The sequence below is a fragment of the Agrobacterium sp. A3-95 genome, assembly GCF_053521785.1.
This window is the reverse complement of the sequence record NZ_JBNWDR010000006.1, coordinates 284,911-341,010: the sequence shown is the minus strand read 5'-3', so window position 1 is coordinate 341,010 and position 56,100 is coordinate 284,911. Positions and strand designations below refer to the sequence as shown.

At 57.3% G+C, this 56,100-nt stretch carries 52 protein-coding genes and 4 pseudogenes (2 of these 56 cut by a window edge); 29 read left to right on the top strand and 27 right to left on the bottom strand.

The annotated features are described in order from the left end of the window. Positions 1-339 carry the start of a LysR family transcriptional regulator gene (locus tag ACQZ5Y_RS17855; RefSeq protein ID WP_448781990.1) on the bottom strand. 597 nt of this gene lie to the left of the window's left edge, so the window shows 339 of its 936 coding nt (coding positions 1-339); the start codon lies at positions 337-339; its stop codon lies beyond the left edge, outside the window. Between the two features lie 72 nt (positions 340-411). Between ACQZ5Y_RS17855 and ACQZ5Y_RS17850 the strand changes: the two genes are divergently transcribed. The 8 genes from ACQZ5Y_RS17850 (at position 412) to ACQZ5Y_RS17815 (ending at position 5,923) form a co-directional block, all read left to right on the top strand. Further along, entirely contained in the window at positions 412-1,044 is a 633-nt protein-coding gene (locus ACQZ5Y_RS17850; protein WP_035201052.1) for an HD domain-containing protein, read from the top strand. 36 nt (positions 1,045-1,080) lie between these two features. Then, positions 1,081-1,767 (top strand): amino acid ABC transporter permease, encoded by a 687-nt coding sequence (locus tag ACQZ5Y_RS17845; protein ID WP_174051310.1) that lies wholly within the window; start codon positions 1,081-1,083, stop codon positions 1,765-1,767. Between the two features lies 1 nt (position 1,768). Next, positions 1,769-2,425, top strand: coding sequence for an amino acid ABC transporter permease (locus tag ACQZ5Y_RS17840; protein WP_174051311.1), 657 nt, complete (start codon positions 1,769-1,771; stop codon positions 2,423-2,425). Positions 2,426-2,490: 65 nt separating this feature from the next. Next, positions 2,491-3,279 carry a transporter substrate-binding domain-containing protein gene (locus tag ACQZ5Y_RS17835; RefSeq protein ID WP_236763187.1) on the top strand — a complete coding sequence of 263 codons (789 nt, stop codon included), beginning with the start codon at positions 2,491-2,493 and terminating at the stop codon, positions 3,277-3,279. Between the two features lie 57 nt (positions 3,280-3,336). Beyond that, entirely contained in the window at positions 3,337-4,068 is a 732-nt protein-coding gene (locus tag ACQZ5Y_RS17830; protein WP_174051313.1) for an amino acid ABC transporter ATP-binding protein, read from the top strand. A gap of 57 nt (positions 4,069-4,125) precedes the next feature. Continuing rightward, on the top strand, positions 4,126-5,007 hold the full coding sequence (locus ACQZ5Y_RS17825) for an NAD(P)-dependent oxidoreductase (protein ID WP_142851344.1): 882 nt from the start codon (positions 4,126-4,128) through the stop codon (positions 5,005-5,007). A gap of 14 nt (positions 5,008-5,021) precedes the next feature. Further along, the gene (locus ACQZ5Y_RS17820) at positions 5,022-5,363 is read left to right on the top strand and encodes a hypothetical protein (protein ID WP_174051315.1); all 342 of its coding nucleotides are present in this window, start codon (positions 5,022-5,024) and stop codon (positions 5,361-5,363) included. A gap of 170 nt (positions 5,364-5,533) precedes the next feature. Then, positions 5,534-5,923 carry a RidA family protein gene (locus tag ACQZ5Y_RS17815; RefSeq protein WP_174051317.1) on the top strand — a complete coding sequence of 130 codons (390 nt, stop codon included), beginning with the start codon at positions 5,534-5,536 and terminating at the stop codon, positions 5,921-5,923. Positions 5,924-6,053: 130 nt separating this feature from the next. Here ACQZ5Y_RS17815 and ACQZ5Y_RS17810 read toward each other — a convergent pair whose 3' ends face one another. From ACQZ5Y_RS17810 to ACQZ5Y_RS17800, 3 genes are all read right to left on the bottom strand, one after another. Further along, positions 6,054-7,268 carry a GGDEF domain-containing protein gene (locus ACQZ5Y_RS17810; RefSeq protein WP_174051319.1) on the bottom strand — a complete coding sequence of 405 codons (1,215 nt, stop codon included), beginning with the start codon at positions 7,266-7,268 and terminating at the stop codon, positions 6,054-6,056. A gap of 664 nt (positions 7,269-7,932) precedes the next feature. Beyond that, positions 7,933-9,873, bottom strand: coding sequence for a methyl-accepting chemotaxis protein (locus ACQZ5Y_RS17805; RefSeq protein ID WP_174051321.1), 1,941 nt, complete (start codon positions 9,871-9,873; stop codon positions 7,933-7,935). Between the two features lie 524 nt (positions 9,874-10,397). After that, positions 10,398-10,829 carry a winged helix-turn-helix transcriptional regulator gene (locus ACQZ5Y_RS17800; RefSeq protein WP_025591175.1) on the bottom strand — a complete coding sequence of 144 codons (432 nt, stop codon included), beginning with the start codon at positions 10,827-10,829 and terminating at the stop codon, positions 10,398-10,400. Between the two features lie 127 nt (positions 10,830-10,956). Here ACQZ5Y_RS17800 and ACQZ5Y_RS17795 point away from each other — a divergent pair, with 127 nt between their 5' ends. From ACQZ5Y_RS17795 to ACQZ5Y_RS17785, 3 genes are all read left to right on the top strand, one after another. Beyond that, on the top strand, positions 10,957-11,253 hold the full coding sequence (locus ACQZ5Y_RS17795) for a YciI family protein (protein ID WP_003519127.1): 297 nt from the start codon (positions 10,957-10,959) through the stop codon (positions 11,251-11,253). A gap of 69 nt (positions 11,254-11,322) precedes the next feature. Then, a complete protein-coding gene (locus tag ACQZ5Y_RS17790; protein ID WP_174051323.1) occupies positions 11,323-12,102 on the top strand; it encodes an SDR family NAD(P)-dependent oxidoreductase in 780 nt (259 codons plus the stop codon). Between the two features lie 79 nt (positions 12,103-12,181). Next, positions 12,182-12,997, top strand: a complete 816-nt coding sequence (locus tag ACQZ5Y_RS17785; protein WP_174051325.1) for an oxidoreductase — start codon at positions 12,182-12,184, stop codon at positions 12,995-12,997. Positions 12,998-13,528: 531 nt separating this feature from the next. On the opposite strand, the gene ACQZ5Y_RS17780 is transcribed toward ACQZ5Y_RS17785, so the two are convergent. Beyond that, entirely contained in the window at positions 13,529-14,524 is a 996-nt protein-coding gene (locus ACQZ5Y_RS17780) for a LacI family DNA-binding transcriptional regulator (RefSeq protein WP_174051327.1), read from the bottom strand. Positions 14,525-14,699: 175 nt separating this feature from the next. On the opposite strand from ACQZ5Y_RS17780, the gene ACQZ5Y_RS17775 reads away from it, so the two are divergent. The 5 genes from ACQZ5Y_RS17775 (at position 14,700) to ACQZ5Y_RS17755 (ending at position 19,611) form a co-directional block, all read left to right on the top strand. Continuing rightward, on the top strand, positions 14,700-15,653 hold the full coding sequence (locus ACQZ5Y_RS17775; protein ID WP_019565640.1) for a sugar ABC transporter substrate-binding protein: 954 nt from the start codon (positions 14,700-14,702) through the stop codon (positions 15,651-15,653). A 126-nt stretch (positions 15,654-15,779) separates the two neighbouring features. Then, positions 15,780-16,901: an ABC transporter permease gene (locus tag ACQZ5Y_RS17770; RefSeq protein WP_065662701.1), complete on the top strand. Its 1,122-nt coding sequence runs from the start codon at positions 15,780-15,782 to the stop codon at positions 16,899-16,901. Continuing rightward, positions 16,901-17,689 (top strand): ATP-binding cassette domain-containing protein, encoded by a 789-nt coding sequence (locus ACQZ5Y_RS17765; RefSeq protein WP_174051331.1) that lies wholly within the window; start codon positions 16,901-16,903, stop codon positions 17,687-17,689. The genes ACQZ5Y_RS17770 and ACQZ5Y_RS17765 overlap by 1 nt, the downstream gene beginning before the upstream one ends. 84 nt (positions 17,690-17,773) lie before the next feature. Then, positions 17,774-18,568, top strand: coding sequence for a TIM barrel protein (locus ACQZ5Y_RS17760; RefSeq protein ID WP_174051333.1), 795 nt, complete (start codon positions 17,774-17,776; stop codon positions 18,566-18,568). Positions 18,569-18,591: 23 nt separating this feature from the next. After that, positions 18,592-19,611: a Gfo/Idh/MocA family oxidoreductase gene (locus ACQZ5Y_RS17755; protein WP_174051335.1), complete on the top strand. Its 1,020-nt coding sequence runs from the start codon at positions 18,592-18,594 to the stop codon at positions 19,609-19,611. A 370-nt stretch (positions 19,612-19,981) separates the two neighbouring features. Here ACQZ5Y_RS17755 and ACQZ5Y_RS17750 read toward each other — a convergent pair whose 3' ends face one another. Then, positions 19,982-20,608, bottom strand: a complete 627-nt coding sequence (locus tag ACQZ5Y_RS17750) for a TetR/AcrR family transcriptional regulator (protein WP_174051337.1) — start codon at positions 20,606-20,608, stop codon at positions 19,982-19,984. Between the two features lie 151 nt (positions 20,609-20,759). Between ACQZ5Y_RS17750 and ACQZ5Y_RS17745 the strand changes: the two genes are divergently transcribed. The 3 genes from ACQZ5Y_RS17745 to ACQZ5Y_RS17735 are packed head-to-tail and all read left to right on the top strand — an operon-like array spanning position 20,760 to position 25,458. Then, entirely contained in the window at positions 20,760-23,660 is a 2,901-nt protein-coding gene (locus tag ACQZ5Y_RS17745; RefSeq protein ID WP_236763185.1) for an amino acid permease, read from the top strand. Further along, positions 23,657-24,487, top strand: a complete 831-nt coding sequence (locus ACQZ5Y_RS17740) for an SDR family NAD(P)-dependent oxidoreductase (RefSeq protein WP_174051339.1) — start codon at positions 23,657-23,659, stop codon at positions 24,485-24,487. Before ACQZ5Y_RS17745 ends, ACQZ5Y_RS17740 begins: the two co-directional genes overlap by 4 nt. Before the next feature lie 26 nt (positions 24,488-24,513). Beyond that, positions 24,514-25,458, top strand: a complete 945-nt coding sequence (locus tag ACQZ5Y_RS17735) for a SphA family protein (RefSeq protein WP_174051341.1) — start codon at positions 24,514-24,516, stop codon at positions 25,456-25,458. Positions 25,459-25,678: 220 nt separating this feature from the next. Here ACQZ5Y_RS17735 and ACQZ5Y_RS17730 read toward each other — a convergent pair. The 6 genes and pseudogenes from ACQZ5Y_RS17730 to ACQZ5Y_RS17705 all read right to left on the bottom strand — a co-directional run. Then, positions 25,679-26,026, bottom strand: a pseudogene (locus ACQZ5Y_RS17730) (EamA family transporter); the annotation flags it as partial. A 26-nt stretch (positions 26,027-26,052) separates the two neighbouring features. Then, a pseudogene (locus tag ACQZ5Y_RS17725) lies at positions 26,053-26,367 on the bottom strand (oligopeptide/dipeptide ABC transporter ATP-binding protein); the annotation flags it as partial. 185 nt (positions 26,368-26,552) lie between these two features. Beyond that, on the bottom strand, positions 26,553-27,755 hold the full coding sequence (locus tag ACQZ5Y_RS17720) for an alpha/beta hydrolase (RefSeq protein WP_174051345.1): 1,203 nt from the start codon (positions 27,753-27,755) through the stop codon (positions 26,553-26,555). Then, complete coding sequence (locus tag ACQZ5Y_RS17715; RefSeq protein ID WP_174051347.1) at positions 27,745-30,861, bottom strand: efflux RND transporter permease subunit; 3,117 nt, start codon at positions 30,859-30,861, stop codon at positions 27,745-27,747. Before ACQZ5Y_RS17715 ends, ACQZ5Y_RS17720 begins: the two co-directional genes overlap by 11 nt. Then, positions 30,858-31,931, bottom strand: coding sequence for an efflux RND transporter periplasmic adaptor subunit (locus ACQZ5Y_RS17710; RefSeq protein WP_174051349.1), 1,074 nt, complete (start codon positions 31,929-31,931; stop codon positions 30,858-30,860). The genes ACQZ5Y_RS17715 and ACQZ5Y_RS17710 overlap by 4 nt, the downstream gene beginning before the upstream one ends. 2 nt (positions 31,932-31,933) lie before the next feature. Continuing rightward, on the bottom strand, positions 31,934-32,539 hold the full coding sequence (locus ACQZ5Y_RS17705; protein ID WP_174051351.1) for a TetR/AcrR family transcriptional regulator: 606 nt from the start codon (positions 32,537-32,539) through the stop codon (positions 31,934-31,936). Positions 32,540-32,647: 108 nt separating this feature from the next. Here ACQZ5Y_RS17705 and ACQZ5Y_RS17700 point away from each other — a divergent pair. Further along, positions 32,648-33,398, top strand: a pseudogene (locus tag ACQZ5Y_RS17700) (IS6 family transposase). Between the two features lie 102 nt (positions 33,399-33,500). Here the strand turns inward: ACQZ5Y_RS17700 and ACQZ5Y_RS17695 are convergent. Together ACQZ5Y_RS17695 and ACQZ5Y_RS17690 are read right to left on the bottom strand one after the other, a co-directional pair. After that, on the bottom strand, positions 33,501-34,397 hold the full coding sequence (locus tag ACQZ5Y_RS17695) for a transglutaminase family protein (protein ID WP_111796577.1): 897 nt from the start codon (positions 34,395-34,397) through the stop codon (positions 33,501-33,503). 472 nt (positions 34,398-34,869) lie between these two features. Continuing rightward, the gene (locus tag ACQZ5Y_RS17690; protein WP_025591213.1) at positions 34,870-35,538 is read right to left on the bottom strand and encodes a GntR family transcriptional regulator; all 669 of its coding nucleotides are present in this window, start codon (positions 35,536-35,538) and stop codon (positions 34,870-34,872) included. Between the two features lie 83 nt (positions 35,539-35,621). Between ACQZ5Y_RS17690 and ACQZ5Y_RS17685 the strand changes: the two genes are divergently transcribed. The 5 genes and pseudogenes from ACQZ5Y_RS17685 to ACQZ5Y_RS17665 all read left to right on the top strand — a co-directional run bounded on the left by ACQZ5Y_RS17685 (position 35,622) and on the right by ACQZ5Y_RS17665 (position 38,518). Next, positions 35,622-36,242, top strand: a complete 621-nt coding sequence (locus ACQZ5Y_RS17685; protein WP_174051353.1) for a C39 family peptidase — start codon at positions 35,622-35,624, stop codon at positions 36,240-36,242. A 45-nt stretch (positions 36,243-36,287) separates the two neighbouring features. Continuing rightward, positions 36,288-36,698 carry a hypothetical protein gene (locus tag ACQZ5Y_RS17680; protein ID WP_419462559.1) on the top strand — a complete coding sequence of 137 codons (411 nt, stop codon included), beginning with the start codon at positions 36,288-36,290 and terminating at the stop codon, positions 36,696-36,698. Further along, positions 36,598-37,355: pseudogene (locus ACQZ5Y_RS17675) on the top strand (D-alanine--D-alanine ligase). The gene ACQZ5Y_RS17680 and the pseudogene ACQZ5Y_RS17675 overlap by 101 nt, the downstream one beginning before the upstream one ends. Before the next feature lie 189 nt (positions 37,356-37,544). Further along, positions 37,545-37,808, top strand: a complete 264-nt coding sequence (locus ACQZ5Y_RS17670) for a hypothetical protein (RefSeq protein ID WP_013637284.1) — start codon at positions 37,545-37,547, stop codon at positions 37,806-37,808. Between the two features lie 11 nt (positions 37,809-37,819). Continuing rightward, positions 37,820-38,518: a nucleotidyl transferase AbiEii/AbiGii toxin family protein gene (locus tag ACQZ5Y_RS17665; RefSeq protein ID WP_111790984.1), complete on the top strand. Its 699-nt coding sequence runs from the start codon at positions 37,820-37,822 to the stop codon at positions 38,516-38,518. A 214-nt stretch (positions 38,519-38,732) separates the two neighbouring features. On the opposite strand, the gene ACQZ5Y_RS17660 is transcribed toward ACQZ5Y_RS17665, so the two are convergent. The 3 genes from ACQZ5Y_RS17660 to ACQZ5Y_RS17650 form a co-directional block, all read right to left on the bottom strand. Next, positions 38,733-39,116: a type II toxin-antitoxin system VapC family toxin gene (locus tag ACQZ5Y_RS17660; protein ID WP_111796574.1), complete on the bottom strand. Its 384-nt coding sequence runs from the start codon at positions 39,114-39,116 to the stop codon at positions 38,733-38,735. Continuing rightward, positions 39,113-39,313: a type II toxin-antitoxin system VapB family antitoxin gene (locus ACQZ5Y_RS17655; RefSeq protein WP_111791034.1), complete on the bottom strand. Its 201-nt coding sequence runs from the start codon at positions 39,311-39,313 to the stop codon at positions 39,113-39,115. The genes ACQZ5Y_RS17660 and ACQZ5Y_RS17655 overlap by 4 nt, the downstream gene beginning before the upstream one ends. Positions 39,314-39,712: 399 nt before the next feature. Beyond that, positions 39,713-40,516, bottom strand: coding sequence for an AraC family transcriptional regulator (locus ACQZ5Y_RS17650; protein WP_013637278.1), 804 nt, complete (start codon positions 40,514-40,516; stop codon positions 39,713-39,715). A gap of 74 nt (positions 40,517-40,590) precedes the next feature. Between ACQZ5Y_RS17650 and ACQZ5Y_RS17645 the strand changes: the two genes are divergently transcribed. After that, the gene (locus tag ACQZ5Y_RS17645) at positions 40,591-41,532 is read left to right on the top strand and encodes an NmrA family NAD(P)-binding protein (RefSeq protein WP_111790980.1); all 942 of its coding nucleotides are present in this window, start codon (positions 40,591-40,593) and stop codon (positions 41,530-41,532) included. 188 nt (positions 41,533-41,720) lie between these two features. Here the strand turns inward: ACQZ5Y_RS17645 and ACQZ5Y_RS17640 are convergent, their stop codons facing one another. The 3 genes from ACQZ5Y_RS17640 to ACQZ5Y_RS17630 are packed head-to-tail and all read right to left on the bottom strand — an operon-like array spanning position 41,721 to position 44,493. Next, positions 41,721-42,752 (bottom strand): ankyrin repeat domain-containing protein, encoded by a 1,032-nt coding sequence (locus tag ACQZ5Y_RS17640; RefSeq protein WP_112682722.1) that lies wholly within the window; start codon positions 42,750-42,752, stop codon positions 41,721-41,723. Positions 42,753-42,773: 21 nt separating this feature from the next. After that, complete coding sequence (locus ACQZ5Y_RS17635) at positions 42,774-43,784, bottom strand: alpha/beta fold hydrolase (protein ID WP_026330844.1); 1,011 nt, start codon at positions 43,782-43,784, stop codon at positions 42,774-42,776. Between the two features lie 52 nt (positions 43,785-43,836). Then, positions 43,837-44,493 carry a hypothetical protein gene (locus ACQZ5Y_RS17630; RefSeq protein WP_236763184.1) on the bottom strand — a complete coding sequence of 219 codons (657 nt, stop codon included), beginning with the start codon at positions 44,491-44,493 and terminating at the stop codon, positions 43,837-43,839. A gap of 411 nt (positions 44,494-44,904) precedes the next feature. Here ACQZ5Y_RS17630 and ACQZ5Y_RS17625 point away from each other — a divergent pair, with 411 nt between their 5' ends. Beyond that, on the top strand, positions 44,905-45,522 hold the full coding sequence (locus ACQZ5Y_RS17625) for a TetR/AcrR family transcriptional regulator (protein ID WP_082546191.1): 618 nt from the start codon (positions 44,905-44,907) through the stop codon (positions 45,520-45,522). 313 nt (positions 45,523-45,835) lie between these two features. Here ACQZ5Y_RS17625 and ACQZ5Y_RS17620 read toward each other — a convergent pair whose 3' ends face one another. After that, positions 45,836-46,642, bottom strand: a complete 807-nt coding sequence (locus tag ACQZ5Y_RS17620) for a GNAT family N-acetyltransferase (protein WP_019565658.1) — start codon at positions 46,640-46,642, stop codon at positions 45,836-45,838. A 306-nt stretch (positions 46,643-46,948) separates the two neighbouring features. Here ACQZ5Y_RS17620 and ACQZ5Y_RS17615 point away from each other — a divergent pair, with 306 nt between their 5' ends. Beyond that, positions 46,949-49,687, top strand: coding sequence for an ATP-binding protein (locus ACQZ5Y_RS17615; protein WP_111790976.1), 2,739 nt, complete (start codon positions 46,949-46,951; stop codon positions 49,685-49,687). Between the two features lie 28 nt (positions 49,688-49,715). Here ACQZ5Y_RS17615 and ACQZ5Y_RS17610 read toward each other — a convergent pair whose 3' ends face one another. The 6 genes from ACQZ5Y_RS17610 to ACQZ5Y_RS17585 all read right to left on the bottom strand — a co-directional run bounded on the left by ACQZ5Y_RS17610 (position 49,716) and on the right by ACQZ5Y_RS17585 (position 55,120). Further along, on the bottom strand, positions 49,716-50,345 hold the full coding sequence (locus ACQZ5Y_RS17610) for a pyridoxamine 5'-phosphate oxidase family protein (protein WP_111790975.1): 630 nt from the start codon (positions 50,343-50,345) through the stop codon (positions 49,716-49,718). 53 nt (positions 50,346-50,398) lie between these two features. Then, the gene (locus tag ACQZ5Y_RS17605; RefSeq protein WP_111799491.1) at positions 50,399-51,076 is read right to left on the bottom strand and encodes an isochorismatase family protein; all 678 of its coding nucleotides are present in this window, start codon (positions 51,074-51,076) and stop codon (positions 50,399-50,401) included. Positions 51,077-51,103: 27 nt separating this feature from the next. Further along, positions 51,104-51,976, bottom strand: a complete 873-nt coding sequence (locus tag ACQZ5Y_RS17600) for an alpha/beta fold hydrolase (RefSeq protein WP_174051355.1) — start codon at positions 51,974-51,976, stop codon at positions 51,104-51,106. Next, positions 51,973-52,719 (bottom strand): alpha/beta hydrolase, encoded by a 747-nt coding sequence (locus tag ACQZ5Y_RS17595; protein ID WP_174051357.1) that lies wholly within the window; start codon positions 52,717-52,719, stop codon positions 51,973-51,975. Before ACQZ5Y_RS17595 ends, ACQZ5Y_RS17600 begins: the two co-directional genes overlap by 4 nt. 64 nt (positions 52,720-52,783) lie before the next feature. Then, the gene (locus tag ACQZ5Y_RS17590; RefSeq protein WP_111799494.1) at positions 52,784-53,755 is read right to left on the bottom strand and encodes an alpha/beta fold hydrolase; all 972 of its coding nucleotides are present in this window, start codon (positions 53,753-53,755) and stop codon (positions 52,784-52,786) included. Between the two features lie 423 nt (positions 53,756-54,178). Beyond that, on the bottom strand, positions 54,179-55,120 hold the full coding sequence (locus ACQZ5Y_RS17585) for a cupin domain-containing protein (RefSeq protein ID WP_174051359.1): 942 nt from the start codon (positions 55,118-55,120) through the stop codon (positions 54,179-54,181). 91 nt (positions 55,121-55,211) lie between these two features. On the opposite strand from ACQZ5Y_RS17585, the gene ACQZ5Y_RS17580 reads away from it, so the two are divergent. After that, positions 55,212-56,100: the 5' portion of an oxidoreductase gene (locus tag ACQZ5Y_RS17580; RefSeq protein WP_174051361.1), read on the top strand. Its footprint extends 89 nt past the window's final position; 889 of the gene's 978 nt are visible here — the first part of the coding sequence; it begins with the start codon at positions 55,212-55,214; its stop codon lies beyond the right edge, outside the window.

The following is a 56,100-nucleotide window of genomic DNA, read 5'->3' as shown; positions in this document are numbered from 1 at the left end:
ACTATCCATCACACCCACTCTGAGCGTCGGCAGGCGCGTATTGCGTGTCTTGATATTAGATTCGATATCTCTGGCAATGCCGATCATCGCCTCGGCGTAGTGCTTGAGTGCTTCACCCTCGCTGGTCAGCTGCAGCTGCCGTTTTTGCCGAATGAAAAGCGGAACACCGAGTTGTTCCTCCAACTCCTTGATCCGATACGAAACAGTCGGCTGCGTGATGCTCAGCTTCTCTGCCGCGGCGTTGAAGCTGCGCAACTGAGAGGCCCAATAAAAGGCTTCGACTGCCGAGAAACTGAGAGCCATTTTCTTCCATAGAAAAATTCGATCGATACCTGCCAATATCCTAATTGGATTTTGAATTCATTCAACCTTAAGCTCGCTCAATAAGCAGTTTATTCAGGTGATCAAAAAATGTACAAAACGATTTCGCGTGAGCATATTCTCGAAGATCTGCCTGAGATAGCAGATATCCAGTCGGACGAACTTCGAGAGAAGGTTATCGACGCCTGGGTTTTTGCTCTCGAGCGCTCATCTTTTGATCGCGTCACCGACATCCAGGGCGAGGGAAGCCCAAACATCTTTTCGCTCAAGCGTGGTACGCAGGACGCGCATCTGCGCGGCGTGACCCGGCTTGCACTGTCGATCTACGAGGAGTTCAAGGCCACATATCCCGAAGCCAAGGTTGATCGCGACATTCTCCTGGCCGGCGGGCTTTGCCACGACATCGGCAAGACCTGGGAATTCGATCCCGTCATGCTGAAGCGCTCCGAAGAACGTGGCGACCGCTATGGCGATCCCACGTTCCGCCACTCGGCCTACGGCGCGCATGTCTGCCTTTCCGTCGGTCTGCCCGATGAGGTCGGCCATATCTGCATGGGTCACGCAATGGAGTTCGGTCAGATCGGCCACAGTACAGAGTGCTTCATCATCCGTCAGGCCGACCACACCTGGTGGCTCGTCGCGGCAGCCCTCGATCTATGCCATCCCGATACGATCGCACAGGCGGGCAAGAACATTCGCGTCCGTCCCTTGGGCGCCGAATAAAACCGGGCACGGACTGTCACCATACGCGAGGGCAAAATGGCATATACATTCCAGTTCGCATCGTTGGTCCCATATCTGTCGCAGTTTCTCAGCGGTCTCTGGCTGACCATGCTGCTTTCATTCGTGGGCATATTCGGCGGCTTCGCCCTTGGCGTCTTCTGCGCGGTCGTTTCCACGCTTCCCGGACTTGTGCCGCGCCTGCTTGTACGCTGTTACGTGGAACTGATGCGCAATACGCCGCTGCTGGTGCAGATCTTCGTGATCTTCTTCGCACTGCCAAGCCTTGGGCTACGGCTTTCTCCCCTGACATCGGTGCTGGTCGCGCTCATCCTGAACAATGGCGGCTATATTGCCGAGATCGTTAGAGGCGGCATTCAGGCCACTCACCGGAGCCAGTTCGAAGCCGCGGAAAGCCTCGGGCTGACGTACCTCCAGACACTTCGGTTCGTGATCCTGCCGCCCGCACTGGAGAAGGTATTCACGCCGGTCGTTTCGCAATGCGTCCTACTGATGCTATCGACCAGCCTTGTATCGGCGATCGGCGTCGAGGACCTGACAGGGGCTGCGATGATCGCAAGTTCCGAGACGTTCCGGACGATGGAAGTCTATCTGGTAATCGCCGGGATCTACGTAACCCTCAACTTTGTCTTCCGAGCCATCCTCAACGCCGCAGGGCTGCTGATATTCACACGTTCGCGCCGTAAACTCCTCGGGAGGGCATGATATGCGCACATTCGGTACCAACGAATTCCTCTTCATCGTCTATGCCCTTCAATGGACCCTGGCCCTGACCGCAATCGCCTTCCTAGGCGGGGGGATACTTGGGGCGGCACTTGCCCTGCTGCGGATATCGACCAGCCGGACACTGAGAACTTTGACATCGGCTTACATGCAATTCATCCAGGGATTGCCGCTGCTGATCCTGATGTTCATCTGCTACTACGCGCCGTCGCTTTTCGGCTTCGAGCTTAGCGCGATCACGGCGGCCGCAATCGCCTTGACCATAAATTCGGCAGCCTTCCTCGGGGCCATCTGGGAAAGCGCCTTGCGCGCCATTCCCAAAGCACAGTGGGAAAGTGCCGAGGCACTCGCCATGCACCCGCTGAAGGTCCTCCGCTTCGTCATTGTGCCGCAAGCGGTCCGGCTGGCAATGCCTTCGACTGTCGGCTTCCTGGTGCAGATCATCAAACAAACGTCGATTGCGTCGATCATCGGCTTCATCGAGATCACACGTGCCGGACAACTCGTCAGCAATGCCACGTTCGAGCCGCTGAAATCCTTCCTGGCGGTTGCCGCACTCTATTTCATCGTCTGCTTCCCGCTGACACAAATCAGCCTCTGGCTGGAGCATCGAGCCGCCAAACGCGGATCGCGCGCCTAAATTCTTAACGACACGCAGAAGGTCGTTTTCACTAAACCCGGAACTCAAAAACTGTGAGGATTAAAATGCGCTTTAAATCTCTACTCATGCCCCTTGTCGGATTGGCAATCGCGTTTGGAACAACCGCTGCTTCCGCCTCATCGCTCGACGACATCATCGCCCGCAAAAAGGTCATGATTGGCGTGGATCTATCCGTTCCTCCCTTCGGAGTGACCAATGAGCAGATGCAACCCGATGGCCTTGACGTCGATGTTGCGAAGCTGCTCGCGAAGGATCTCGGCGTCCAACTCGAGCTTGTGCCCGTTACCGGCCAGAGCCGCATCCCGTCGCTTCAGACCGGCAAGGTCGACTTCGTTGTTGCCAGCTTCGGCATCTATACCGAACGCGCCCTGTCTGTTGCTTTTTCCAATCCGTACGGCGGGCACAAGTCGGTCATCATCGCCCCCCAGGGTACCGAGATCAAAAGCCTCGAAGACTTGAAAGGCAAGCGCGTCGGCGTGCCTCGCGGAACCGCGCATGAGAAGATCCTTTCTGCGGCTAAGATCGACGGTATGGAACTGGTTCGCTTTGACGACGACAGCACGACGCTAAACGCACTCGTTGCCGGGCAGGTCGACGCAATCGGGACCGTCAATTACATCGCAGCTCAGCTCCAGCAGCGCTATCCCGATAGCAAGTTCGAGGAAAAGGTGACCTATCTTCAGAGCTTCTACGGCGTCGGCATGCGTCGCGGCGATCCGGATCTCCTGCACTGGTTGAATACCGTCCTGTTCGTTCACAATCAGAGTGGAGAGCTTGGCGCGATCTACGAAAAGTGGATGAAAACCCCAATGCCAACTCTACCGTCCTTTTAAGCGCGGCCCTTCGCGAGGTGTCTCGTCGCACCTCGCGTTCCCACCAGGAGATTTGAGATGACCGTAGTAGTCGCAAACAAAATCCGGAAAAGCTTCGGGCCGCTGGAGGTGCTGAAGGGCGTTTCCCTGACAGTTGCGGGCGGTGAGGTGGTCGCACTGATCGGCCGAAGCGGGTCTGGGAAAAGCACCTTCCTGAGATGCCTCAACGGTTTGGAAACGATCAACAGCGGCGAGATTCAGATCGCGGGTCATGGGATGTCGCGAAAGCCTGGAGCGCTACGCGAATTGCGGCGCGACGTCGGCATTGTTTTTCAGAGCTACAATCTGTTCCCTCACCTAACGGCAGGCGAAAACATCATGCTCGCGCCCATTCAGGTAAGAGGCGAGGCTAAGGCTGCGGCCCGTGAAGAAGCCAAGCGGTGTCTCGCACTGGTCGGCCTGGAAGATCGCTTCGATGCCTATCCCGATATGCTATCGGGTGGACAGCAGCAACGTATCGCCATCGCACGATCACTGGCCATGCATCCCAAGGTCCTTCTGTTCGATGAAGTCACATCCGCACTCGACCCGGAACTGACCGGCGAAGTGCTTGCTGTAATCGAAAGCCTCGGCCGTCAGGGCATGACGATGCTGTTGGTCACCCATGAAATGGGTTTCGCTCGTCGGGTCGCCAACAGGACGATCTTCATGAAGGACGGAGTGATCCACGAGGAAGGCCCGTCTTCCGAATTCTTTTCATCGCCGAAGACACCTGAGCTCCAGGCCTTCCTACGGTCTGAAGTCGGCTGATCGAGCCGTCCATTCTATCGCGAAACATTGGCTGCCTTTGGCAGAAGAGGAATTGCTATGTCCACGAAACGGAAAATCGCGCTCATCGGCTGTGGTGTGATGGGAAATGCGATTGGTTCGCGCCTTCTGTCAGCAGGGCATGATTTGATCGCATTCGACCTGGATCAGGCCAAGCTCGCGCAGCTTGAGGCCAAGGGCGCATCCCCGGCGACGTCGGCATCGGATGCGGCCGCTCGCGCCGACGCCGTTGTTCTCAGCCTGAACTCGGCGCGGATCGTTCGAGAGGCCGTCTTCGGCGAAAAAGGGGTCGCAGAAGGAGCCCGTCAGGGGACCGTGGTCATCGACATGTCGTCGATCGATCCGATCGCAACACGCCAGCTCTGCGCGGATGCCCTTGAGTCCGGTATGAAGTGGCTGGATTGCCCGCTTTCGGGCGGCGCACCGAAGGCGCTGGAGGGTAAGCTCACCGTCATGGTCGGGGGCGACCCGGTTGATTTTGCCGAGGCGAAGCCAATCCTCGATGACCTGTGCCAAAACCTGACTCTCATGGGCCCGAGCGGCGCGGGGCAGACGACCAAGCTTATCAATCAAGTCCTGTGCGCGCTCAATTTCGTCGCCGTGGCCGAGGCGACCAAGCTGGCAATCGATTCCGGTGTGGATGCGCAGCGGATTCCCGCGGCGCTGAGTGGCGGCCGCGCCGACAGTGCGATCCTGCAGGAGTTCATGGGTAAGATGGCGCGCAACGACTACTCGCCGACCGGCCGCATCGACAACATGGTCAAGGATCTCTCAGCCGCGCAGTCACTAGCCATCCACACCGGCACTGCAATGCCCATGACATCGCTTTGCATGGAGATCCATCGGCTGATGGTCTCCGCAGGTCTCGGTGCGGCGGATAATGCCGCCCTGATGAAGTTTTACGATGGCCCGAAGGCCTAACGAGGAGGAATGACATGCTGATCCGCTACGCAGAATTCGTTGGAACGATCAAGGCCGGCAAGGAGGACGAATTCTACAGTTTCGTAGAGAAAACGCTGACGCCGCTATGGGCCAAATTTGACGGCGCGGTAAGCGTTGCCGTCTGCCGCGAGCTCGAACGCGACGAGGGTGCGCCGTCCATGCCCCTGCTTCTGGCCATCACCTATCCGGATCAGGCCGCGCTCGAGCGCGCCATGGCCTGCGACGCACGCTTCCAGTCGCGCGAACAGACACAGCACCTGCTGACCATGTTCGACGGCAAGGTCTATCACCGCGTCACCAGTGCCGCGATCCACGATCTCTCGCCACATGGGTAAGGGCAATGACGTTCCCGCTTTTCGACCTTGCCGGTCAGTCACTCCGGCGGGCGAAGTGAAGGACTGTCCGACATCGCTGGCCGTTTCAACTTTTTCATCCAGCAGCGCTTGAAAATTCGCGACGCTCGTATCAGTGCCGCTAGCAACCACCAACGATTGCGAGGACCACTATGGATCGAGAGATCATTATACCCGACGAGATGCAGGAGATCGTCAGTCGAGCCGGCTATGCTCCCGCGGTTAAAGTCGGAGACACAATTTACGTTGTCGGCCAAGTTGGGCGGACCAAGGATCTCAAGATTATTCACGATCCTTTAGAGCAATTCAGAGCCATGTGGGACAATTTACGGATTGTCCTCGAAGCCGCTCATTGCATGTTCGATGACATCGTGGAAATGACAAGCTATCACGTCGAAATGTCGAAGCACATGGACGTGTTCCGGACAGTCAAAAACGAGGTGTTTCCGAAGGGAACCTATGCGTGGACCCGGATAGGTGTCTCTGAGCTCGCGCACCGGGGACTCCTCGCTGAGGTGAAATGTGTTGCCGTAAAGCGATGATGGAACCTTTGTGTCGCGAACGAACCTTTCCACGCTGAGCATTAAAGTTACAGCATCTTAGTGTATCGGAGGCGGTGGACTTTGGTTCGATTCCCTTCAAGGCGTGCTTGTCCAAATGTGCTAGACAGAATTAGGACGCCCCCGTCGCCACTACCCGCAACTGACGACGCAAGGGATCGGCTTGTGGGTGCAGCAGCAATTCGTTTGGTCCTGCGGTCTCGACGCGATTCCGCCCAAGGGCTTTCGCCCGGTACAGCGCGCCATCGGCGCTTGCAAGCATCCCGGCGAGGTCGTGGCGGTCAGGTGCCGCAAGGCCGATACTGACGGTGGCATGGATTTCCAAGCCCTCTGCCCGAGCGGCTGCTTTGGCGAACCGGCTTGCGATCGCCAAGCCGCGACTGAGAGCTTGGGAATGGTCGCACCGTGGCAGAAGCGCAGCGAATTCCTCACCGCCCAGCCGGACAATAAGCGCGTCGGGCCCCGCTTCTTCGCGGGCGGTTTCGGCGAACAGCTGCAAAACCTTATCTCCGGTTTGATGTCCATGACGGTCGTTGATCGCCTTGAAGTGGTCGAGGTCGAAGGCGAGCAGTGAGACGGGGTCACCATGCCGCTCCCGGAGGATCCGAGATGCCTGCTCAAAAAAGGCGTGACGGTTTGCAAGCCCGGTCAACTGATCGGTTTGTGACATGCGGAGCAGGTGGAGCTTTTCCTCCTCTCGAATAATCATCAGAAAGGACATCGGCATCGCTACCGAGTACAAGACGGCCTCGTACATCGTCGCCTTCCCGACGATGGAGATTATATCTTGCCCGTACCGCTCAAGGAGAACAGGGACAATGAACGCTCTGCCAAGGTAGAACACGGCATGGACCGCCGAGATCGATACTGCGATCGGACGTGAGCGCAACCGCTGGACCGTGCGGCTGCGCAGAAGTGTCCATGCTGTCAGGCCGCAGGTCAGCGCGATGGGGATAGACGAGACATGGTTCCAGAAGGCGACCGGGAAGTGCGTGCCAGCGATCGCCCAGGCGATGGCTAGGAAGCTTAGCGCCGCGACGGACGACCAGAGATACCTTTGACCGTCGAGGCCGGCGATGGCGTTAAGGACTAGAAGGTAGCCCAACATCATTAGGATGTTGATCGCCCCCATGCCGAGCGCGACCGGAAAGTGGCTGCGGTTCATTGCAAGCATGCAGCCGAGAACGAACGCGAAGAGTGCCGCGGCCAGAATACCGAGCACGCGTGCGCGACCTGGATGAGCCTGCCTTTCCCAAAGGAGAAGCGACGCTGACACCAGGAGCGTTCCGACGGTCAAATACCAAAGGGTTTGTAAATCGATCTGCATTGCTCTGCCTGCCTTACGTCAAAGCCTACAGGGTGGTGTTTATAAGATTCTTTACGTCGCCTCTCATATTGCCGACATGGTTGGCGTAGCGTTAAGGGTGGTGTTGAGTGCCAGCACTGAAGCTAAGAGTGCGTCCCGCGAAAGTGTTTGCCGGCTGATCGAATTCGACGATACAAGGGGGCTTGTCTCGCGAGAGTATTATCGGTGCTTGGACTATCGCCAGATACGGGGAAGCCCGCTGCATTCGCTTGCCGAGTAAGTCCGCGCATTTAGGTCTGCCTCCACAATGGGCAGGGCATGCGTCGGGATCGGGAAGACTATGGTGAGAAGCGGGCCACCCACAAAACTAGCGGATGGCCCGATCCGCATTTGCAGCCGCCATACCGCCAGCTTTTGCTACGCCGGGAACGGATCAGGCATATCCTGCCAGCGCTCCGGAATGTATCCGGTGTTCTCGATCAGGCATTTATCCCGCTCTGCCCGAATTGCCGCCTGGTTCATGGGATCTGCACCGATGAAGACGATCTCCTGTTGCCCGTCACCCACTGAAGCAGAAGCTGGATGACAAGCAGATTCGACCCCGGGCCCGTTATATGGGGCTATAGGCGCTCATTAGAAAAACGCTGGGCTGCTCCGGAGCACGAAATGCTCCGGAGCAGGATTTTCAGAATTCTTCCCAGTTGCCTCGCGTACCACCGCCAGATCCAGCAACTCGGCGTGCTCTTGGTATGCCCACAATGTCGTTAGATGGCAGCGGCGGCGCTGCGGCCATTGCACGGGCTGAAGTGCGGAGTGCTGTGGACTGCACCGAGGCCATCCTGGTCAGATTGAATTGCGAAAGCTGGGCGGTCAGTGACGCAGCTTCTTTTGCAAGACTGTGACTGGCAGCGGTGGATTGCTCGACCATAGCGGCATTCTGCTGCGTGCCCTGATCCATCGCGTTTACAGCGGTGTTGATCTCCTGGAGACCGATTGACTGTTCTCGCGATGCTTCAACGATCGCACTAACATGCCGGTTGATTTCCTGAACTTCCGAAGAGATGTTCTCCAACGACCTGCCAGCCTCTCCCACCAGATCGACACCGGCCTGCACGTGGTCACCCGAACCGCGTATGAGTGTCTTGATTTCCTTTGCGGCAAGAGCCGAGCGTTGGGCCAACTCGCGTACCTCCTGAGCGACGACTGCAAAGCCCTTTCCAGCTTCACCCGCGCGAGCGGCCTCGACACCGGCATTCAATGCCAGAAGGTTCGTCTGGAACGCAATCTCGTCAATGACGCCGATGATGTTGCTGATCTCCATGGAGGACCTTTCGATCGCCTGCATTGCTGCAACAGCGTTGCGAACGACCTCACCCGATTGTTCCGCTCCCTGACGCGCGCGCCCCACCAGAGCCCCAGCCTCTTCTGCACGACGGGCGGAGTCCTTTACCGCCGTTGTGATCTCTTCGAGCGCCGCGGCCGTTTCTTCGACAGACGCAGCCTGCTGTTCCGTTCGTTTCGAAAGATCGTCTGCAGCAACGCGAATTTCGTTTGCACCGGCGTCGATCCCATGGGCGTTCTGACCGACCTGAAGCAGCGTGTCCTCAAGTTTTTCGAGTGAAGCGTTAAAATTCTCTCGCAGCCGATCAAGCTGTGTCACGAAGGGAGTGGTGATGCGATAGGCGACATTGCCCTGGGACAGCTCCTCCAGGCCGGTTGCCAAACCATCGACAGCGAACTGTGTGTCCGCAGCCTCACGGGCTTTCTGTGCCTCGCGTTCAAGCCGCTCCTTATCAGATAGCGACCGGTTGTTATCCGCCTCATGTTCCAGCCGCAACCGCTCGATAGCGTTGTCGCGGAACACAGCCACGGCTTTGGCCATCTCTCCGACTTCGTCACGCCGATCGGTTCCATGAACCGGTGCCTCGCTCTGGCCTCCAGCGAGCGACAACATACGTTCGCGAAGGGCAGCGATTGGGCCCGTAATGCCGTGTGAGATAAGAACGAGCGTCAGCACAATGCCGACGGCAAAAACAGAGCCGACGACGAGAAGGCTGTAAAAGATCGTGTTTCTCGTTTCCACGCCGAGCGCGGCCGTTTTGTCGGCTATGCTTCTGGAGTAGGCGTTGATCCAGCCGCGCATTTTCGGCAGGGCGACGGCAACCTTTTCATCGGCTTGGGCGAGAAGCTGCTTTGCCTCTGTGTCGCGGTTCGCGGCCCCGGCTTCAATAGCCTTGTCAGTGATGCTGAAGACTTCCTTCGCGTCCGTTTCAAAGGCGGCGAAACTACTTGCCTCGCTCGGAAGTAGGCCTCTGGAATCGTTGATAAGTTCGAAAAAACGCTTCGTGCTTTGCTGGTAATCGTCCTGCGCTACTTTGAACCCATTAGTAGCCGCGTCGTAGGCAAAAGCCTGGTAGGCATCGTAGACGACAGCGACCAACCTTTGGCTGGCAATCGCCATGTTTATCTCGGCCGAGGTCTCGTTTGAAATGAAGTCCGTATAGGTCTCGCCGGACGAACTGTAGTTTTTCGCGATGAGAATATCGCCGCCAATACCGACAAGACAGAGTGGGATTATGAGCGAAAGGATCTTCGTACGAATGCGGGCATGCTGAAGGAATGACATAGGGGGGTGCCCTTCGATTCAATGCGGGGGACTGAGCAAGACATTCATTGTCCTGGTCGCGCGCGGGGCATATCAGCTGGATCGCTGCCATAATTGTTATATAGTAAATTTGTTATTTTATTCTTAAATATAAATTAACTTTCTAGTTGAACATACACGGCGATTCAAACATTGATTGCTCACCGCTCTAGGGGGGTGTTGAACCAAGATCGACGCTTACCCGATAATATGTTCGGATTGGCTCCGGTGGCCACTACGCGGAAATAATTTCCGTTTCCGGCGGGTGCACGGGTTCACATCCTGTCGCACGACAGTTTACCGGACGACCATCTTTATTACTCAACAGCGAAGTCGGTCGACACAGAGACGGTGCGCTATTCGGAGAGAATGGCAGGGCTTCTGTCAGTCGCAGTCCTCGTGTCCACGATACTGTTCTCGACCGACGTGCTTGTGAGGGCCGCCGTGCGCTCAAGCAAGCGGTGACATGCGGAAGCACCAAGTGAAAAGATCGCCATAGATCGACGTCAGCCAGGCATCACGATCTTGATGGGACGCGTCCCGATGGGTTCGCCCGTGGTTCTATCGATCATCACCGGCTCGATTTCCGTGCCCAAGCCTTCATCGAAGAAGCGGGTGAACTCGCCACCGCCGCGATGCTTTCCGCCCCACGCCGCGAGCGCGAAAAGGACCGGGAGAAAGTCCCGCCCTGCATCGGTGAGGACATACTCGTCGCGAGGTGGGCGTTCCGAGTAGCGGCGCTTTTCGAGAAGTCCTTCTTCCGTCATGGCAGCCAAACGTGTCGCCAGCGGTGTAGGCGCAATTCCGAGGTTTTTGCGAAACTCGTCGAACCGCGTGGACCCGGCGTGGGCGTCGCGCATGATCAGCATGCTCCATGCATCGCCTACGAGAGCAAGGCTCCGGGCAATGAGGCATGGCTGGTCCGAAAGATTTTTCATGTTGATCTCATTTTGGTAGTGACTTACTCTTAAAATGATAGTAACCCTTTATCCATCGACATTCCAGCGTAAATTTCTGTTGGCCGTCGAAAACAGCCGGTGCCCAATCCCCATCAGGAAGACGACGATGAAGTTCTATCTCTGCAAATACATACCCCCGCGCCCGGATTTCCTCGCCACGATGACGACCGACGAAAAGACCTGGATGGGCCAGCACGGCACTTATCTCGACAGGCTTCTCGGGGAAGGTAAAATCGTGGCGCACGGGCCTGTCATGGACCCCGCTGGCGGTTACGGCGTCTCGCTTTATCAGATTGAAGACGACGAAAATATCGAGGCGCTGACCTCGCTTGACCCGATCGTGCAAAACGGCGCTGGCCACTACGAGCATTATCCCATGCTTCACATCAAGCATCGCGGCTGAGTCCGCAAACCCCATGTCTCCTCATGCCACCAATTATCGGCCGTCACGCGACCGACGGAAGGAACCTCTATGACCATCGCACTCATTACCGGAGCGTCCAGCGGTATCGGCGCCGTCTACGCACGACGGCTAGCCTCTCGGGGACACGACCTCGTTCTCGTCGCCCGGGCGACCGATCGCCTCGAAACGCTGGCCGCCGAACTTCGCCAGACATATGGCATCGCCGTCGAGAACATCACGGCCGACCTTACAGACCCGACGCAACTCGGCACGGTCGCCGAACGCCTGAAGGCAGAGCCGTCTATCGACATTCTCGTCAACAACGCCGGGGCAGGATTGCTCGGCGGATTCACGTCGGCCGATCCTGCGGCGATGGAAACACTGCTTCGTCTCAACGTCGTCGCTCCGACGCTACTGGCTTCCGCGGTAATCGCGGGCATGGTGGAACGGGGCAGCGGGTCGATCGTCAACATCGCCTCGGTGCTGGCGCTTTTACCCGAATATTCCCACGGCATCTATGCCGCCACCAAGTCCTATGTGCTGACCATGTCGCAGAGCCTAGCCGCAGAAGTCTCTTCCAAGGGCGTATACGTCCAGGCTGTCTTGCCCGCCGCGACACGTACGGAAATCTTCGAGCGGGCAGGAGGTGACATCAACCGTGTCCAGAACCTGATGAAAGTGGAAGACCTCGTCGACGCGGCGCTGATCGGGTTTGACCGGAAGGAGCTGGTGACGATCCCGCCCGTGCCCGACGTCGCCGCATGGGATGCCTTCGAGCAGGCGCGCGGCGTCTTGGCCGCAGGCTTTAGCAACTCCGAACCCGCCGCGCGATACCGCTCCAACTCATGACACTTCGACCTCGCGGGGACCACTTGCAACTCCCGCGTCATCAACGCCGCCCTGTATCGGGCGAACGAAAGGAATTGAAATGAACACGAACAATCGTAGCGTCGCCGTCGTCACCGGCGCGGCAACCGGAATCGGTCTTGCCACGGCAAAGGCTCTGGTGTCGGCCGGCTACCAGGTCTTTGGAACCAGTCGGAAGGCGAGGTCGGGGACGGTCGCGGGGATCACGATGCTTGAATGCGACGTGACCGACAGCGCTTCGGTGGCTGCAATGGTCGCCGAAGTCGTCAGCCGCACGGGCCGTATCGACATCTTTGTTAACAACGCGGGCGGGGCTCTCATCGGTGGCGCCGAGGAATCATCCGTTGAACAGGCGCAGGCTATCTTCGATCTCAACGTCTTCGGGATCGTCCGGACGACTAACGAGGTCCTACCGATCATGCGCAGGCAGCGTAGCGGGCGCATCATAAACATCAGTTCGGTGGTTGGCTTCATTCCCAGTCCGTTCAGCGCGCTTTACACCGCCACGAAACATGCCGTCGAGGGTTACTCGGAGTCTCTCGATCACGAAGTCAGATCGCTCGGTATCAGGGTCCTCCTGGTCGAGCCTGCCTTTACGAACACGGCGCTTGACCACAACGCGAAACAGCCCGACCGCATGACGAGCGTCTACGATGCGGGCCGCAAGACAACGGAAGCCGTGTGGAACAGTGCCATCAAGGCAGGCGATGCGCCGGAGCTTGTCGCGGAAGCCGTCGTGAAGGCGGCGACAGTAAAGTCTCCGAAGTTGCGCTACCCCGCCACCAAGGCGGCGCGGCAACTGCATTTCCTGCGACGCTTCGTACCCGCAAGCGCGTTCGACAAGAGCCTGCGCAAGCAGATGAAGCTGCCTGCCTGACGGCGGCGGCACTCGGGAAGACGTCTCCTGACGATGGAAACGTCTTCAACTCAGCGACCATAGTGGATATCCGAGGGCGTTGTGGGCAGCGAGATCTGGCCATGAGGCGATGGCAGCCCGGAGGCCATGAATGGCTCGCTCGACGTTTTTTGCAAGTGCGCCCTCGGTTTGGGCAAGGCCATTTCAGCGACCATCGACGCCGATGCCGCAATGGCCGAACTCGGACAAGGCAGCAGATCCGTCGATGTTCACTCTTACCTGTGACACCCCAAAATCAGACAGCCCCGCACGACACCCTTCCCGACATTCCAAGTGGGCCAGGTACTTGATCTGGCGCGGTTATCTGCCAGTTCGCATTTGAAGTAGTGGCAGGTCGACGGCTCGATTCCGTCCAAGGCGGTCGGTACGCACACTGCATGCCTGCCTCGTTGATGAAATCCAGTTTGGATGACACCCAAGCTTCGCCGCGACTTTGTGACGTTCCGATCGGATGGTCCTAAAGAATAGTCAACTGTGATCAGTCGACAGCGTTTAAGTTGAGCGTCGAACGACAAGCTCTCCCCGAAGAGTTACCGTCTTCAAAGCCGAACTCCCCTTGATCATATTCAGAATTGCATCAATCATTTCGTCGCGCGGTTGCTCGTAGGTGGTAATGCCGTATCCGAACGAACCGGATATCTCGTAGTTGTCGAAACCCACTATCGCAATATCTTCGGGAACTTGAAGGCGAAAGTTTGCCCGGATCTCATCCATTGCGCCCATTGCCAGGATGTCGTTTTCGCACATTAGCACATCGACGCGATCTTGCGGTGAAGTCTCGCTTAAGTACTTCCTCACCGAGGCCGCACCAGCGTCCAGACTGTATTTTTCCGCGCTCATTTGGACGATGTTTTGGATTCCTTTTTCTGCCCAGAACTCCGTGAAGTAATGGCTTCTTTTTAAAGCCGTGGACAAAGCGGCAGCACCGCTCATGAAGCCCGGGCGTTTGTATCCCTGCGCATGAAGGTGGTCGACGATCTCCCTGAGAGCAAGTTCCGCGTCGCAGACAACCGCTGGCACGCCGTCGATCTGACTGTCACGTGCAAGCACGAACATAGGCGGCATGCCGCGTCCGTGCTGCAGGTCTGTCAGGGTTTCGTCGCGAAACGCTGTACCAAACAGAATGATGGCATCGACCTGACGCTGGTCCGCATGGAGAAGTGCGTTCACATGGTTAAAGTGGCTATTGATATTGATCAGCATCACGACCAGGCCTGCGGCCTGGAGCTTCTCGGTAAGCGCCTCAAGGAAAGGAAGCTTTTGCGGGTTGGAAAAGTCGTCCACGAAGACAGCGATCTGCCCCGTCGAGTTGGTAGCAAGGCTTCGTGCAAGAAGGTTCGGCGTGTAGTTCAAAGCTGCAGCGGTCTCCAGTACCTTCCGCTTGCTTTCGTCGGTAATCGAAGCTCCCGGTGTGAAAGCTCGTATCACGGTCCACTTGGAGACTCCCGCCGCATCTGCCACCTGTTTAGCCGTTGCTCTTTTCCGCATAAACTCTCCGGTAATGGAACATAAATTCCATTTTTTTGATTCAGTGAAATGAATGCTTGCTTTTAACGCATTCTGACATAACATGCACCTGCTTGCACCCGGTAGCAAACACATTTGCACCCGGTAGCATTCGAATTCGTCACTCAGAGGAGTGGGTGACATTGAGGAGGAAAAAATGAAATCCATTTGGAAGAATTTCGCTTCTGCGGCTATTGCCGTGTCACTGATTGGCGCTTGGTCGGTTGGCGTCAAAGCCGAGGAGCAGCCCAGCATCATCGCCGTCACTCATGGACAAGCTTCTGACCCCTTCTGGTCGATCGTGAAAAACGGAATGATGCAGGCCGGCAAGGACATCAATGCCAAGGTTGACTACCGGGCACCCGAGACCTTCGATATGGTCGCAATGGCTCAGCTCATTGAGGCCGCAGTCAATCAAAACCCGGCGGGCATTGTAATTTCCAATCCCGATCCGGATGCGCTAGGCCCGGCGATTGCCAAGGCCATCGCGGCGGGTATCCCCGTCATTTCCATGAACTCCGGCATTGCCGCAACGGAAAAGCTTGGCATCAAGCTTCATGTTGGCCAGGACGAACTTACCGCAGGGGCCAAGGTCGGCGAAAAACTCAAGTCTCTCGGCATGAAGCATGTGCTGTGCGTAAACCAGGAGGTGGGAAATGCCGCCCTTGACCAGCGCTGCGCAGGTACCGCCAAGGGCTTCGAAGGTGGAAAGGTAACGGTCCTGCCGACTTCCGCCGACCCGGCGGAAATTGAATCAAAGATCCAGGCTGCTTTAACCTCGGATTCTTCTGTCGATGTCGTGCTTGGCCTGTCGGCACCGCTCGTCGGTGAGCGAGCGGTTGCTGTTGTCGAGAAGATGGGCAATGGCGACAAGGTTAAGGTCGCTTCTTTCGATCTCTCGGCCAATTTCCTGAAGGCTGTTTCGGAAGGCAAGGCGCTTTTTGCCGTGGATCAGCAACCCTATCTCCAGGGATATCTGCCAGTCACATTCCTCGCGCTGAATGCAAGATATGGCACGATTCCTGCTGGAAACGTTGCCTCGGGTCCGAGCTTTGTCGAGAAGGATACCGCCGCTTCGGTGATTGAGAAATCCTCCCAGGGTATACGCTGAGCGGGACCCATCCGGCAGCTCCCGCACCTCCAGCGGGGGCTGCCCTCATCGCCCGACATCCGATCCGCGTGAAGCGTGAACGGCAGCCGACGGCGCACGTAAACAACTGACATCTGAGGTACGACCATGACGCTGGCCAACGAACAGAACGGGTCCCCGACTCGATCCGACGAGCGCCTGAAAAAGGTTTCGACTTTGACCGCGCTCGCGCGACGTCCGGAACTCGGCGCAGTCGCAGGACTGGTGCTCGTCACAACATTCTTCATGCTGACCGCAAACCCTGCCATGTTCACACTTGCAGGCGTTGTAAACTTCATGGCGCCAGCTGCTCAACTGGGGATTCTTGCGGTTGGCGCGGCACTCTTGATGATCGGCGGCGAATTCGATCTGTCGATCGGCTCGATGGTCGCGTTCGCAGGGCTAGTTTTTGGCACGGCCCTTGTGGTCCTTAATCTGCCGCTCAGCGTCGCGATCCTGATCGCGCTTGCTTTCGCCGTGGTCATCGGTGTCACCAACGCCCAGCTCACCATGCGCACCGGACTTCCATCGTTCATAGTAACGCTTGCGTTTCTCTTCATTCTTCGTGGCCTCACGCTCGTCGGACTGAAGTGGGCGAGCGGCGGTTCAACACAGCTTCGCGGCATGAGGGAAGCTGTGGCGGACAGTCCCCTTGCGCCGCTGTTTTCAGGCGATGCCTTCCCGGGCCTCTTCACGTGGCTTGGCAGTGCAGGCGTCATCGAGACCTTCCCCAATGGAACGCCGAAAGTCCCCGGTATCCCCGTAGAAATCCTCTGGTTTGTGCTGATTGCACTCGTCGCGACCTGGGTTCTGCTGCGCACGAGGTTTGGAAACTGGATCTTTGCATCCGGAGGCGACCCGAAGTCAGCTCGCAAGTCGGGTGTTCCCGTCGCGCGCGTAAAGACGACCCTTTTCATTGTTACCGCCATGTGTGCCACTCTTGTCGCGATCCTCACCGTGCTTGATGCGGGTTCAACGGACGCACGACGGGGATTCCAGAAGGAGTTCGAAGCCATCATTGCGGCGGTCATCGGCGGATGTCTCCTGACTGGAGGATATGGCTCGGCAATCGGTGCGTTCTTCGGATCGATCGTCTTCGGCATGGTCCTGATCGGTCTCACCTACACGTCAATCGACCAGGATTGGTACCTCGTCTTCCTCGGCGGGATGCTGCTGATTGCGGTTATTTTCAACAACATCATTCGCAAGCGTGTGACGGGAGAACGCTGATGAGCACGACCCAGACACCACTCGTCGAGGTCAAGAACCTCGTCAAGCACTTCGGCTCGATTATCGCACTCAACGGCGTTTCGCTGAGTGTTCACGCAGGAGAGGTTCTGTGCCTCCTCGGAGATAACGGAGCCGGAAAATCAACTCTGATCAATACTCTTGCCGGCGTTCACAGACCGACATCCGGCGACTTCCTCGTCGAGGGGAAACAACATCTCTTTACCGGGCCAAGAGACGCGCTCGATGCCGGGATTGCTACCGTCTACCAGGATCTGGCGATGATCCCGCTGATGTCTGTCACTAGAAACTTCTTCATGGGGCGCGAGCCGTTGAAGGGCTTCGGTCCGTTCAAATACATGGACATGGAATTCGCGGATCGCGTGACCAGCGAAGAAATGAAGAGAATCGGCATCGATGTTCGTGAACCCGGGCAGGCCGTCGGCACGCTCTCCGGTGGCGAACGTCAATGCGTGGCGATCGCACGCGCCGTGTATTTCGGGGCGAAAGTCCTCATTCTCGATGAACCGACATCTGCACTCGGTGTTGCACAAACCTCGATGGTCCTGAAGTACATCGATCAGGTTCGTCGCAAAGGTCTGGGCGTGATTTTCATTACCCACAACGTCAGACATGCTTATGCCGTCGGCAACCGTTTTACAGCTCTGAACAGGGGAAAGACGCTTGGCACATTTGCCAAACATGAAATCAGCCTCGATGGCCTGCAGAACCTGATGGCCGGCGGCAAAGAACTCCAGTCGATCTCCGCGGAGCTGGGCGGCACCATTTGAAGACACTTGGAAACATGAATTTTGGCCCGGCGCGTTCGCCGGGCCTTGGGACAGTCATATCCAAAATCCAGGGAACCACCCCAAATGAGCAGTACGAATAACACCCCGTTTCCGTTAGCCGCCTGCGCGGAGATGCTGTGGCGGGACAAGCCTATCGAATGGCGCGCTTCCCGATTGAAGGAGCAGGGATTTGGCGTGGGCCTCTGGAATTGGCCAGAGCACGACATCGCCAAGCTCGAAGCCACAGGTGCGACCTTCACAATTATGAACGGTTACCTGACCGGGCGTCTTACGGATGAAGAAGGTGCAGCCGAACTTTTGAGAACCGCGCGCGAAACAGCTCAGATCGGTAAACGCCTTGGCGTGCAGCGCCTCAACCTTCACGGCACTGGCCTCGGGGATCGTGGACTACCGATTCAGCCTGTCGAGGTCGTCACGGGAGCCATGTGGCTGAAGGCTCAGGATACGCTACGCCGAATCGTCGACCTCGCGGAAGAAGAAAACGTGGTTTTCACGCTGGAAAACCTCAATCTTCCCGTCGATCACCCCGGCGTTCCGTTCGGGCGCGCCGAAGACACGTTGGCACTCGTATCGAGCATCGACCATCCGCGCCTGCGTTTGAACCTGGACCTCTACCATGCGCAGATCGGTGAGGGGAACCTGATCGAACTTTGCCGCAGGAGCCTGCCGTGGATCGGTGAGATTCAGGTGGCCGATGTACCCGGGCGATTTGAGCCGGGCACCGGCGAAGTGAACTGGAAGGGGATCGCAAGAGCCCTGAGCCACATGGGCTACTCCGGCCCGATCGGGATGGAAGCATGGGCATCCGGAGATGCTGACACCGCGCTCGCTGCCTTCGGCGAAGCCTTCACTCTCTGATTTCAAAAACAGGACTAAAAATCATGACCAAGGTCAAAACAGTCAACGTCGGACTTATCGGGGCAGGGCGCATCGGTTCGTTTCATGGTGAGAGTGTCGCAAAAAGGCTTGTGGACGCGGAGCTGATAGCCGTCGCCGACCCCGCCCCCGGAGCCGCTGCAAAGCTTGCGGAGAGGCTGGGCGCCGACGCTTCTTACACCGACGTTGCAGAAATGCTTTCTCACCCCGGTCTGGATGCGGTCATCATTGCGACACCCGCACGCTTTCACACCAATATCCTCGTGCAGGCTGCGGAGGCCGGCAAGGCGATATTCTGCGAGAAGCCAATGGCGCTCACGCTTGAAGATGCGGACCGCGGCATTGCAGCCGCAAAGGCCGCAGGCGTTCCGCTGCAGGTCGGTTTTAATCGTCGCTGGGACCAGGCATTTGCCGAAGGCCGCGAAGCGATCGATGCCGGAAAGGTCGGCGCGGTTCAACTCATCCGGTCGCTAACGCGTGATCCTGGTCCGTTCGGCGGCGACCCAGAGAGGATTCCTTTGTGGACCATCTTTTATGAAACGTTGATCCACGACTTCGACACCCTGCTTTGGTTGAACCCCGGCGCAAAGCCTGTCGAAGTGTTTGCAATGGCAGATGCGCTGGTTCGCTCGGACGCACGCAATACAGGCTTCCTCGATACCGCCGTCGTCAATATTCGTTTTGACAACGGCTCGATCGCGGTTGCGGAAGCAAACTTCTCTGCAATGTACGGCTACGATATTCGCGGCGAAGTATTCGGCTCCGGCGGAATGGTTGCTATGGGCGACGTACGACGTTCTAGCATGACGCTGTTCGACGCTACTGGCGTATCCAACGACACATGGCGGCGTGATACGGACCACTTCGTTCAGGCCTATACGGCGCAGCTTGCTTCCTTTGTCGATGCGGTTCGTAACGGCGTTGTTCAGAATGCACCAACAGGAGCTGATGCTCGCAACGCTCTGGCGATTGCACTTGCTGCGATTAAATCCGTGTCGAAAAAACAGCCGGTTCCTGTGAGTTGAAGGCATAGATGACAGGGGCCGATAGTGCCCCTGCCATCCCATAGGTAATAGAAAAATCAGCCGCTCAGAAACGCATCGGCGGGGCGAAAGACAATCGTCATGGCAACGAAATCAACAGTTCAGAAGCCCAAAACAGTATTTGATTTGAGAAACATGTTTGAGATCAAAAGCTTGAGGCTATCGAGCCATCAAGAGAGAGTAGCGCGAACTGCTGTCGCTTGCCCGGAAGTCTCAATCCACCCGGACAACCTCAGCGAATGAAGTTAGCCCATCGAACAGTCACAGAAACCGCTTCACTTTACAACAAAGGCTAAATTGATGCAGATCGCGAAGGGCAACTTCTGTGCTTTTCAGCTGTAACCTCCTCCGCTCATTGCAATCCACGAAGTGTCGCCGCAACGACACGCTCAAGTGTCGTCACCAGCGTTTCCCTGTCTTCAGGTTCCGAATGCATAATCCGGATGAGATTGCCCTGAATTGCTTCGAGGATAACGAGCGTTGTGGGGTCGACTTCGTCCTCTGGAAGGGTTGGCACCGCCCAGATAGTGAGGACGCGCAAGAGCTGCGCATTGGATTCCGTGTCCTTCATATCAAGAACGCGAAGCTCAGGATTGCCTCGCAGGCTGTCCCAGATGATTGCTGACACCGGTGATTGCAGCAAAAAACGCGCCATGTCAGTCACAAGTGCGGCAGCTACCACCGCGCGGTCGTCCTTGTTTTCCGGTGCTGTTGGCAGGTGCGACATCGCTTGGACTATCTGATCGCGCAGCTCGGACAAATGCTTCATAGCTAAGGCCCGCACAACGGAACTAACTGACGGAAAATAATGATAAACGGAAGCGATAGGCAACGATGCGCGACGAGCGAGCTCGCGCATTTTCAAGCCTTCGATGCCCGTTTCAGCGATCAATACCTCGGCTGTCGAAAGCAACAGCTCGACACGCTCGCGACTGCGTGCCTGGACCCCTAGGCTTCGCATGGTTGTTCGGTTGTTCATGTCTTCCTTGTTCGCACGAGATTTTGACACTGACTTCCTCTTTCCAGACATCTTAAGATTCGATCAATGATCGGTATTGACATAAAACAAAAGTCGATCAATGCTCGAATTAACAAAAATATGACATAGCAGGTCAAAGGGGAACTGCACTATGCAAATAACAGACCGCAACGCGGTAGCCTATCCGGCTGCCGTGAAGAAGAAAAAATCGCTTTCAACAGGTGGCGTCGTCATCCTGGTGATATCTGCTGCCGCCCCACTGGCGGCAATGGTGGGTAATAGCCCGCTCGCTCTGACGACAGGCTTCGGTCTTTCGATGCCGGCCGCCTTTCTATTCGTTGGGCTGACACTCCTTTGTTTTTCGGCCGGCTATTCCGCGCTTAGCCGAGAAATCGTGAGCAAGGGTGCCTTCTATACGCAAGTTGGACAGGGGTTAGGCCGGCCGATCGGCGTCGTTGCAGCCTACGCGGCGAGCTTTGCCTATATGGCCTATGCCATGGGAATGGTCGCGGCTTTCGGTTACTTCGCCTCGCTCCTTTCAAAAGAGGTGGGGTACGAACTTCCCTGGCTAACCTGCGCCACTGCCGGCATCCTTTTTGTAGCGTTACTTGGTTACCGCTCGATCGATATGTCCGCCCGCGTTCTGAAATACTTCATGATCGCTGAGTTCGGCGTACTTCTGGTCTTCGACCTTCTCGTTCTCTACAATAAGGGGTTGGCGGCGCTACCGCTGGACATCTGGTCGTCAGCGAATGTCCTTAATCCTGGAATTGGCGCCGTCATTCCCTTCGTGATCGTCTGCTTTCTCGGTTTCGAAGCCACGGCGCTTTATGGCGAGGAAACCCCAAATCCGCGCCGGTCGATCCCACGAGCCACCTTCATTGCTCTTACAACGATCGTTGTCTTCTATCTCGTCTCATTGTGGATCATCATCGGCTCGATCAACACGGCACCGATTGAGGACTTCGCGCGGCAGGAATCGGGCAACATGCTGTTCACACTCGCGACCGCCTACGGCGGCGAGGGCCTGACGGCAACAATGGGAATTCTCCTTGTCGCGAGCATTCTGGCGAGCTTCCTTGCTGTCCATAATGCGGCCAGCCGCTATTTCTTCGCCCTGGCGAGCGACCATCTGCTGCCGGCGGCGCTGGGACAATATCATCCACGGTTCCATTCCCCCCATGTCGCCAGCATTGTGATGACAACGCTGGAGCTCGGTGTGGTGGTGGGGCTTGGGGCCTATGGTGTTTCCCCCTATGTCGGCATCGCTTCGTCGACGATAGGACTCGGCACGATCGGCATCATTGCGATGCAGATCGCGTCCTCGCTTGCTGTGCTTGGCTTCTTCGTGAAAACAGGACGGGGTTCGCTGCTGGCAACGCGGATCATGCCGTTGGTTGCCGCGGTCAACCTCACGGTTTGCCTCGTCCTGGTTATTGCAAGTTATGGGACCTTGACGGGCACGGACAATGCGTTCGTCAACGGGTTGCCGTGGCTGTTCCTGCCGCTGGCCCTTGCCGCACTTCTTTATTCGCTGTGGCTGAAAGCACGGCGGCCGAACCAATATGCCCGCATTGCCGGGGCTGAGTATCGCCACGTCGAGGAACGGACGGCAGTCGAAACGGCCTATGAAAATCACTACTGCATCATTGGTGCGGGACCGTCCGGCCTCATCATGGCACGCGCGTTCGTCAAGGAAGGAATTCCGTTCGATTGCTTTGAAAAGCACTCGGACGTGGGCGGGCTGTGGGATCCCGAGAACCCCGGAACGCCGATCTACGAAAGCGCCCATTTTATCTCGTCGAAGTGGACCTCCTACTTCTATGGTTTCCCGATGCCGGATCACTACCCGGACTATCCTTCCTACAGACAGATCCTCGACTATATTCGTTCGTTTGCGCGTGCCTTCGGTCTTCATGACCATATCACCTTCAATACAAGCGTGGTTTCGGCCGAACCTGTTGACGGCAGGTGGAAAGTGACCCTGTCGACAGGGGAGGTGCGCACCTATGCCGGTGTCGTTGCCTGCCCGGGCGTCACTTGGCACGCGAGCATCCCGAAATTCCCTGGGATGGAGAGCTTCAAAGGCGAGATCCGTCATTCGGTCTCCTACAGACGGCCAGACGAATTCCGCGGCAAGCGTGTGCTGGTCGTCGGCGCGGGTAACTCCGGCGTGGATATCGCCTGCGATGCCGCCAAGTTTGCCGACCGGGCCCTGTTCAGTGTGCGCCGTGGTTACCGTTTCGTGCCGAAGCATCTCTTCGGCATACCGACCGACGTTCTGATGAGCGGCGAGGTCCTGCCGCCAAAGGGTGTCTCGCTGTCAACCGATCCCAATGCGATGCTGGATACGCTCAACGGCGACCTCACGCGGCTAGGCCTCCCAAAGCCGGACCATGACGCGCTGGCAAGCCACCCGATCATGAACACGCAGATCCTCCACTACTTGCAACATGGAGATTTGCACGCAAAACCCGATATCGCCGAGTTCCGCACCAGCACTGTCCTGTTCAAGGACGGCACGGAAGAACAGATCGACCTGGTCTTGCTGGCGACCGGTTACGAATACGGGATGCCGTTCTTCAACCCTTCCATTTTCGAATGGAAGGGGGGGCGTCCACAGCTTTATCTCAACGTGCTCCATCGCAGCCATAGCGGTCTCTATGTCCTGGGCTTCACCGAGTTTGCTGATGCCGCCTATCGTCGCTTTGACGAAATGGCACAGCTCATCGTCGCTGACATTCACGCTACCGAAACGGGAACTGCCCGCAATTGGCTTGATGATCAGCGCGCCCATCATTTCCCTGACTTGCGCGGCGGCAAGGCCTACATCGACTCGCCGCGGCACGCCAATTACGTCCACACCGACACCTTCAAGCGGCTAATGGCGGAGTTTCGGCGAAAGCTGGGCTGGCCCGACCTGGACGACAATTTCTACGCCGATCTGCGCCGGCCGAGCCCCAACATCCATTCCCTTTCAGCGCACAGCCGCAAGCCGGCCGCGGACAAGTCAGATCAAAAAGGCAATCCCGTTTCGGAGGTTCGTAAATGAGCAAGTTGCAGCAAACAAAAGACAAGACCGCATTGGTCACCGGAGCCGCTGGCGGGATCGGTCAAGTTCTGACGGAGCGCCTTGTCGCTCAGGGATACAAGGTCCTGATGCTCGACATCAACGCCCAGAGCCTTGAGGCATGTAAGGCCCGGTTCGGCGACGCTGTGACGCCCGTCATATGCGACTTGACGGATCGCGATTCGGTCGCGAAAGCGCGGAAAGAGGTGGGTATTGCCGTCCGCAGCTTGGATGTGATCGTCAACAATGCCGGCTTCATCGTGCCGGGGCCTTTCATCAAGGCCGAAGCGGACGCTATCGAAAAGCAGATGCAGATCAATCTGCTCGGTCCACTGCGGGTGCTGAATACTTTTTTGCCGTTGATGGTCACGAACGGTCACGTTGTGAACGTGATTTCCATGGCGGGGATCCTTCCGCTCAAGGACAGCTCGGTCTACGCCGCAGGCAAGTTCGGTCTACGTGGTTTTACCATTTCACTGGCGCTCGAACTGAAGGAGCGCGGCATTAAGGTGTCGGGCATCTATCCCTCGTCAGTCGATACGCCGATGCTCCAGATGGAGGCTCGCAACGGCGGATCGCCCCTGAATTTTCTTGCAGAACCACTGTCGCCAGAGACGGTCGCCAACGCGATCATGCGCGCGATCAGGGAAGGCAAGCTAGAATATTATGTGCCCTACGGGGATGGTCTTCTGTCGCGGATCGTCTCTGCTTTTCCATGGTCGATCGCCCGTCTGCTACCGCGCTTCGAGAAGAAGGGAATGGTTGGAAAACAACGTTACCTCGCCAAAATCGGCAAGGGCATACAATAACCGCGACGACCAAAAAGGGGACATCAATGCGGAAATCGGGGATATTTAGTGCAGCGATAACTTTTGGTCTCATGGCCGCAACCGGGGCAACTTACGCTGGAGAGGGCGGCGGCAGCAATATCATGCTGGGTGGCACAACCTTCCAGACGCCGGTTATCCCGGAGCCCGGTTTCTATTACAGCACCTATGTGAACTACTACCACGCCAACCGGATAAACGACGGCAATGGGGATAATATAGCCCCCGGGCTGAAGCTCGACGCCGTCATTGACTACAACCAGTTTGTTTATGTGACCCCATTTGAACTTTGGGATTTAAAGCTGGCAGTTGGCGCGGTGGTGCCTTTGGTGACAATCCGTCAGGAGGTGGGAGGCGCAGTCGGTCGGGAAAGCGGGCTCGCCGATATCCTGCTCCAGCCTCTGATTGTGGGTTGGGAGAAAGGAAAGTTCCACGTTGCGCTCGCGCAGGGCTTCTACCTGCCCACCGGCAAATATGACGCGGAAGCGCCGATCAACATCGGCCGCAACACCTGGGCCTACCAGCCCCAGCTATCGCTGGGATATATTGACCCCGAGGGATGGGAAGCGACCGCAACTTTCTCTTACGTCACCAGCAGCAAGAACAAGGATGCCATGGTTTCGCTGCTCAATCCAATGGGTGCGGACTATCGCAGCGGCGACGAACTCGGCCTTGACTTCTCGGTGGGTTACAACTTCACGCCACAGTTCGAAGTCGGACTGACTGGCTACTACTACAAACAGCTTTCCGATGACAAGATTTCCGAACCGGCTTCGGACCAGGCCCTTCAGGAATTTGCCAACGGCTTGCGCGGGCAAGTAGCGGCCATCGGTATCGGAGCGAGATATTTGAGCGACTACGGCGAGTTCTACGTCCACGTCGACCGCGAATTCGCCGCCCGCAACCGATCGGAAGGCACATCGACCTGGCTACGCTGGAATATCGCGTTCTGAGGCGTTCCAGCAACTGGCACCCAGGCAAAAACGGCGGCAATCGGACCAATGTCAGTGAGCGTTGCGGACTGTTCGCTCTCGCTTTTGGAGATTGTCGTCGAAGTTTTATGGGTCGCTTGAAATGTCGTGAGGTAAAGGTCTTGCGGCGCACGATCAGTATCTCGATGGCGACAAGGCCGATCGACGCCGCCATGTTTCCTGGGTTCCACATGACAGTGATCACTCCGGAGAGCGCACCGACAATGCCGGCCATCCGCATGGCGGATATCTGCTCGCCGAGGAACAGCACCGAGAGCATTGCGGTCAGCGGGATGCCCAGCTGCAACACGATCGCGGCGCTCAAGGCCGAAGCGGCAGAAAGGCCCAGAAACAGGAAGCGGAAAAGGTTGGCGCCGACCAGTAGCACGACCTGCAGTACGCGCTGCGGAACGGGGCGAAGCAGGGGGGAAAGGACAATCGCCACGCCAAAGAAACGGATCGCGGCATCGTAGAAAGGCGGGACGGCGTAATCGCTCAGCATGACCTTGCCGACGATCACATTAAGGGCCCAGATAAAGCAGACGCCCATCAGCAGCAGAAAATCACGATAGCGCATCACTGAATTCCAGCGAGCCCAAGGGCCTCGTCTTCGGGATGATGGCAGGCGAAGAAGTGCCCGTCGCTGTGCCGTCTCAATGCCGGTTCCAGCCGGGCGCATGCTTCGGTCGCCTTCCAGCATCGCGTGCGGAAACGACAGCCGCTGGGTGGGTCCATCGGGCTTGGCACGTCACCCTGCAGGAGGATGCGGCTGCGCTCCATCTCGGCGTCCGGATCGGGCAAGGGTACGGCCGACAGGAGCGCCTTGGTATAGGGATACTGGGGCCGGGTGTAGAGATCCTCAGCGGTCGCGATCTCGACAATGCCGCCCAAAGTAGCGGGGAATCGACCATCACCACGGCGTCAGCCCGATGCTCGCCAGAGTTCGTGCGTTTCTGGACTTCGTTCATTGGCTTGTCGTCTGATCCTGCGATACCCTGATGCCGCGCAGCTGGAATGCCGTAAATCGGTCATCCGACTTTCAGTCAACGTTCGCCACGGCTTTGCGGTCGTCGAATTCATGGTGTGACTTTCGCGACAGCGATGTTGCTCAGCACTCCCGCCTGCAGCAATCCGCCACGACCAGGTTCTGGTTTGGCCAGGAATGTGTTTCCAAGCGCTTTCAGAATATCGGCGTTCTGTGCAAATGCGCTGTGTCCAAGAGCATCATCCTGCTTGGCATCGGACGCATCGATCACAGTGATCCCGTACTGCTTCAGCAATTTTTCATAAGGCCGGAAATCCGTGGCTCCCAAACGCTGCACGTCGCCCGCAAGCCAGGTCGAAACCTTGAGCGCCAGATCGTTTTGGGACGAAAGGATGGTAATCTGCGGACGCTTGTCGCCCATCTCAAGAACTTGCCGCTGGAATACATCGACATCAATATCCGGAGACGCCAGGAAGACAGAGCGAATTTTGGAGGGGACTTTCCGGTATTTTTTCCCCATGTCCCGCAGGGCTTCCATCGCAAGTCCGGTCCCCATCGAATGGGCAAGGATGGTCACATCGGAGACATCGGGACTATCGACAGCAGCTTTCAGAACCTCGCCGAGGCCGAACCGCGAATAAATGGTGCTCTCGCGATCATAGACGTAATCGAGCACATTCCCGCGTGACGGCCACGTGAACAGAACGGGCGCTGCGTCGATGCGCGCGTCGTGGACGAGTTGCGCGAAGCGATATACGGATTCGGAATAGTCGTTGTTGAACCCATGAACGAACACGAGCACGCGCTTTTTGCCGTGACTTGTCTTTTGAAACCAGGGCATGACCTGATCGTCGTTCAGAAGATCCGCCTTAACCGTAACGAAGGAACGACGCGGATCTGGTTTGCCACGGTCCGGCCATTGGACCTGACCAATCTGCCGGTCTTTTTCCGGCGGGATAGACACGACGATATTGTCAACACGCAGGTCTTCACCGCGTTCTCCGGTATAGCGCAGAGCCGGATTGTCAGAGGGCTGGCGGGTCGTTGCTACCAACATGTCCACCCGCTCCGTCTGGGCTTCAGAAACCGGGACCGGCACCATCACGTCGGGTCGATGGCCACACCCCGTAAGGAGTGTTGCCGTCAATAGAAACAGACTCAGTCTGGCCACACTACGTCTGCGGAAAAAAGGTGCGCCGCCGCCTCCGACCAGAGGAGAGAGAGAGGCGGCGCGGGCGCCAATTACCGTTCCAGAGGGGGCGTGGAGGATGGCAAGCGGCGTCCTATCGGGCATCTGCTGGAGCTCCATTGTCCAGCGCCGGCGCGGACGCGGATCGGGCGTTTTTGTTACCTTCGGCCCTGAGCAGCCAAAGCATCAGGCAGGGAAGCAAAAGAAGCGTGAGTACGGTGGCAATCGCAAGACCACCGATGATGGCATACGCCATTGGCCCCCAGAATATCTGGACGGCGATCGGGATCATGCCGAGAACCGCGGCGCAGGCTGTCAGAACAATAGGGCGGGCGCGATGGATGGAAGCGGCGACCACCGCATCCAGCGGCGCTTGGCCTCTGGCGACATTTTCATCAACTTCCTGTATCAGGATCACCGCATTGCGGATAATCATGCCCGCCAACGCAATAACGCCGAGTTGCGCCACGAAGCCCATCGGCGTCCCGGTTGGCAACATCGCAGCGACGACCCCGATCAGTCCGAAGGGTGCCATCAGCATGGCGAGCCCCATGCGGGTAAAGCTCTGCAGTTGTACCATCAGCAGCGCAACGATGACGAACAACATCACCGGCAGGACTGCGAACACCGAGGAGCTGCCTTTTTGCGATTCCTCGACAACACCGCCCGTTTCGATGGAATAGCCCATGGGTAGCGATGCCCGCAGTTCATCGAGCTTTTGATTGATAGCAGCCGTAACGGTCGCGGGTTGTATGCCCTGAAGAACATCGGACTGGACAGTGATCATCGGTTTGCCCTGCCGGCGCCAGACGATTGGGTCTTCAAGCCCGTAGGCAATCGTTGCGACTTGCCGGAGTGGAACGGATGCGCCGTTCGACGTGCGAAGCTCGAGATTGCCGAGCGTAGCGATAGAGGTCCGGTCGGCCTCAATCCCCTTTACGACGACATTCACAAGGCGATCGCCATCGCGGACCGTGGTCGCCGTCGTACCCGCGAAGACCGATGCGATCTCACTGGCGATCGATTCCGAACTCATCCCAAGCGAGCGTGCCTCGACTTGATTGACCATGACGGTCACGCTTCGCTGCGGTTCGCCGGCCGTCAGATTGATGTCGCGTGTTCGCGGATCTTCGCCGATGACATTGGCGACCTTCAGCGACAATTCTCTCACCTGTTGATAGTCCGGTCCAAGGACGCGAAACTTGAGGGGCCAACCGACCGGTGGGCCGAGCTCCAGCGGAGAGGCTCGCGTGACGATATCTGCAAAATCGGTTTCGAATGCCTGCTCCAGGCGCTTGCGAACAGCATCGCGCTCATGGATACCCTTGGTTACGGCGACGGTTTCGGAAACGTTGTCGTTCTCCAACAGCACATCCATTGGAAGATAAAAGCGGATTGAGCCGGAACCCACATAGGTGGTGAAGTGGTCTATATCCGGATCAGCCTTCAGTATTTTTTCGAGTTGCCTGGCACGCGCGTCCGTCGCCTCGCGCGACGCGTTTTGCGGCAACGTCAGGCTGACCAAAAGTTCGGGTCGATCAGAGGCAGGGAAAAACTGTTCTTCCAGCTTGGCCATGCCAAAGATTGAGAGCCCAAAAGCAATCACGGCGACCACGAGCGTCAGCCAGCGATTGGTCAGCGACCAGTCGAGTGATTTGCGGTAAGCTCTCATCACCCGTCCACCCTCGTGGCTGCCGTGGCCCATGCGGTCCGGCAATATCCAGGTACCGAGCAGCGGTGAAAACAGAACGGCGACAATCCATGACGCGACAAGCGCGATCAGGACGACCATGAACAACGAGAAAGTGTATTCACCGGCGCTGGAAGCGGCAAAGCCGACAGGAATGAACCCGGCGATCATCACGAGTGTGCCGGTCAGCATCGGGAAGGCTGTCGTTTCGTAGGCATAGCTGGCGGCTTTCGCCTTTTCATCCCCGTGTTCCAACCGCGACACCATCGCTTCCACGGTGATCATTGCATCGTCGACCAGCAGACCCAGGGCAATGATCAGCGCCCCAAGGGAAATTCGTTGCAGACCGATACCCGCCATGTCCATGCCAAAGAAGGTCATTGCGAGAACAAGAGGAATGGAGGCCGTAATGACAAGGCCCGCCCGCGTTCCAAGCGACACGAACGACACGGCCAACACGATTACGATTGCTTCGATTAGAACCTTGACGAATCCGCCGACGGCTTCCTTTACCACTGTCGTCTGGTCCGCAACCTGTTTGACTTCGATGCCATGTGGAAGCTTCTGGGCGATATCGGCCATCATCGCTTTAACCGACTCGCCAAAATCCAACAGATTGCCGCCTTGAGCCATCGAAACCGCAAGGCCGATGACCGGTTCGCCGTTGACGCGGACGCTCGGCGCCGGCGGATCAACAAGACGGCGTGAAACACTGGCAATGTCCTCCAAGCGCACGTAACGGCCATCGACCCGGAATGTGAGGTCGTGGAGCGCCTTTTCCGAAGCGAACGCCCCGCTGACCCGCAGCGAGATTTTTTCAGCGTCGGTGCGCACCGTCCCGGTCGGGGCGACAGCATTCTGCGCCCGGATCGCCTCGATTGCCGCGGACGGGTCTATACCAAGGCTCGCGAGCTTGGCGGAAGAGAATTCGATGACAATCTCCTCCTCCTGGACTCCCAGGAGATTGACCTTGCCGATATCCTTCAGCGTCAGAAGTTCCGCTCTGATAGCGTCGACGCGATCGCGAAGCTCCCGCGACGAATATCCTTCTGCGGTGAAAGTGTAAATGCTGCCATAGGTATCGCCGAACTCGTCATCGAAAAACGGACCCTGAACGCCAGCCGGCAGGGTGGGAACGATGTCGTTGATCTTCTTGCGGACCTTGTACCAGACGTCGGGAACCTCCGCGGGCGGAGCGCTGTCGCGCAGGTTCACCATGATGACGGATTGGCCGGCACGGGTGTAGCTCTGGGTAAAATCGAGATAGGGGGTTTCCGATAGCTTCTTTTCCAGCTTGTCGGTCAGGAGGTTGACGGTGTCCGTCGTACTCGCTCCCGGCCAGACAGCCGACACCACCATGGTCTTGATGGTGAACGGTGGGTCTTCGTTGCGCGAAAGACGCTGATAGCTCCAGGCCCCACCCAAGATGGTGGCGATCATCAAAAAAATCACGAAGGACTGGTGCTTCAGCGCCCAGGCTGACAGATTGAATTTGTGTTTGAGGGAAGGGGTCTGGCTCATTTGATGCTCCCTTGCTCGAGCAGAACAGCCTCGCCATCGCGCAGCTTGCTGACACCGGACGTTGCAACAAGCTCTCCCTCAGCAAGGCCCTCAGCCACGAGAACTGTCGTATCCGCATACCGCTCGACGCGGACATCGCGGTACCTGACAGACTTTGCCGCGGGGTCGAGAACGAAGACGGCGGCCTTTCCGTTGTTTTCCGTCAGCGCCGAGGCAGGAAGTTGGACCAGCTTTTTCGCGTTGAGAATCAGCGACCCCGTCACTGCGGACCCAAACTGCATTTTCTGGCCGGCTTCATCCAGCGCCACCTTAATACGGTACGTGCGAGTTGTTGGATCGGCCGATGGCGTGACTTCCCGAACGCGACCGCTTGCCTTGACGGAAGGGTCGGACAGCAAGGTGACCTCCACAACGGGATCACCAAGATCCATTCCGACGAGTTTCTCCGGTACATCGAATACAGCGTCACGCTCGGCATCTGAAATCACTGTCACGATCGTCTGACCTGCATTGACCACTTGGCCTTCATTGGCGCCAACGGCCGAAACAACTCCGTCCAGCGTTGCCTTGAGATCCGTGTATGACAAGGTGTCTTCGGCATTCGAAAGAGCAGCTTCCGCAGCCGCAAGCTTTGCACGGGCAGTGGCCAACGTCGCTTCCGCCTGCTGCAGTTGGGCCTTCGAGGCGACGTTCTTGTCGAAGAGAGCGCGATTGCGTTCGGCAGTAACCTCAGCCAATTCCAGATCTGCCTTGGCTGTCGCGAGGTCAGCCTTCGCTGACAGAACACCGTTTCCACTCGGGACGCGGTCGAGCCGGGCAACAACGTCACCGGCTTTTACCGATTTTCCAATGTCCACGCGGAACGTCAGTTGACCCCCTAACCGGAAGCTCATTGGTGTTTCCGTCCGGGGCCTGACCTCACCGGTCTGGACGATGGTTTCGCCAGCATCCTGCAGATGTGCGGTCACAGTGCGGACCGGCCGCGGAACTTTTTCGGCTGTCTGTTCTTCCGAGCAGCCAGCCAGAATCACCGCCGCGAACGCGGCGACGGCAAGAACTGTCTTGTTCATTTTTAAGTCTCCTTAGCCGAAAGGCCACGCATGAGAGCGTTGATTGTTGTGTCGAGGAGGTCGGCCTTGAGCTCGATCTCCTTTACTGTAATCAGCAGGGTTACGGCGCCGTGGACACCGGCCCATAACGTCTGGGTTAGAAGTTCGGCGTCTGTGGACAGAAAATGGCCGTCTTTTAACGCCCGCTCGATACGTCTAAGCACGAGGTCGTATGGCGCAAAGCCAGCACTGCGCTGGAACAGTTCGGGCCCAACCTCCTGATCCATTTCGAGGAAAAGAAGACGAAATCGATCATGATCTTCCAAGCAAAAATTTGCATAGGCATAGAGCATGTGACGAATCGCGGCAGGCGTATCCGTCTCCGAAACATCGATTGCTGCGATGCGTTCGGCAACCGCTTGAAGTGCATCTTCCCAATAACTCAGCAGTATGTCCTGCTTGCTCGGAAAATAACGATACAGCGCGCCTGGAGTTAAGCCGATTCGTTGCGCGAGACCGCGCATCGATAGTCCAGCGATACCGCTTTTTCCGACAATGATCGCCGCCTCAAGCAGTATACGGGTACGCGTGACCTCTAATTCCTCATCAGTCAGTGGTTGGCGTGGCATCGTTGCTCCTAATTAATATATGCGTTCACTAAACGCGTATATTTAATGAGTCAAGTGCTGTGGAGCCGTCGCGTTTCGTTCGATAGTCTTTTAAGACACCGCATGGCGATGTCACGTTGTCTGCGACTTAACGGTTGGCGGATAATTGGGCGGGATGAGCTCGACGACGATCAGTTACAAGAACCACCGCTTTCCGCCGCAGATCATCGCCCATGCGGTTTGGCTGTATTTCCGGTTTCTATTGAGCCTGCTGTTGGTCGAGGAAATGCCGTTGGAGCGAGGCATTGTCGTATCTTAAGAAACGATCCGGCGATGGGGCCGTAAATTCGGGGCGGCTTATGCCAAGCAGTTGCGCAGAAAGAAGCCGTCACAAAAGGATATCTGGTATTTGGACGAGGTGGCGATTTCCATCGGCGGCCTGAGACATTGGCTTTGGCGCGCCGTTGACCAGGACGGCTACGTTCTCGACGAGATCGTCCAGGCTGGCCGCTATACCAAGCCAGCCAAGCGATTGCTGGTCAGGGTGCTGAACAAGCAGAGCCAGTCGCCGAAGCACATCGTCAGGGACAAACTGCGCTCACATGGAGCAGCAAGGCGGGATGTAATGCCCGGCGTCGAACATCGATCACACAAGGGCCTGAACAATCGCGCGGAGAATTCTCACGTGCCGCTTCGAAAACGAGAGCGGATGATGCAGGGCTTCCGTTCCGTCGGCGGCTTGCAACGTTTTATCCCGGTCCTCTCAGCAGTCAGAAATTTCTTCGTGCCGTCACATCAGAAACGCTCAGCCCTGGCCACCCATATTCATCGCATCCGCGCAATGGCGCATTGGAAAGTCGTGATCGGCGCAACTGCGTAAGCTCATCGGCAAACGCCTTGTCCGGGATTAAGCAAACAACGTGACATCGCCGCCGTGAGACTAGCTTGGGCGGCAAACGCCGGTATAGGGAATGCGTTCCGATCAGTTGAGCACAGTTTCGATGCGATCATCCGTTGTGACGTTGACCTGGACTGACATGCCCTCGTAGTCAGCGGCTGTTCCGTCGTAACTTCCCCACAAAGGAACTGCCTGCTTCGGATCCCGCGCCACCCCAACACGGATAAGATCACGGTTGCCCACGATACCGTTGGTTGGGTCGAACTCAGCCCAACCGGCGCCCGGCAAATAGATCTGGCACCACGCATGGGTGGAACCGCCGCCAAGGGTGGTGGATCCGTCTCGGTCTGGAACGTAGATATAGCCCGTGACGAACCTGGCCGCGAACCCAAGTGATCGAGCGGCCTCCATCATAAGTAGAGCGAAGTCGCGGCAGGTTCCCTTGCGAAGCTGCAGCGTCTCGGTCGGCGCTTGCGTTCCATGCTCTTGTCGTCGGGAATAGATGAAACTTTCATGGATGGCGTAGCATAACGTCATCAGCAGGTGCCCGGTTTCAGTGGGTTGCCCGGCTCGCACGAATTGGCGCGCCCATTTACCGACCTGATCATGTGGATCAGCGTAATGGCGCTGGATGGTTCGTTCCAGATCCAGCGCTTCGTCTGGATCATATGAAAACGGGTAAGTCAAAGCGTCCTGATCGATTTGCAGATCAATTGCGACATAGGGTGTATGGTCAAGGCGAATGACGGTTTCGAAGCGGAGCTCACGTGAGGGTTGAGCAAAGCCGATAACTGCGACGCAGTTTCCGAACACATCATGGATCCAACGAAGATAGTCCGGTTCCGGGTCGATGAGGAGTCGGGAGCTCAGCAGCGTCTGATCGAAACTGTCTCTCGGTCTGAACAAAAGTCTGTGCTCTCCGAACGCAACCGGCCGTTTATAACGATATGACGTGACGTGTCGGACGGTAAATATTGTCATCGATCACCGGGGGGTACGAGGTCCAGGACGGCTGGCACCGTATCACTCTAAAGAAGCACATGCATTGTTACATCGTTCCAGCTGGCATGAGATAATCCGCGCGGGCGATGGCCCCCAACCTATTGGTGACAATCCGGCTGAGGTTGAAAACCGTGATGCAGCCTATCAAATGTCCCGAAGAAGCCCACGCCTAATCCACCTTGAGCCCGCCCGATGCGTTCGCGACGTTAAGCTAAAATCACTCTTTGTCCACTTTCAGCCGAAGCGAAAGATAGTTTTAAGTCGAAACTTCCGAAGAGGTCGTGATAACGCAACGGTCTGTCAGGGTAGATTCCTACTTCCGCGGTGTGGGGGTCAGCGGTTCACCTCTCATCAAGAGCAAAAAATGTACCTGTTACCCGTCTCAACGGCAGCGAATCTCCTAAGTCAAGCGTACTTTCGCCCGTCTCGAACGCTGAACCGGCGAGCCGCCTTAGCTCGACTGGGCGGCCGTGCTGAGCTTGCGACTTCCTTCAAGCAAATGACGCTGCAAAATTGCACTTGCAGCGTCGATATTCCGATCTCTGCAAGCCTTTAGCAGAGCGCGGTGCTCCTCCTGCGATTGCTGCTCATAGTCCAAGCTGGATAGCAATACACGTACGTAGCGGTCGGCTGCATCATGGTGGGTAGCGATAAGGCCGATGAGCCGCTCATTTTGGCAGGCGCCGTAAAGTGTCATGTGGAACTGCTTATTCAGCGTCCCCCAACGTCCCACATCCTTCTCAGCGTCGATCTGGGCGAGAAATGTTGCCGCCCTGTCCAAATCGGCTGTCGTCAGCCCTACATATGATAGGCGCAAGGCTTCCGTCTCCAGTAGCGAGCGAATGGAATAGATCTCCGCAATCTCCTTGGCATCTATTCTTGCCACGAAGGCCCCCTTTGTCGGGTGAATGGTTACGAGGCCCTCGCTTTCCAGAAGCCTCAAGGCATCACGCACAGGCATGCGGCTGAACCCAAATCGTGCGGCCAGCTCGTCTTGTCGGAGCGCGACGCCACTGCGAAGCTCTCCACCGGAAATCGCTTCCCTCAGAACCCTTGCGATACGATCCGCCACGGTCTCCGGCCGGATGGTTTCAACATTTATTGCGACGAAATCGTTCATGGCCAACCTCCTCCGAGACAGCAATCATCTTGATCATGCCAAGCAACCTCGTATACGAGTATACCGTTCAGGAGATTTTTGCCATGCCCTTATCATCAGGCGTCGTTCCTTATTTCAGTCAGTGGGAAACACCGGAGATGACATTGCCCGTGCTTGCCGAAGGATCTGCGGCGCTGCTGCGCGATCCGCTCTGGCGGCAATCGGGTGCCGAGACGATCGAGGAATACGCGCGCTGGGCGGTCAATGTCTGCGGCATGGCCTGCCTGAGGATGATCCTGGCAGCGCGGGGCGACCTGCATCCGACGCTTGCTCTCGCCCGTGCCTGCACCGCCTATGGCGGCTATGTCGTCAACGAGCTGGATGCTTCGATCAAGGGACTGATCTATGCGCCCTTCGTGACCTATGTGGGCGAGCGCTTCGGGCTCTCGGCAGAAGCGATGACGGGTGTCGCAACAGAGAGCATCCCCGGTCTGCTCGCTGAACGCCCGTTCTTCATCGCCTCGGTCAATAGCGGCATACGCTGGCCGGAACGCATGCCGCCCTCAAAAGGCGGGCATCTCATTCTGGTGACGGCAGCCTCGGCTGATACGGTCCGTTTCCACAATCCATCCGGTCATGATGCTGCGAGCCAGGCGGATGTGCTGCTACCGCTTGCCATATTCGACCGCTTCTTTGCCAATCGCGGCATCGCGATCAGCTTCTGAGATCTATTTAGACTATTTAGAGACCAGATTATTTTGGGGGTTTTCATGACATCTTCCCGCGGCAAGCCGCGCATCGCCGTTCTCTTCGGCGGCCGCTCGGCCGAACACGACGTCTCCGTCATGTCGGCGACGAATGTCGTGGGGGCACTGGAGCCCTCGAAATACGAGGCGGTACCGATCTTCGTTACGCGGGAAGGCGAGTGGCTGCTCAGCCATTTTGAAAATGGCGTGCTCGCCAGGCCGGCAAACGGCACCGAAATCGCATTGGTGCCCGGCGGGCGTGGGCGGATGATCGCGATCGACGGCGGCAGGATGAGCGATGCCGGCAAGATCGATATTCTGTTCCCGGTTCTGCATGGTATTTTTCGGCGAGGATGGTTCCGTGCAGGGACTGGCGGAGGTGGCCCGCGTGCCATTGGTTGGCTGCGGCATCCTGGGTTCAGCGACAGCGCTTGACAAGGATATCGCCAAGCAGCTGCTGCGGGCGGCGGGGTTACCGGTGGCGCGTGCTGTTACCGTGCATGCGGATCGGGTGCCGTCCTTCGACACGCTTGAGATCGCGTTGGGTTTGCCGATGTTCGTTAAGCCGGCGCGTCAGGGGTCTTCGGTCGGCGTGGCAAGGTTTCCGACAACCAGGAATTTGCGCCGGCGCTCGCGGAGGGCTTCAAGCATGACCGCAAGCTGCTTGCCGAGGAATTCATCCGCGGCCGCGAGATCGAGTGCAGCGTGCTTGAGGACGCCAAGGGTGGCCTGTTCGTCTCTCGCCCGGGTGAGCTCATCCCGGCCGAAAGCCATGGCTTCTATAGCTACGATGCGAAATATATCGACGACGATGGCGCGGCGGTGACGGTTCCGGCAGAGCTTCCGCCAGAGGTTGAGACGAAGATCCGCGAGACGGCAGCACTCGCCTTCCGGGCGCTCGGTTGCGACGGTATGGCGCGCGTCGATTTCTTCCTGACCGAGGACATGGCTTTTTTGGTCAACGAGGTGAACACCATTCCGGGGTTCACCGATATCAGCATGTATGCGAAGGCGATGGCGGCAAGCGGCGTCAGCTATCCTGAGGTAATCGACCGGCTCGTTGAACACGGTTTTGCGCGCGCCGGCCTCTGAGCCGCAAAATGCCTCTTCCCGGTGTAGTAGACATGCACCGGGAAGAAAAACGCCGCAGCTTCGTCTGCTCTTGTGACAAGAACTGGAATAAGCCGGATTAATTGCCGTTGCATGCCTGCGTCTGCTGTGTTTCTTGCGTTTTTGGCGGGTATGTATTACATAACTTATTGAAAATTGGTGGTGATAACGATGTCTAGCGTTGCGATTAAGGTACTGTCGACGGTGAACGCCCCTTACGGGACGAACCTTTCGGCTGAGCAACTCGCTTCGAAGATTTCGGATTTTGCGAGCGTTGAGAATTTCGATGCTTCGGCATTCTCATTCTATTCCGAAGTGAAAGCCGAGCTCCAGCACCAGTTTCTGGATGAGATGGAAATCGACCACGGTACAGCATCCGAGATTGCCCAGAAATTCTCGCAGCTAGCTGGATATCCCCTCGCCCTAGCCGCCTGAGGGTTGTCCTGATGAGCCAATGGGAAAGCCTTTTCGACCAGGCTGCGTCAATTATCAATCAGGCGAACTCTTCTTTTAAACTCCTCGATAGCTGGACTTTCGGGGGTGGCACCGCCCTTATGCTCCAGATAAACCATCGTGAAAGCTTCGATATCGACATTTTCGTCGATGATCCGCAGGTCCTTCCATATCTGAACCCGACAACACAGGGCTATACCCTGCAGGTGAACCCAGATGAATATGTTTCGGACGGGACGCATGCGTTGAAAATCGTGTTCGCGGGCATCGGTGAAATTGACTTCATTTGTGCTCCAAGTCTGACCAACGATCCAACATCCCGTGTCGCAGTACGTGGAATCCAAGTTGACCTTGAGACCCCGGGCGAAATCATCGCGAAGAAGGTTCACTATCGAGGATCCTCTCTTCAGCCACGTGACATGTTCGATATCGCGTGCATCGCCAAGGCATGCGGCGATGGATACGTTCTCGAAGCTCTCTTGCCATTCAAAAACAGGGCCGCCGTTGCATTGGCAGTCGCCGAGAGAATGGATGCAGGCCTCGCTAGCACAGTTATGGGGAAGCTTCAGTATAGAGAAGGATATGCGGGTATTTCGAAAACTGCTCAAGCGACGACAATCTCGCTTTTGAAGGCGGTGTGCGATCACAAGCCATCGGTATCCGCAGCGCCTTCCTCTACGTCTCCGCGCTGATTTCTACGCAACTTGGCGACCTTAGCTATACCGCCGTTCGGTCGATCATTCTTTCGGTGCGCATCATTCTGATTAGCCAGCAAAACCAAGTTAGGGCGGCGCCAGCGAGTGTGAGTGAATTGCGTCGCAAATGCTTAGCCAATCCACGACGCGTGGACGACGGTTCGAATCCGTTCAAGAGCCACAATATTGCTGGGCGTCCTGCGTTACTGGGCTAATGAGAGGCTTGCGCGTGCGGGTAAAGTGCCGCACCAACTTTTTGCGCTGCGGCCGCTAGGCGCTTATCTCTTGTCCACAAGCTTGATCGCCGGTCGAGCAACGTTGAAGTCAGTAAATACGCATCTGTGTAACCAATCCCCATGCTGAATATCGAATGACGATCAATGACCGTCATTACTTCCGCATGGGTCGCGATTAGCGCCTCGCGTTGAGCTGTTAGGAACTCTAAAACTGCAGCCCGCTCTCTTAAGCTGCCGAGCGCCAATTCGGTTACAACGAAAGGGTGGCAGAGCAGCTGGTCATCATTGATGATTTTTCGTAGTTCTGAGTCATCGTATCGAAAATGATCTATCCAGATCGAGGTGTCTACCAGGATCACTTTGCCACATCGCTCCGTCGTCGAGGCGACGCTTCAGCCTCAGGCATAGAGCCGCCAAGCGCGATCAGCCGTTTGCCGGATTCCACACGCACGAGTGTCTCCAGCGCTTGCCGCACGAGAGCTGCTGTTCCCTTGGTGCCCGTGAGGGACTTGGCCCGTTCCATAAGGTTGTCGTCGATATTTATGGTTGATCGCATATTCGAGCCCCCGTAAATGAGTAGCTCGTATGGCACCATTTGGTGCGAAAATCCACGACTCATTGCGTGCGGCTAACATCTTCATGTTTCACGGATGGTTGATTCGTATCCGTTCAAGGCGTGGGTATTGGTGTTTTGGGGACATGCACTTAGAAATAACGCGCATCCTCTCAATAGCTTCAACGCCGAAAATCCAAATGATTGATACAAAGGGGGGCTGTCGATCCCGGATCCCAGCGCTACCGTCGCCTCTCTGATCGGCTGGGTGAGGTCGAGCCCTTTTTCGACCTTGTTCCTGAGCGGGACGACGCAAGATCCATCGTCCGTAGTAGGCCCATTGTAGTCACGGCACGTGCTGCAAGGGCCGACCAGTGTTGAGAAATTCGACTACTCGGAAAATCACCTCGCGAAGTAGCGGGTCGGTGTTGTTCCCAATGCCTTCTTGAACATGACGATAAAGGCGGTAGGGGATTCGTATCCCAAGTCGCTCGACACCCTCTGGACCGTCGCGCCGCTGGCCAGTTCGCGCAACGCGATGACCAGATGCAGTTGCCGCCGCCATCGGCCGAAGGTAAGTCCCGTTTCCTGGACCATCAGCCGCTTCAAGGATCGCTCACTGATGGCAACGTGTGTCGCCCAATCCACGAGCGTGCGACGATCGCTCGGGTCCGCCATCAGGGCAGCGGTGATCGCGGCGATTTTGGGATGGCTGGACGCGGGTAAGTCCAGCCCCTGTATCGGCATTTGCGCGAGTTCGTCCAGCAAGACCTGCACCATACGGCCGACATGATTGTCCGGAGGAGAATTGACGGGTACATCCGCCAGTCGGAGGATCATCTCGCGGAGCATCGGTGACACAGATAAAGTACAGCACTCATGAGGCAGTGTCGCTGCGCCTGGTTGAACGAACAGATAGGACAGGCGTGCGTTGGACGTCACCTGGTTGCTGTGGGGCACGCCGCCGGGTATCCAGACTCCGCAGTCTGGTGGGACAATCCAGATGCCATTTTCCGTCTTGCAGGTGACGGCCCCATGCAGGGCCAAGATGAGCTGCCCTTCCTTGTGCTGGTGCTGGGGTACTTCAGCCTCATAGTCATTGAAGTCGAGGCGAACAGCGAAGGCCGGACGATCCGACTGGTCGAGATCAATGTCATCGTAGCAGGAACGCAGCAGTTTTGCGGATTGGCCCGATTTCGAGATCATTTGGCACTATCTCCAAATTCGTACGTACAGCAATAGTCTACTAATCGGCGATCAACAACCGCAAGGAGACTGTCATGCGAATTTCTGTCGTCGGTGCCACGGGACGAGTTGGCGCTAAACTTACCCGGAACTTACTGAAGGCCGGGCATCAGGTTAGAGCATTGTCGCGAGGTGGCCCCGCGCTGGGCGCGCTGGTCGAGCTTGGTGCAGAGCCATTTCTGGGAAGCTTTGACACCGGAGAGGGAGACCTTGACCAATTTTTTCAGGGGGCAGATGCCGCGTTCCTGATGGTGAAGACCGATTGGAACAACATCGAGGGGCATTACCCCGCTGTCGCCAAGCGCTTTGTCGATGCGCTCGAAAAATCCTCTGTCAAACTGGCCGTGAACCTGACGGCCATGGGTTCGGACGTGAAGGGGAAAACGGGCCATTTCGAATGCTTCCACGATCTGGACGAAAAGTTAAACGAACTCGGCAACATCGATTTGGTCCACCTGCGCGCCGCTTGGTTCATGGACGACGTATCGGCGTGGACGGGGCCGGTTGCCAAATACGGTCGAATTGCCTGGTTCTGCAAACCCGATTTGAAAATGCCCTGGGTGGCGACCGATGACATTGCGTGGCTGGCGGCCAAGGAATTGACCAATCCGAGGGGCAGACACCGCGTATACCTCGAAGTAGGCTCGGAAGATGTCTCGATGAACGAACTGGCCGAAACCATTGGCAAGAAGATCGGCAGGCCGGTGGATTACCGATACATCGAAACGACCCGTAAAGACGTCGAGGCTGAATTTCTGGCACGGTTCGGGACGCTGGAGAAATGGCAGGACGACACCCTCAGTGCTGACGCTTTGAACAGTGGCATCGTAAGGTTCCATGGGGAGCACGAGTATCGTCCGAAATTGCCCACGACGATGGAGACGTTCATTGGTGATGTCTGGAAGACCCGCTATCTGGACGCGGTCAAAGCGGGAGAACAGCGAGAAACGTTTTTCATGTGGGCTGCCAGAGACTAGCTATGGCGGCTCTTTTGAACCGTCCCCCACGCGTTCCACCATCCAGGATGCTACCGCAAATTGTTGATGTGCGGTAGCTAAATGAGCGAAATTTGCGCAGCTTGGCCATCAAACCGAGATCACACCACTGCACTACGGATCAGTCTTTAATTTCCATCGCCGCGCCCTTGAGAGCTCAACGAGTTAACTCAAAGGATTTCTGGTTGGGATCCAGTCTGCTGACTGTCGCTGCTCAGCATTTCAACGATCGGTTCATAGCCGTAGAGAGTAGCGAGGCTCAGTGGTGTTAGGCCCGAGTGAGTTTTCAGATCACGGCGAGCACCAGCGCGCACAAGGGATGCAACTGCATCTACGTATCCATGCCAAACAGCATCGTGCAAAGCGGTCAGGCCATTGTAAGGACCCTGCGCATCGAGCTCAATCTGTGTGTCCCCCTGTTTTGCTGCTGACGTCAGAATATCGATGTGATCCGCCTTCCCAAAATAGGCAGCATCGTGAAGTGGCGAACCGCGCATGAGACCGATGGTGCGGCGAGGATCTGCCCCAGCATCCAGCAATAGGCGCACGATTTCGGCATGACCTTCGCGAACTGCAAGACCGAGAGGCGTGTAGTCGTCATCGAACGTCCCGGTTATCGGCACCCGAACCTCAAAATCCGCGCCATCTGCGATCAGCCGCTTCACCTCCTCAATATTTCCGGCCTTGACTGATGAGATGATTGACAAGCTGGCGATGTGCTTTTCATCCGCCTCATCTCTTTCCTCAATCAGCGCTGCGATTGCTTTCAGGTCGTCATAATTGGCGATGTCGAGCGCGGTCTGTTGCCAGTAATTCCGTATCGTGGTGCGCGCGCGGCGCGACAGCAAAACCCGCACAACAGCTTCGTGCTTGTGAAGCACGGCATCCATCAATGCGGTATTGCCAAGAACTGGCGATTGCTGATTGATGAAGGCTCCGTGGTCAAGCAGAATCCCGATCACGTCGGCGCTGCCGGACTGTGCCGCTTTGTGGATTGCCGTTGCTCCCATTCGAGGGTCCGCCGTCAGCACGTCCGCGCCGGCAGTAAGGAGCAAAGCAACAGCTTGTGCCTGCCCAAGCGCAGACGCGATCATCAACGGCGTGAGACCATCGGGGCCTCTAGCGTTAACGTCCGCCCCGGCGTCGATAGCTTCTTTGACCGAAGCAAGATCGCCTGTACGAAGTGCGTGAGAAAGTATCATGGTTCTATGTTCCTTGATCGATTAGACAGTTGCTGAAGCGGCGGCATTCAGGCCGTTCAGGAATTTGATGATTTCGGCATTCACGCGTTCGCGGGCCTCATGATGAGGCCAGTGACCTACACCTTCCAGGCGCACGACATCGACGAGCCCGGGCGCTGTCTTGCGCATCTCTTCCACGGTTGGTGGGACCGGGTGGAACAGTCGGCACAACCCATCTGCATCGCCCCAAATATAAAGCGATGGCTGCTTGATCAGTACGTCCTTGTACGCGGCGAGATGCTCAAACGTCGCCTGCACGCCACGGTACTGGTTCAGACCGCCTCTGAATCCCGTTCGCTGGAACGTGTCGATGTTGTGCTTCACATAGGCTGGATCGGCCCAAGTCGGCAGCACGTCAGGGGCAGGTCGAAACATATTCCGCTTTGCGTCGATGGGGTCCCAGCCGGTTCCTTCGGCGGGTTCGCCCGAGAGCCAATAAAGTGCACTCGGAATAGTCTTGCTGGCATCACGGATACGGTCATCCGTCTCCGGCTTCATCATGTCGAAAGCATAATAGAGATCGCCGAGACCGCGACTGCGTAGCAAGTCCCATGTACTCAGCTCGCCACGCGGCAGGAACGGGATGCCGAGCGTTATGATGCCGTTGAAACGATCCGGTCGCATGACCATCGCCCGTTGTCCGTGGTCGGCACCCCAGTCATGGGATATGATGGTTGCGGTAGGCACCTGCAACGCATCAAGGATGCCAATCAGGTCGCCAACAATTAGGGCCCCGCTGTAAAGTGCGGGATCGTTCGGGGCATAGCTGTCGCCGAAACCCCTCATGTCGAGCGCGATCGCGCGGTATCCGTTTTCTGCGACAACTTGCATCTGGCTACGCCACGTTTCCACAGTGTCTGGAAATCCGTGCAAGAAGAGCACTACTGGACCGCGGCCTTGTTCAACCACATGGAAAGAGGCTCCGTTGGCCTCGATTTGCGAATGGTGTACGGGATGATCCGTGGCGGCTGATGCTTTATGAGTGTGGTTCATTTTCTGCTCCAGGTTATGCTTGATCCGAGCCTTGCAGCGCGTGTTGGATCGGCTACAATTCAATGACTTCACCGCCTGATGCGCGAAGCCGCTCAAAGTATGTGGAGTGGTCGATGAGCTGGGCCGGGAAATAGAGGCCCGGTCGGGGCGTATCGCCCGCGAGACCAGCCATGCGTTCAAGAACGAGCGCTACACCCAGACCCGTTAGCGGCATCTGCCCGCCGGGGTGAACGATCGCGTGACGTTTCCGAAGCTGCTGCCCGGCGTGATCCAGGCCCGAAAGGTTGATAATGATTTCAGTCGATACCGGTCCGCCATTCCGGCGGGTGGAGCTCATTCCAATGGCCAGGTCGAACCGAATATCGGGAGCGCCGGTTGCGTTTGCCAACAACAAGACGTCGTTTGGCGAAAACACGTTCGCGTCCAACTCGGTGCCGTCGATTGCGCGCACCTTCGATCTGGTCTCGGCGCCATGGTACCATCGCCACGCGCCAACCGTTCTCAAAAGAGCGGCAGCACCCGCATACATCTGGCGCTCAAGATCTGCATTCGCTGCAGGTCCGAACGCATCCTGTTCATCGAGCACTGCCTCGATATGAATGTTTTCCAGACGACCAAATTCTCGGGCGAACAAGAGTGACGGTACGCTTGTCGCACCAACGAGCCATTCTGTACCAAGGACGACTGGCGCGGCGGTAGGTCTCTGCATGAATGTAGCAGTTTCCAAGCCCAGCTCGCTTATGCTTGGTGAGATGTTGACGTGCCCAACGCCCAATTGTTGGGCCCAGCGGAGAGCTGCCCCGGTTTTATCCGTAAAGAGCGTTGCGACCGCCGACACACGTTGCTCGCCTAGCCCCAGGTCAGATGCAGTGAGGTCCACTCCCACCGCAGACGCGCCGTCGACAGCTGCTGCTGCTCGTATCGCGCGTTGTTCGTCGCGACCGCCAATGAGGATTGGTACATCAGGATATTGCTCACGCAAGAAGCGTGTGGCCCATCGCCCAACCTCGCCGGCGCCGCCGATAATAAGTATTGGGTCGTGGAGACTTCCAGAAGCTTGTAACATCACGATACCTGTGGTTTACTGATTCCTACACATGGTAGGTTACTAAAAGTAGGTATGCAAGTGGAAAAGCAAAAAGCTGCCATCGACAATAGGACTAAAGGCCGACTTTCGAAGTCCGAGAGGCGTCAGCAGCTACTAGAGACGGCGCGCCTGATCGTTCGGGAAGAAGGTGCTGATCGGCTGACACTAGGTCACCTGGCAGTGCGGGCGGGCGTTTCCAAACCTGTGACCTACGAGCACTTCGAGACCAGGACAGGTTTGTTAATTGAACTCTATCGTTGGATAGACACCGAACGCATTGCCGCGTTTCGCACACTTATGGCTCAGGGAAATCGACCGGCGAAACAGACTATATTGGCTTTGGCTAAAACTTATCTGGCCTGCGGAACCGACCAAGGTGACGAATTTCATGCTGTCGGCGCAGCGCTTGCAGGAAGCGAGGAGAAAGCCAACGTGTACCAAGAGCTAGTCGATGCTGTGATCGAAATGTTCATGGATGTTTTACGGCCTCACTCAAACTTTCAGCCGGAATCGCTGGCATTGGCCTGCGCGGCATTGGTTGCGGCAGGAGACGCGTTGACAAGCGCTGTTACACGGGGAAACTGCTCCGCTTCCGAGGCCGAGGGGGTGTTTTCGAATCTTATTGGAGCTGTGGCCCAGGGTAAAGCGTAGGTAGAGGTGCCGCTTCATATGGCCGAGAGATAGCCGAGTTGAGGGAAGAGCATTCGCTGCCGAACTCTTCGGACATATTTATACGAGAAAACACCCAGCGCTGGCTCCTATGATGTCGACCTCCATAGAGCCGTCCTACGGACCGACTGCATCGGGAAGAAAGAAGCGTGCCAATGGTTAAATCCCCTCAAGAGCCAAGGCATAAGCTTGCAATGTAGTGGCCCCATAAATATCCGTAGAGTCAGTCGCACTAAGCTGACGAACCAAATCATATTGCTAATGCACGACCTTGGTCCTCTCTTGACAGCAAGTGTCATAAAATGAAGTTGCTGCGATTATAGATATGCACGAAACCCATTTTCGCTAAATTGGCGTTCGAGATGTTGGCCTTTTCGGCCGATGGCACTTCGGTCTCTACCACGAAAGTCGACACGCCACGGTCTGCGCCTTCCTTTAGACGAGCTTGAATTAGGGCCTTTTGTGAACCTCTATTTCGAAAGCTCGGCACGGTCGTTCCACCGCCGAGCCACGCGAAGGATCCTGAAGCGAACATCGCTCCTGTTCCCACGGGTGTGTCTCCATCCAACGCGTAGAAACAAGACCATCCGTCGCGTCCCACGATTGCTGCCCATAGAGCAGTGAGGCTTTCCGGAAAGCCAAAACCGGCACACATCATGGCGCCGAATACCTCGGCTTCGTCGGGCCGAACTTTTCGTGTTTTCACGGTGCCTGGCGATGGAAGAGGGACCGTGTCCGTGGATCGCCGAAGCTTCGCCCATCCAGGTCCGTAGGCAACCAACCCCTTCGTCTCGATCCACTGTGTCAGCTCGTCCGATGCAGTGTCGGCATTGACTTGTAAGAACCGGTTCCCCGTCTTTCCCCTCATCCAGCTGTAGGCCTTGTCGAGATCTTCACGTGTGGTGAGGCCAAGGATACGGTTGAGGCCGATCGCAGGCGCGCTCGGTAGTGAGATCGTGCATCCACCATTCATGGAAACGCATGCGAACCGCTCCTCGTCCGTCAATCGGCCGCGGGCGGCCTTGTGCAGATCAATGAAAGCTTTGGCCTCAATGGCATCCTCCTGCGTGAGGCAGGGCTGATCAGAAGAACAAGAATCCAAGAGAGTACTCCAAAGGCCGACACTTCGCCGAAAGCAGATAACGGAACTGTCGGATTAAAAATAGAACAATTTCATCGGCGAATCCTGCACGCCCGTTTGGGCCAGAAATGCCGTTGATGAGGATTTGCGCCGACTTTGGCGTTGAGTGATTTAAGCGAGCTAGACGATCTTCCAACGCCATCGAAGATCTGCGAAGAGGCCTGGCAACCTTCATCTTGAGCCAGCCTGCGGTGCAACCTGTCTCCATACGCCTTGAAAACTGGCCAGGGCGGTATATCGTTAAATTTTTTAAATTGTGAGAGCAGGGTGTCACACGATCTCGGGTTACAGACATTGTCGAAACAGACCGCTTTCCAGTTTGGAGATTTCCGTTTTCTGCCAGAAGCTCAATCCCTCCTGTACAAGGGGCAACCCGTCGGCCTCGGTGGGCGAGGTTTCGACATTCTGACCCTGCTCGTGGCGCGGGCGGGCGAGGTTGTCAGCAAAGCCGATCTGTTTGCGCATGTATGGCCAGATTATATCGTCCACGACCATAACCTGAAGGTCAATGTCGGCAACCTTCGACGCTCGCTGGCCGAACTTGATCCTACCATGGAGTACATCGCAACCATTGCTGGGCGAGGTTACAAGTTCGTCGCCGCCTTGGAAAGCGATCGCCCGGCGCCAGCCCGGCAAGTGGTTGCCAGCACAAGCCGTCATATCGCGGCACCCCAGGTTCGGCCGCTCCTCGGCCGCGATGAAGCGACCCGGCAGATCTCGGAAAAGCTTGATCAAGCGGGTTACGTCACCATCGTCGGGCCAGGCGGCGCGGGAAAAACGTCTCTTGCGGTTACGGTTGCTGAGCAATCCTGCGGGGCAAACGAAGCCATCGCCTTTGCGGATCTCTCGACGCTGAGCGATCCGCGATTTGTGGTTCCGGCGATCGCGTCTGCCCTCGGCGTGTCGCTTGGGTTTGATGATCCCATCGCAGGCGTGATCGACGTCCTTCGCAGCAACCGGCTGCTTCTCATCATTGACAATTGCGAGCACGTTGTCGCGATGGCCGCGACGATCGTTGAGCGGATATCCGCGGACGTTCCTTCGGCGCGGATCATTGCGACCAGCCGCGAGCCGTTACGGACGCGGCACGAGCAGATTCATTTTCTCTCAGGATTGGCTTATCCGCACCAGACGACGACAATGTCCATCAGCGACGCGCTACAGTTTCCGGCAATCCAGCTGTTCATTTCAAAGGCGTACGGTTTAGGCGATATAAAGCCTACTGATGAATATGTCCGCAGTGTTGTTTCGATCTGCTCACGGCTGGACGGCTTGGCACTCGCCATCGAACTGGCCGCCGGTACGGCCAGTGTTCTTGCACCCTCGGCGCTCGATGACCTCTTCAGGGATGGCTTTGATACGATGAACCGGGGAGCAAGGGATGCACCCTTGCGCCACCAATCCTTGGAGGCGACGCTCGACTGGAGCTATCGGCTTCTTCCTGACCGTGAGGCGGTCTTGCTCGGTCTGCTTTCGGTATTTTCCGGCCGTTTCAACTCCGACGACGTGGAGGCGATGTATTTCGCCGGCGCCCTGGAGCCGATGACCGGGCGAGACGCACTGTCGCAGCTCGTGGCAAAGTCGCTGGTATCAGCGGAATACGACGGCGGGACTGTGCATTACAGACTTGCCGAAAGCACGGGTGCCTATGCCGCGCGGCGTCTTTCAGGTTCCCTCTACAGAGAGAAGGCAAGACGACATTTTGCCGTTCGAACAAAGGACAAGCTGCAGATTGCCGAACGGGATTGGTCGTCGCAGACATCTCGCGAATGGCTCGGCAAATATCGGAGGCAGATCGACGACGTTCGCGCGGCCATCGGTTGGGCGTTTGATCCCGCAGGCGATGCGGCTTTGGGTGTCGAATTGGTGGTCGCTGCCTTGCCGCTGTGGCAAGAACTATCGGCGTTTAGGGAAATGCTGGAGGCCATCGACCTTGCCGGGTCAAACAGCGCTGCCCTCATGGGGCTCGCGCCACTGGGCCGAGCCAAGCTCTCCACGGCTCGGGCCTGGGCCATGACACTGGCGCGCCATATGCACCCGCAAACCGATGATGCTTGGCGCGAAAGCATCTTTCATGCGAACGGGTCGCGCGACGCGGAATTTGAAATACGATCGGTGTGCGGACAGGCCGTTTTTCTGGCCTATTCCGGCCGGCCCCGCACGGCATTGCGCAGCATGAACGAGTTTGCGGCAGCAAAGGCTCTGGACTGGTCGACGGCGCCCGACGGCAAACGACTTTTAGCGCATATCAAGATCTATGCAGGCGAGTTCAATTCGGCATCGGCCGACCTGGAGGCGCTGATGGATGATTGGGGTCACCTGGAGGAAGGGCATGGCTTGTCCAGGTTCCAGGTCGATTTGCCTGCCGGTATTCGTTTCTCTCAGGCATTTCTGTATTGGTTACAGGGTGATTCTGATCGTGCCTCCCGGCTGGCCGGTCAGGCGATCGATCGTGCCGCCGATCTCGATCACATGATCTCCTTGGGCAATGCAATTTCGCTTGCGGCCCTTCCGATCGCTTTCGTGGAGGGTGATCTCGAAACTGTTTCGCGGCTTCAGCACCAACTGGCCGACGTCAGCCGGCGAGAAAGCGTCGGCATTTACGAGGGGACAGCCAAGTTTTTCGCCGGTGCTATCCAGTCCTCTCGAGGTGAGCAGGCAGGCTTTACCCTGATGCAAGACAGTATCAACGGATTGCTTCGGGGGAACTGGCGTGCTCGCGTCCCCTTCTACCGGAGCCTGTTGGCGGAGGCATATCTTGCCGCAGGCGAACTGCAGCTTGCGGAGGATAGTCTGCGCACCGTGCTTGCAGAAACTGGCATACGTGAAGAGCGTTGGTGGCATCCGGATCTTTGGCGCGTTGCGGGAATGATCGCAGCCGGAAACAGTCGGCCCGACAAGGCGATGCGCTATTTCCAGACGTCATTGGATCGTGCCCGCGCCATGGGTGCAGGTGCTGCTACCAAACGGACCCGGCTTGCCATCGATGCAACGGACTTTGGTTGACCTTGCTGCACTCACCCTGGGTTTGTGCTTAGTCTTTTCGTCGCAAGTCGAGGCGCTCCCGCAGTGACGCATTTTCCTGCTCAAGCTGAGCGACCTTGTCCAGAAGATGTCGCGAGGCGGCCAAAAATTCGGCTTCGGTGTAACGCGGCACGATATGCTGCGGACAGTTCCAGTCGAACGCCTCGAGCTTCAACCTGAAAATGCGTTCAGCCTTGGCTCCATAAGCACCATCGGTGATGGCCTCGGTAAGTACCGGATCGGCGTCAAGGGCCAGCTTCTCGGCACGGGCATAGATCTTCAGCCGGGTGCGCGCGGGGTAGTCGATCAGGAACAGGCATGTCCGGTCGTTTTCTGTCAGATTGCCGGTGGTGATATATTGGCGATTGCCGCGGTAATCGACGAAGGCGAGGGTGCGATCGTCGAGGACCTTGAGAAAGCCGGCAGGTCCGCCTCTATGCTGAACGTAAGGCCAGCCTGTTTCCGAAACGGAGGCCATGTAGAAGCTGTCGCGTTGTGCGATGAATGCAGTCTCCTGTGCCGTGAACCGGTCGAATTCGCGGTGTCCCTTGAAGTCGGACCAGAAATGATCCGCTCCCATTTCCGCTTGAGCCCTGCGAACTGAAGGCGTGATCGCGATATCCATGAAACCGTAACTCATATCATATCTCCCTAAAGTGTGCTCTGTTCGCAGGGCGTCGGATGCACAAAGTACTAGATTGCCTCTCTAGCGGCCTGCTGCGCGCGGGCATAGCTCTCGGCCACGGCGGCATAGTTCGGTGCGGCAAGTCCGTAGAGCTTGCCAAGCTCGGCAGCCTCGGGACGCGCCCAGGTGCGGTGAAGCTCAGACAGCAATGCATTGGTCGATGTCGGCTTGACGCCGCCCTGCACGAAGCGGGCAAGTGAAATCCGCGAGGCCATTTCGCTCGGATCCCCCGAGGCATCAAGCACCGCATAGACATCGTAGCCAGCAGTGCGGGCATCGAGCGCCGGAAACATCACACAGACACTGGTCCAGACGCCTGCCATGATGAGAGTTTTGCGGCCGGTTGCGCGAACCGTTGCGACGAAATCGTCATTGTCCCAGGCGTTTACTTCTCCCTTGCGCGGCACATAGTCGGCGTGCGGCGCCAATTCATGGATCTCGGGCATCAGTGGACCATTGGTGCCGGCAGGTTCCGAAGCAGTGGTGATCACCGGGATGTTCAAGAGAGTGGCTAGCCTGGCGATCATCTCCACATTCCGGCGCAGATCAGACACGGATATGTCCTTGACCGTCTGGAACAGCCCCGACTGATGATCGAGAAGCAGGATCAGCGCGTCGGAGGGATCGATGAGGGCTGCGCCGCCGCCGGTGGGAAGGACGCTCGGCTTGGATTTGCTGTTATACATGGTCATTTTCCTTTTCTTGGGTTCCAATTAACGGATCAGGTTTCGGGCGAGGAAGTCGTGCATGACCGGGATCATCTCGTCCGCCTTGTCCTCCAGGGCGAAATGTCCGGTATCAAAAAAATGAAGCTCGGCTTCGGGCAGGTCGCGGAGGAAGGCGCGTGCGCCTTCCGGCAGGAAGATGGGATCATTTTCGCCCCACAGGATCAGGGCCGGCGGCTGATGGGCGCGGAAATAGGCGTGGAAGTCGGGGTAGAGCCCGACATTGGTCCTATAGTCGTAGATGATGTCCAGCTGGATGTCCGTGCTGCCCGGGCGGTCGAGGAAGAGCTGATCGTATAACCAGGCCGCCGGATCGATCCGCGTCTCATCTTTTGTGCCAGTGAGATATTGGAAACGTGTGCCGTCAAGCGATAAAAAAGGCCGCAGCGCGTCGCGGTTTACCGGGCCGTTGTCGGCCCAGTAAGCCCGCGTCACTCCCCAGAAATCCCCCATGCCGTCTTCATAGGCGTTGCCGTTCTGGACGATCAGGGCGGCCACCCGATCCGGATGCGCGAGCGCCAGACGAAACCCGGTTGGCGCGCCATAATCCATGACATAGAGCGCGTAGCGTTCGGCGCCCAGCTGTTCGAGGAGACCGGCGATGACATCCGAGAAAGTGGCAAAGCTGTATTCGAACTCGCTGGAAGACGGCATTGCCGACAGACCGAACCCCGGAAGGTCGGGCGCAATCACATGATAGTGGTTGGCAAGCGCTGGGATGAGGTTGCGGTACATGTGCGAAGAGCTTGGAAAGCCGTGCAGCAACACTACGACCGGGGCGCCTTTCTCCCCAGCCTCGCGGTAGAAAATTTCCACGCCTTCAACGCTGGTGGTTCGGTGATGGGTGACGGGCCGGGTCATTGTCCGGCACCTTCGGTCGGCGTTGCGGCCAAGGCGGCGGCTGCGATGAACGCCGCGACGTCCTGCGGGCGCGACAGCATCGCGGCGTGACTGCTGTTGATCTCGGTGATCGCAGCACTCGCACGCTTGGCCATCCGGCGCTGCGCGCTAGGCGGCACCATCCTGTCGGCGGAAGCGACGAGATAGAAGCTGGGTTTGGTCTTCCAAGCTGCGTGGGTAAGGGGTGCTATGACCGCTGCAAGGCCCCAGGGCAGTTGCGCCGCCGCCATGAAGCGCGTGGTCGTGATGTCGACATCGGCGGCAAATGCTTCCGGAAAGCTGGCAGGATCGACAAAGAGGTAGCCGTCCTGCGGCGGCAGCAACGGTGCCTTCGTTTCGCCGGGCTCTTCCTGAGCTTCGTTCAGAGCGGCGACGGATTCGCCCGCATCCGGCACGAAAGCCGCGATGTAGGCCAAAGCCTGGACTTTCGGGTTGACGCCAGCCTCGGTGATGACGGCTCCACCGTAGCTGTGGCCCACCAGGAGAACCGGGTGGCGAGCTGCGGCAATCAGGCGCTCGGTCACGGCAACGTCGCCTTCAAGCGAGGTCGTCGGGTGTTGAGCGACGAGCACTTCAAAGCCGCGGTCGACAAGTTCGCCATGGACCTGTTGCCATCCGGAGCCATCGACAAATGCGCCGTGCACGAGGACGATCGAGAGGGACGGCGCACCAGCTGTCTGGGTGCCCGAAACGGGATTGGTCATGATCTTTTCCTTTGATGGGGGAAGTTGCGGGGCCGCTGGCCCCGCGGAACGGATTGGCTATCGATCAGTTGCAAACCTTGCGGTCGAGGAAATCCCGGATGAGCGGCGCCATCACATCGAGCTTGTCTTCGAGGGCGAAATGGCCGCTATCGAGAATGTGCATCTCGGCATTCGGGAGATCGCGAAGATAGGGGTGCGCGCCAGGTTCCGGAAAGATCTTGTCGTTCTTGCCCCAGACGATCAGCGTTGGCGGTTGGTTGTCGCGGAAGAAGGCCTGGAATTGCGGGTAAAGCGGTACATTGCTGCCGTAGTCGCCCAGGAGATCCAGCTGGATGTCCTTGTTGCCCGGCCGGTCGAGCAAGGCCTGATCGACGACCCAGTTGTCGGGGCTGATATGTGAGACATCGCCCATTCCGTCGGTATACTGGAATTTCGTGGTTTCGAGCGTAACCAGACCGGCGAGCGCTTCTCGGCGTTCCGGCGTCTTCTCGGCCCAATAGGCCTTGATCGGATCCCAGAACGCGGCAAGGCCTTCGGTATAGGCGTTGCCATTCTGCACGATCAGGGTTTCAACCCGCTCGGGATGTTTGAGCGCGAGCCGGTATCCGATCGGTGCGCCGTAATCCATCACATACATGCTGTAGCGATCGGCGCCGACTTTTTCCGTCAGCTTGTCGACGACGTTGGTCAGGTTCTCGAATGTGTAGGAAAATTTGGTGTGGTCGGGCGCATCACTCTGACCGTAGCCGGGATAGTCAGGCGCGATCACGCGGTAGCGGTCTGCAAGCAGCGGAATGAGGTTGCGGAACATATGGGACGAGGTCGGAAATCCGTGCAGAAGCAGTAGCACCGGTGCGTCTTTGGGGCCGGCTTCACGATAAAAGACTTTTACGCCATCTATCGTCGTGTTTTTGTACTGAATGACGGGAACGGCTTTCGCGGCGATGACTGGGGTGTTCGGCACGCAGCGGGCTTCAGCCGCAACGGGAGAGATGGCCATGAGAAGTGCGACAGTGGCGAGCAGATGCTTTTTCATGATGCTTTCCTTTTCCAAATTGGGTGCCGATCCACATCAGCGCCTCTGGAAAAAGGACTAGCACCGCCGGTCCTCGGGCCTGGGATAAATAAGGGTAAAAAGTTGAACAGTTGGCCGTCAAAGCACTAACAATGAGCAGCGTGAATGGCTCGATCCAAACGAAAGCCGATCCGTTTAAGCAGCCTCATGGGAAGCTCTCCACGTCTGCGGTTCTTTAAACGACCGATAGCTTTGACGATCATAGAGAGTGTTTTTGCGGTAGAATCAGCGTGATAGGTTCTTCGGTTTGCCGGTTCTGGGTTTGATTCCTGTCAAGGCGTATGATGCGGAGTATGTCCAAATTGAAAGCGGTCGCAAACAATGAGGACTTGCTGCAACGCTGCATCTGCCTGCGCACCAGACCGGCTAGTGGCAAACCAGCAGTCACGACTTGACAACCTCACTCTGCATCTTGTCGCGATAAAGGGAACGGTAACGCGCCGGCGATTGGCCGATGGCGCGGCGGAAGCTGGCGGCAAAAGCGCTGTCGGATCCATAGCCGAGCGAATGTGCAATCCGTGGCAGTGGCTCGTTGCCACGCCGCAGCCGGGCGGCGGCAAGCCGCATCCTCCAGTTCGCGAGATAGTCGATCGGCGGTGCTCCGACGGTGGCACGAAATCTTTCGGCAAATCCGGAGCGGGACTGGCCGGCAAGAGACGCCAGTGCTTCTACCGTCCAGCGGCGCGATGGATCGGCGTGGATGGCCCGCAGTGCCGGCGCCAGACGAGCATCCGCAAGGCCGGCGAGCCAGCCGGGATGCTGTGATGTCTGGCGCGCCATATAGGCACGCAGGACATGGATAAACACCAGACGCAGCAGGTCGTTGCAGGCGACGCGAGCACCCGGTGCTGCGCTGTTCCACTCCAGGTCCAACTGTTCGAGCAGCCAGCCAATCGGTCCGGCCTCTTCGTGGTCAATCACTACAACAGGCGGCAGGGCGTCGGTGAGGAGTGAGCCATCGACGGTATCGAGGTTGACGCTGCCGCCTAGGAGCACGAAATCCCGACCATCGCCCACTGAGACATCGAGATTACCCCCAGCGAATACCTCTGCCGCTGCTATCGGCGTCACGTTGGGATCGCTGCAAAGCGTAAACGCCTTGCCGCTGACCACAAGACAATCGCCGGCTTCAATGCGCAACGGTGCCTCTCCCTCCGAGATCAGCCAGGCAACGCCTTCACGGACTGCATTGAACTTGAGGTAGCCCGGTGGTGGAAAAGCAACAGACCACGCGCCTCCGGCTGCAAAACGCACGGAGAACAGCGCACGCGCATCGATGGCGCTGAGCACGTCGGACAGGGGATCCTGGATGTTTTGGACGATCACGACAGAAATCCGGATCCTGCAGGCTGGGGACTCCGAGAAGCTACCCGATATAGGGGACGGACACCAGAGCCACAAATGAAGGAGTAACAACATGTCCGAACAGAAACCTATTGGATCTCGTTTCAGCGCATCCAGCACGGCACGCGAGGTCACCGAGGGTATCGACCTTTCCGGCAAGACGGCGATTGTCACCGGCGGCTATTCCGGTCTCGGCGTCGAGACGACGCGGGCGCTCGCTGGTGCCGGCGCTCGTGTCATCGTACCGGCTCGCAATCGCGAAAAGGCCGAACGCACACTTGCCGGTATCGACAATGTTGTTATCGAAGCGATGGATCTTGCGGATCCCGCATCGGTTGCCGCCTTTGTTGACAGGATCGTTGCGGCGGGCATGCCCATCTCAATCCTGGTCAACAGCGCCGGCATCATGGCGACGCCGCTTGCCCGGGATCAGGCTGGGCACGAGAGCCAGTTTGCCACCAATCATCTCGGCCATTTCCGATTGGTTGCAGGCCTGTGGCCTGCGCTGGTCAAGGCTGGCAACGCGCGGGTGGTCTCTGTGTCATCGCGCGGCCATCAAATCGGTCCAGTCGATTTCGACGACATTGATTTCAAGGCTCGCCCTTATGACAAGTGGCAGGCCTATGGCCAGGCGAAGACGGCAAATGCTCTGTTTGCGCTTGAACTTGATCGGCTTGGAGCAGGGCATGGCATACGGTCATTTTCCTTGCACCCGGGCATCATCCTGACCGATCTCGCCCGCCATCTTACCGAAGACGAGATCAACTCTTTTGATGTCTACGACGAGAATGGCAATCGTCGAGTCGATCCATCGCGCGATCTCAAGACGCCGGAACAAGGGGCAGCAACAAGCGTCTGGGCAGCAACGCGACCCGAACTCAACGGGATTGGTGGCGTCTACTGCGAAGATTGCGAAGTCGCCCTGCCGCAGGCGGAGACGGATGGGACCAGAGGTGTGGCGC

Excerpts from the sequence above, each read along its gene's own strand:
- ACQZ5Y_RS17850 (WP_035201052.1), top strand. The coding sequence starts at position 412 with ATGTACAAAACGATTTCGCGTGAGCATATTCTCGAAGATCTGCCTGAG.
- ACQZ5Y_RS17845 (WP_174051310.1), top strand. The coding sequence starts at position 1,081 with ATGGCATATACATTCCAGTTCGCATCGTTGGTCCCATATCTGTCGCAG.
- ACQZ5Y_RS17840 (WP_174051311.1), top strand. The coding sequence starts at position 1,769 with ATGCGCACATTCGGTACCAACGAATTCCTCTTCATCGTCTATGCCCTT.
- ACQZ5Y_RS17835 (WP_236763187.1), top strand. The coding sequence starts at position 2,491 with ATGCGCTTTAAATCTCTACTCATGCCCCTTGTCGGATTGGCAATCGCG.
- ACQZ5Y_RS17830 (WP_174051313.1), top strand. The coding sequence starts at position 3,337 with ATGACCGTAGTAGTCGCAAACAAAATCCGGAAAAGCTTCGGGCCGCTG.
- ACQZ5Y_RS17825 (WP_142851344.1), top strand. The coding sequence starts at position 4,126 with ATGTCCACGAAACGGAAAATCGCGCTCATCGGCTGTGGTGTGATGGGA.
- ACQZ5Y_RS17820 (WP_174051315.1), top strand. The coding sequence starts at position 5,022 with ATGCTGATCCGCTACGCAGAATTCGTTGGAACGATCAAGGCCGGCAAG.
- ACQZ5Y_RS17815 (WP_174051317.1), top strand. The coding sequence starts at position 5,534 with ATGGATCGAGAGATCATTATACCCGACGAGATGCAGGAGATCGTCAGT.
- ACQZ5Y_RS17810 (WP_174051319.1), bottom strand. The coding sequence starts at position 7,268 with ATGCAGATCGATTTACAAACCCTTTGGTATTTGACCGTCGGAACGCTC.
- ACQZ5Y_RS17805 (WP_174051321.1), bottom strand. The coding sequence starts at position 9,873 with ATGTCATTCCTTCAGCATGCCCGCATTCGTACGAAGATCCTTTCGCTC.
- ACQZ5Y_RS17800 (WP_025591175.1), bottom strand. The coding sequence starts at position 10,829 with ATGAAAAATCTTTCGGACCAGCCATGCCTCATTGCCCGGAGCCTTGCT.
- ACQZ5Y_RS17795 (WP_003519127.1), top strand. The coding sequence starts at position 10,957 with ATGAAGTTCTATCTCTGCAAATACATACCCCCGCGCCCGGATTTCCTC.
- ACQZ5Y_RS17790 (WP_174051323.1), top strand. The coding sequence starts at position 11,323 with ATGACCATCGCACTCATTACCGGAGCGTCCAGCGGTATCGGCGCCGTC.
- ACQZ5Y_RS17785 (WP_174051325.1), top strand. The coding sequence starts at position 12,182 with ATGAACACGAACAATCGTAGCGTCGCCGTCGTCACCGGCGCGGCAACC.
- ACQZ5Y_RS17780 (WP_174051327.1), bottom strand. The coding sequence starts at position 14,524 with ATGCGGAAAAGAGCAACGGCTAAACAGGTGGCAGATGCGGCGGGAGTC.
- ACQZ5Y_RS17775 (WP_019565640.1), top strand. The coding sequence starts at position 14,700 with ATGAAATCCATTTGGAAGAATTTCGCTTCTGCGGCTATTGCCGTGTCA.
- ACQZ5Y_RS17770 (WP_065662701.1), top strand. The coding sequence starts at position 15,780 with ATGACGCTGGCCAACGAACAGAACGGGTCCCCGACTCGATCCGACGAG.
- ACQZ5Y_RS17765 (WP_174051331.1), top strand. The coding sequence starts at position 16,901 with ATGAGCACGACCCAGACACCACTCGTCGAGGTCAAGAACCTCGTCAAG.
- ACQZ5Y_RS17760 (WP_174051333.1), top strand. The coding sequence starts at position 17,774 with ATGAGCAGTACGAATAACACCCCGTTTCCGTTAGCCGCCTGCGCGGAG.
- ACQZ5Y_RS17755 (WP_174051335.1), top strand. The coding sequence starts at position 18,592 with ATGACCAAGGTCAAAACAGTCAACGTCGGACTTATCGGGGCAGGGCGC.
- ACQZ5Y_RS17750 (WP_174051337.1), bottom strand. The coding sequence starts at position 20,608 with ATGAACAACCGAACAACCATGCGAAGCCTAGGGGTCCAGGCACGCAGT.
- ACQZ5Y_RS17745 (WP_236763185.1), top strand. The coding sequence starts at position 20,760 with ATGCAAATAACAGACCGCAACGCGGTAGCCTATCCGGCTGCCGTGAAG.
- ACQZ5Y_RS17740 (WP_174051339.1), top strand. The coding sequence starts at position 23,657 with ATGAGCAAGTTGCAGCAAACAAAAGACAAGACCGCATTGGTCACCGGA.
- ACQZ5Y_RS17735 (WP_174051341.1), top strand. The coding sequence starts at position 24,514 with ATGCGGAAATCGGGGATATTTAGTGCAGCGATAACTTTTGGTCTCATG.
- ACQZ5Y_RS17720 (WP_174051345.1), bottom strand. The coding sequence starts at position 27,755 with ATGCCCGATAGGACGCCGCTTGCCATCCTCCACGCCCCCTCTGGAACG.
- ACQZ5Y_RS17715 (WP_174051347.1), bottom strand. The coding sequence starts at position 30,861 with ATGAGCCAGACCCCTTCCCTCAAACACAAATTCAATCTGTCAGCCTGG.
- ACQZ5Y_RS17710 (WP_174051349.1), bottom strand. The coding sequence starts at position 31,931 with ATGAACAAGACAGTTCTTGCCGTCGCCGCGTTCGCGGCGGTGATTCTG.
- ACQZ5Y_RS17705 (WP_174051351.1), bottom strand. The coding sequence starts at position 32,539 with ATGCCACGCCAACCACTGACTGATGAGGAATTAGAGGTCACGCGTACC.
- ACQZ5Y_RS17695 (WP_111796577.1), bottom strand. The coding sequence starts at position 34,397 with ATGACAATATTTACCGTCCGACACGTCACGTCATATCGTTATAAACGG.
- ACQZ5Y_RS17690 (WP_025591213.1), bottom strand. The coding sequence starts at position 35,538 with ATGAACGATTTCGTCGCAATAAATGTTGAAACCATCCGGCCGGAGACC.
- ACQZ5Y_RS17685 (WP_174051353.1), top strand. The coding sequence starts at position 35,622 with ATGCCCTTATCATCAGGCGTCGTTCCTTATTTCAGTCAGTGGGAAACA.
- ACQZ5Y_RS17680 (WP_419462559.1), top strand. The coding sequence starts at position 36,288 with ATGACATCTTCCCGCGGCAAGCCGCGCATCGCCGTTCTCTTCGGCGGC.
- ACQZ5Y_RS17670 (WP_013637284.1), top strand. The coding sequence starts at position 37,545 with ATGTCTAGCGTTGCGATTAAGGTACTGTCGACGGTGAACGCCCCTTAC.
- ACQZ5Y_RS17665 (WP_111790984.1), top strand. The coding sequence starts at position 37,820 with ATGAGCCAATGGGAAAGCCTTTTCGACCAGGCTGCGTCAATTATCAAT.
- ACQZ5Y_RS17655 (WP_111791034.1), bottom strand. The coding sequence starts at position 39,313 with ATGCGATCAACCATAAATATCGACGACAACCTTATGGAACGGGCCAAG.
- ACQZ5Y_RS17650 (WP_013637278.1), bottom strand. The coding sequence starts at position 40,516 with ATGATCTCGAAATCGGGCCAATCCGCAAAACTGCTGCGTTCCTGCTAC.
- ACQZ5Y_RS17645 (WP_111790980.1), top strand. The coding sequence starts at position 40,591 with ATGCGAATTTCTGTCGTCGGTGCCACGGGACGAGTTGGCGCTAAACTT.
- ACQZ5Y_RS17640 (WP_112682722.1), bottom strand. The coding sequence starts at position 42,752 with ATGATACTTTCTCACGCACTTCGTACAGGCGATCTTGCTTCGGTCAAA.
- ACQZ5Y_RS17635 (WP_026330844.1), bottom strand. The coding sequence starts at position 43,784 with ATGAACCACACTCATAAAGCATCAGCCGCCACGGATCATCCCGTACAC.
- ACQZ5Y_RS17630 (WP_236763184.1), bottom strand. The coding sequence starts at position 44,493 with ATGCAGAGACCTACCGCCGCGCCAGTCGTCCTTGGTACAGAATGGCTC.
- ACQZ5Y_RS17625 (WP_082546191.1), top strand. The coding sequence starts at position 44,905 with ATGCAAGTGGAAAAGCAAAAAGCTGCCATCGACAATAGGACTAAAGGC.
- ACQZ5Y_RS17610 (WP_111790975.1), bottom strand. The coding sequence starts at position 50,345 with ATGAGTTACGGTTTCATGGATATCGCGATCACGCCTTCAGTTCGCAGG.
- ACQZ5Y_RS17605 (WP_111799491.1), bottom strand. The coding sequence starts at position 51,076 with ATGTATAACAGCAAATCCAAGCCGAGCGTCCTTCCCACCGGCGGCGGC.
- ACQZ5Y_RS17600 (WP_174051355.1), bottom strand. The coding sequence starts at position 51,976 with ATGACCCGGCCCGTCACCCATCACCGAACCACCAGCGTTGAAGGCGTG.
- ACQZ5Y_RS17595 (WP_174051357.1), bottom strand. The coding sequence starts at position 52,719 with ATGACCAATCCCGTTTCGGGCACCCAGACAGCTGGTGCGCCGTCCCTC.
- ACQZ5Y_RS17590 (WP_111799494.1), bottom strand. The coding sequence starts at position 53,755 with ATGAAAAAGCATCTGCTCGCCACTGTCGCACTTCTCATGGCCATCTCT.